At 61.2% G+C, this 56,497-nt stretch carries 53 protein-coding genes and 3 pseudogenes; 24 read left to right on the top strand and 32 right to left on the bottom strand.

The features are described from left to right. Window positions 1-463: 463 nt before the first annotated feature. The 5 genes from CQ13_RS22860 to CQ13_RS22840 are packed head-to-tail and all read right to left on the bottom strand — an operon-like array spanning window position 464 to window position 5,216. A complete protein-coding gene (locus CQ13_RS22860) occupies window positions 464-1,450 on the bottom strand; it encodes a Bug family tripartite tricarboxylate transporter substrate binding protein (RefSeq protein ID WP_057845088.1) in 987 nt (328 codons plus the stop codon). Further along, window positions 1,447-2,475 (bottom strand): 2Fe-2S iron-sulfur cluster-binding protein, encoded by a 1,029-nt coding sequence (locus CQ13_RS22855; protein WP_057845087.1) that lies wholly within the window; start codon window positions 2,473-2,475, stop codon window positions 1,447-1,449. Before CQ13_RS22855 ends, CQ13_RS22860 begins: the two co-directional genes overlap by 4 nt. Next, window positions 2,472-3,482 carry a PdxA family dehydrogenase gene (locus tag CQ13_RS22850; RefSeq protein WP_057845086.1) on the bottom strand — a complete coding sequence of 337 codons (1,011 nt, stop codon included), beginning with the start codon at window positions 3,480-3,482 and terminating at the stop codon, window positions 2,472-2,474. The genes CQ13_RS22855 and CQ13_RS22850 overlap by 4 nt, the downstream gene beginning before the upstream one ends. Further along, entirely contained in the window at window positions 3,479-3,949 is a 471-nt protein-coding gene (locus CQ13_RS22845) for an aromatic-ring-hydroxylating dioxygenase subunit beta (RefSeq protein ID WP_057845085.1), read from the bottom strand. Before CQ13_RS22845 ends, CQ13_RS22850 begins: the two co-directional genes overlap by 4 nt. Before the next feature lie 10 nt (window positions 3,950-3,959). After that, window positions 3,960-5,216, bottom strand: a complete 1,257-nt coding sequence (locus tag CQ13_RS22840; protein ID WP_057845084.1) for an aromatic ring-hydroxylating dioxygenase subunit alpha — start codon at window positions 5,214-5,216, stop codon at window positions 3,960-3,962. Window positions 5,217-5,314: 98 nt separating this feature from the next. Between CQ13_RS22840 and CQ13_RS22835 the strand changes: the two genes are divergently transcribed. Continuing rightward, window positions 5,315-6,103, top strand: coding sequence for an IclR family transcriptional regulator domain-containing protein (locus CQ13_RS22835; protein WP_245309269.1), 789 nt, complete (start codon window positions 5,315-5,317; stop codon window positions 6,101-6,103). Window positions 6,104-6,237: 134 nt separating this feature from the next. Here CQ13_RS22835 and CQ13_RS22830 read toward each other — a convergent pair whose 3' ends face one another. Further along, entirely contained in the window at window positions 6,238-7,413 is a 1,176-nt protein-coding gene (locus CQ13_RS22830; protein ID WP_063800124.1) for an ABC transporter substrate-binding protein, read from the bottom strand. A gap of 200 nt (window positions 7,414-7,613) precedes the next feature. On the opposite strand from CQ13_RS22830, the gene CQ13_RS41330 reads away from it, so the two are divergent. Next, entirely contained in the window at window positions 7,614-8,198 is a 585-nt protein-coding gene (locus CQ13_RS41330; RefSeq protein WP_197427395.1) for a MarR family winged helix-turn-helix transcriptional regulator, read from the top strand. 39 nt (window positions 8,199-8,237) lie between these two features. Here CQ13_RS41330 and CQ13_RS22820 read toward each other — a convergent pair whose 3' ends face one another. Together CQ13_RS22820 and CQ13_RS22815 are read right to left on the bottom strand one after the other, a co-directional pair. After that, window positions 8,238-8,573: a Rieske (2Fe-2S) protein gene (locus tag CQ13_RS22820; protein ID WP_057845082.1), complete on the bottom strand. Its 336-nt coding sequence runs from the start codon at window positions 8,571-8,573 to the stop codon at window positions 8,238-8,240. Between the two features lie 41 nt (window positions 8,574-8,614). Beyond that, window positions 8,615-9,841, bottom strand: a complete 1,227-nt coding sequence (locus tag CQ13_RS22815) for a Rieske 2Fe-2S domain-containing protein (RefSeq protein ID WP_057845081.1) — start codon at window positions 9,839-9,841, stop codon at window positions 8,615-8,617. Between the two features lie 90 nt (window positions 9,842-9,931). Between CQ13_RS22815 and CQ13_RS22810 the strand changes: the two genes are divergently transcribed. Together CQ13_RS22810 and CQ13_RS22805 are read left to right on the top strand one after the other, a co-directional pair. Next, window positions 9,932-10,807, top strand: a complete 876-nt coding sequence (locus CQ13_RS22810; protein WP_057845110.1) for an SDR family NAD(P)-dependent oxidoreductase — start codon at window positions 9,932-9,934, stop codon at window positions 10,805-10,807. Window positions 10,808-10,835: 28 nt separating this feature from the next. Then, window positions 10,836-11,342 carry a cupin domain-containing protein gene (locus CQ13_RS22805; protein WP_057845080.1) on the top strand — a complete coding sequence of 169 codons (507 nt, stop codon included), beginning with the start codon at window positions 10,836-10,838 and terminating at the stop codon, window positions 11,340-11,342. Window positions 11,343-11,500: 158 nt separating this feature from the next. Here the strand turns inward: CQ13_RS22805 and CQ13_RS22800 are convergent, their stop codons facing one another. After that, entirely contained in the window at window positions 11,501-12,493 is a 993-nt protein-coding gene (locus CQ13_RS22800; protein ID WP_057845079.1) for a LysR family transcriptional regulator, read from the bottom strand. A gap of 260 nt (window positions 12,494-12,753) precedes the next feature. Here CQ13_RS22800 and CQ13_RS22795 point away from each other — a divergent pair, with 260 nt between their 5' ends. The 4 genes from CQ13_RS22795 to CQ13_RS22780 all read left to right on the top strand — a co-directional run bounded on the left by CQ13_RS22795 (window position 12,754) and on the right by CQ13_RS22780 (window position 15,896). Beyond that, window positions 12,754-13,983, top strand: a complete 1,230-nt coding sequence (locus tag CQ13_RS22795) for an ABC transporter substrate-binding protein (protein WP_057845078.1) — start codon at window positions 12,754-12,756, stop codon at window positions 13,981-13,983. Continuing rightward, window positions 13,959-14,687 carry a nitroreductase gene (locus CQ13_RS22790; RefSeq protein WP_057845077.1) on the top strand — a complete coding sequence of 243 codons (729 nt, stop codon included), beginning with the start codon at window positions 13,959-13,961 and terminating at the stop codon, window positions 14,685-14,687. Before CQ13_RS22795 ends, CQ13_RS22790 begins: the two co-directional genes overlap by 25 nt. Before the next feature lie 31 nt (window positions 14,688-14,718). After that, entirely contained in the window at window positions 14,719-15,258 is a 540-nt protein-coding gene (locus CQ13_RS22785) for a 4-hydroxylaminobenzoate lyase (protein ID WP_057845109.1), read from the top strand. Between the two features lie 128 nt (window positions 15,259-15,386). Next, on the top strand, window positions 15,387-15,896 hold the full coding sequence (locus CQ13_RS22780) for a 3-hydroxyanthranilate 3,4-dioxygenase (RefSeq protein WP_057845076.1): 510 nt from the start codon (window positions 15,387-15,389) through the stop codon (window positions 15,894-15,896). Window positions 15,897-15,945: 49 nt separating this feature from the next. Here CQ13_RS22780 and CQ13_RS41325 read toward each other — a convergent pair. Next, window positions 15,946-16,247 (bottom strand): annotated as a pseudogene (locus tag CQ13_RS41325) (Rid family hydrolase). Between the two features lie 48 nt (window positions 16,248-16,295). Between CQ13_RS41325 and CQ13_RS44525 the strand changes: the two are divergent. Further along, window positions 16,296-16,613 (top strand): hypothetical protein, encoded by a 318-nt coding sequence (locus tag CQ13_RS44525; RefSeq protein WP_197427401.1) that lies wholly within the window; start codon window positions 16,296-16,298, stop codon window positions 16,611-16,613. Between the two features lie 835 nt (window positions 16,614-17,448). Here CQ13_RS44525 and CQ13_RS22770 read toward each other — a convergent pair. After that, the gene (locus CQ13_RS22770) at window positions 17,449-18,426 is read right to left on the bottom strand and encodes a GlxA family transcriptional regulator (RefSeq protein WP_057845074.1); all 978 of its coding nucleotides are present in this window, start codon (window positions 18,424-18,426) and stop codon (window positions 17,449-17,451) included. A 105-nt stretch (window positions 18,427-18,531) separates the two neighbouring features. On the opposite strand from CQ13_RS22770, the gene CQ13_RS22765 reads away from it, so the two are divergent. The 3 genes from CQ13_RS22765 (at window position 18,532) to CQ13_RS43245 (ending at window position 20,980) form a co-directional block, all read left to right on the top strand. Further along, on the top strand, window positions 18,532-19,173 hold the full coding sequence (locus CQ13_RS22765) for an HD domain-containing protein (RefSeq protein ID WP_057845108.1): 642 nt from the start codon (window positions 18,532-18,534) through the stop codon (window positions 19,171-19,173). A 48-nt stretch (window positions 19,174-19,221) separates the two neighbouring features. Then, complete coding sequence (locus CQ13_RS22760; RefSeq protein WP_057845073.1) at window positions 19,222-20,703, top strand: catalase; 1,482 nt, start codon at window positions 19,222-19,224, stop codon at window positions 20,701-20,703. Between the two features lie 70 nt (window positions 20,704-20,773). Then, the gene (locus CQ13_RS43245) at window positions 20,774-20,980 is read left to right on the top strand and encodes a hypothetical protein (protein ID WP_210183078.1); all 207 of its coding nucleotides are present in this window, start codon (window positions 20,774-20,776) and stop codon (window positions 20,978-20,980) included. Between the two features lie 391 nt (window positions 20,981-21,371). Here the strand turns inward: CQ13_RS43245 and aptA are convergent, their stop codons facing one another. From aptA to CQ13_RS22725, 7 genes are read right to left on the bottom strand one after another with little or no spacing between them, the layout of a single operon-like run. Continuing rightward, the gene (gene aptA / locus CQ13_RS22755; RefSeq protein WP_057845072.1) at window positions 21,372-22,703 is read right to left on the bottom strand and encodes an omega-aminotransferase AptA; all 1,332 of its coding nucleotides are present in this window, start codon (window positions 22,701-22,703) and stop codon (window positions 21,372-21,374) included. A 45-nt stretch (window positions 22,704-22,748) separates the two neighbouring features. After that, window positions 22,749-23,867, bottom strand: coding sequence for an ABC transporter substrate-binding protein (locus CQ13_RS22750; protein ID WP_156433812.1), 1,119 nt, complete (start codon window positions 23,865-23,867; stop codon window positions 22,749-22,751). Continuing rightward, a complete protein-coding gene (locus CQ13_RS22745) occupies window positions 23,858-24,865 on the bottom strand; it encodes a histone deacetylase family protein (RefSeq protein ID WP_245309266.1) in 1,008 nt (335 codons plus the stop codon). Before CQ13_RS22745 ends, CQ13_RS22750 begins: the two co-directional genes overlap by 10 nt. A gap of 58 nt (window positions 24,866-24,923) precedes the next feature. Beyond that, window positions 24,924-25,787 (bottom strand): ABC transporter permease, encoded by an 864-nt coding sequence (locus CQ13_RS22740; RefSeq protein ID WP_057845069.1) that lies wholly within the window; start codon window positions 25,785-25,787, stop codon window positions 24,924-24,926. After that, a complete protein-coding gene (locus CQ13_RS22735; RefSeq protein WP_082637586.1) occupies window positions 25,787-26,626 on the bottom strand; it encodes an ABC transporter ATP-binding protein in 840 nt (279 codons plus the stop codon). Before CQ13_RS22735 ends, CQ13_RS22740 begins: the two co-directional genes overlap by 1 nt. 17 nt (window positions 26,627-26,643) lie before the next feature. Next, a complete protein-coding gene (locus CQ13_RS22730) occupies window positions 26,644-28,227 on the bottom strand; it encodes a gamma-glutamyltransferase family protein (protein WP_057845068.1) in 1,584 nt (527 codons plus the stop codon). Beyond that, entirely contained in the window at window positions 28,220-29,044 is an 825-nt protein-coding gene (locus CQ13_RS22725) for an IclR family transcriptional regulator (RefSeq protein ID WP_057845067.1), read from the bottom strand. The genes CQ13_RS22730 and CQ13_RS22725 overlap by 8 nt, the downstream gene beginning before the upstream one ends. Window positions 29,045-29,407: 363 nt before the next feature. Here CQ13_RS22725 and CQ13_RS22720 point away from each other — a divergent pair, with 363 nt between their 5' ends. Continuing rightward, the gene (locus CQ13_RS22720; RefSeq protein WP_057845066.1) at window positions 29,408-29,830 is read left to right on the top strand and encodes a TetR-type transcription factor C-terminal domain-containing protein; all 423 of its coding nucleotides are present in this window, start codon (window positions 29,408-29,410) and stop codon (window positions 29,828-29,830) included. 530 nt (window positions 29,831-30,360) lie between these two features. Here CQ13_RS22720 and CQ13_RS22715 read toward each other — a convergent pair. The 3 genes and pseudogenes from CQ13_RS22715 to CQ13_RS22700 form a co-directional block, all read right to left on the bottom strand. Then, window positions 30,361-31,533 carry a hypothetical protein gene (locus CQ13_RS22715; RefSeq protein ID WP_057845106.1) on the bottom strand — a complete coding sequence of 391 codons (1,173 nt, stop codon included), beginning with the start codon at window positions 31,531-31,533 and terminating at the stop codon, window positions 30,361-30,363. Between the two features lie 736 nt (window positions 31,534-32,269). Then, window positions 32,270-32,743: pseudogene (locus CQ13_RS22705) on the bottom strand (SDR family NAD(P)-dependent oxidoreductase); the annotation flags it as partial. A 106-nt stretch (window positions 32,744-32,849) separates the two neighbouring features. Beyond that, window positions 32,850-33,773 carry a DMT family transporter gene (locus tag CQ13_RS22700; RefSeq protein ID WP_057845064.1) on the bottom strand — a complete coding sequence of 308 codons (924 nt, stop codon included), beginning with the start codon at window positions 33,771-33,773 and terminating at the stop codon, window positions 32,850-32,852. A 165-nt stretch (window positions 33,774-33,938) separates the two neighbouring features. On the opposite strand from CQ13_RS22700, the gene CQ13_RS22695 reads away from it, so the two are divergent. Both CQ13_RS22695 and CQ13_RS46475 read left to right on the top strand, forming a co-directional pair. Further along, window positions 33,939-34,313 (top strand): winged helix-turn-helix transcriptional regulator, encoded by a 375-nt coding sequence (locus CQ13_RS22695; protein WP_057845063.1) that lies wholly within the window; start codon window positions 33,939-33,941, stop codon window positions 34,311-34,313. A gap of 206 nt (window positions 34,314-34,519) precedes the next feature. Then, window positions 34,520-34,654 (top strand): hypothetical protein, encoded by a 135-nt coding sequence (locus CQ13_RS46475; protein ID WP_283807516.1) that lies wholly within the window; start codon window positions 34,520-34,522, stop codon window positions 34,652-34,654. A gap of 42 nt (window positions 34,655-34,696) precedes the next feature. Here the strand turns inward: CQ13_RS46475 and CQ13_RS22690 are convergent, their stop codons facing one another. The 4 genes from CQ13_RS22690 to CQ13_RS22675 all read right to left on the bottom strand — a co-directional run bounded on the left by CQ13_RS22690 (window position 34,697) and on the right by CQ13_RS22675 (window position 39,635). Further along, window positions 34,697-35,446: an IclR family transcriptional regulator gene (locus tag CQ13_RS22690; protein ID WP_057845062.1), complete on the bottom strand. Its 750-nt coding sequence runs from the start codon at window positions 35,444-35,446 to the stop codon at window positions 34,697-34,699. 120 nt (window positions 35,447-35,566) lie between these two features. After that, window positions 35,567-36,661, bottom strand: a complete 1,095-nt coding sequence (locus CQ13_RS22685) for an extracellular solute-binding protein (RefSeq protein ID WP_057845061.1) — start codon at window positions 36,659-36,661, stop codon at window positions 35,567-35,569. 32 nt (window positions 36,662-36,693) lie between these two features. Beyond that, window positions 36,694-38,484, bottom strand: coding sequence for an ABC transporter permease subunit (locus CQ13_RS22680; protein WP_057845060.1), 1,791 nt, complete (start codon window positions 38,482-38,484; stop codon window positions 36,694-36,696). Then, window positions 38,481-39,635 carry an ABC transporter ATP-binding protein gene (locus CQ13_RS22675; protein ID WP_057845059.1) on the bottom strand — a complete coding sequence of 385 codons (1,155 nt, stop codon included), beginning with the start codon at window positions 39,633-39,635 and terminating at the stop codon, window positions 38,481-38,483. The genes CQ13_RS22680 and CQ13_RS22675 overlap by 4 nt, the downstream gene beginning before the upstream one ends. 246 nt (window positions 39,636-39,881) lie before the next feature. On the opposite strand from CQ13_RS22675, the gene CQ13_RS22670 reads away from it, so the two are divergent. From CQ13_RS22670 to CQ13_RS22635, 8 genes are all read left to right on the top strand, one after another. Further along, window positions 39,882-40,691, top strand: coding sequence for a CoA transferase subunit A (locus CQ13_RS22670; protein ID WP_057845105.1), 810 nt, complete (start codon window positions 39,882-39,884; stop codon window positions 40,689-40,691). Then, window positions 40,691-41,449, top strand: coding sequence for a CoA transferase (locus CQ13_RS22665; RefSeq protein WP_057845058.1), 759 nt, complete (start codon window positions 40,691-40,693; stop codon window positions 41,447-41,449). The genes CQ13_RS22670 and CQ13_RS22665 overlap by 1 nt, the downstream gene beginning before the upstream one ends. After that, a complete protein-coding gene (locus tag CQ13_RS22660; protein WP_057845057.1) occupies window positions 41,446-43,758 on the top strand; it encodes a molybdopterin-dependent oxidoreductase in 2,313 nt (770 codons plus the stop codon). The genes CQ13_RS22665 and CQ13_RS22660 overlap by 4 nt, the downstream gene beginning before the upstream one ends. A gap of 15 nt (window positions 43,759-43,773) precedes the next feature. Further along, window positions 43,774-44,343, top strand: a complete 570-nt coding sequence (locus CQ13_RS22655; RefSeq protein ID WP_057845056.1) for a peroxidase-related enzyme — start codon at window positions 43,774-43,776, stop codon at window positions 44,341-44,343. Window positions 44,344-44,469: 126 nt separating this feature from the next. After that, on the top strand, window positions 44,470-45,129 hold the full coding sequence (locus tag CQ13_RS22650; protein ID WP_347337050.1) for a hypothetical protein: 660 nt from the start codon (window positions 44,470-44,472) through the stop codon (window positions 45,127-45,129). Window positions 45,130-45,149: 20 nt separating this feature from the next. Continuing rightward, complete coding sequence (locus CQ13_RS22645; RefSeq protein ID WP_057845104.1) at window positions 45,150-45,839, top strand: L-fuculose-phosphate aldolase; 690 nt, start codon at window positions 45,150-45,152, stop codon at window positions 45,837-45,839. A 21-nt stretch (window positions 45,840-45,860) separates the two neighbouring features. Beyond that, window positions 45,861-46,823 carry a carbohydrate kinase family protein gene (locus CQ13_RS22640; RefSeq protein ID WP_057845054.1) on the top strand — a complete coding sequence of 321 codons (963 nt, stop codon included), beginning with the start codon at window positions 45,861-45,863 and terminating at the stop codon, window positions 46,821-46,823. Window positions 46,824-46,867: 44 nt separating this feature from the next. Continuing rightward, window positions 46,868-47,614 carry an SDR family NAD(P)-dependent oxidoreductase gene (locus CQ13_RS22635; RefSeq protein WP_057845053.1) on the top strand — a complete coding sequence of 249 codons (747 nt, stop codon included), beginning with the start codon at window positions 46,868-46,870 and terminating at the stop codon, window positions 47,612-47,614. A gap of 936 nt (window positions 47,615-48,550) precedes the next feature. Here CQ13_RS22635 and CQ13_RS41320 read toward each other — a convergent pair. From CQ13_RS41320 to CQ13_RS22600, 7 genes and pseudogenes are all read right to left on the bottom strand, one after another. Next, window positions 48,551-49,175, bottom strand: a pseudogene (locus CQ13_RS41320) (tyrosine-type recombinase/integrase). 162 nt (window positions 49,176-49,337) lie between these two features. Next, window positions 49,338-50,543: a Tm-1-like ATP-binding domain-containing protein gene (locus tag CQ13_RS22625; protein WP_057845051.1), complete on the bottom strand. Its 1,206-nt coding sequence runs from the start codon at window positions 50,541-50,543 to the stop codon at window positions 49,338-49,340. A 9-nt stretch (window positions 50,544-50,552) separates the two neighbouring features. Next, window positions 50,553-51,002: an SRPBCC family protein gene (locus CQ13_RS22620; protein ID WP_057845050.1), complete on the bottom strand. Its 450-nt coding sequence runs from the start codon at window positions 51,000-51,002 to the stop codon at window positions 50,553-50,555. Beyond that, a complete protein-coding gene (locus CQ13_RS22615) occupies window positions 50,984-51,853 on the bottom strand; it encodes a phosphoenolpyruvate hydrolase family protein (RefSeq protein ID WP_057845049.1) in 870 nt (289 codons plus the stop codon). The genes CQ13_RS22620 and CQ13_RS22615 overlap by 19 nt, the downstream gene beginning before the upstream one ends. Next, complete coding sequence (locus tag CQ13_RS22610) at window positions 51,840-52,832, bottom strand: branched-chain amino acid ABC transporter permease (RefSeq protein WP_057845048.1); 993 nt, start codon at window positions 52,830-52,832, stop codon at window positions 51,840-51,842. Before CQ13_RS22610 ends, CQ13_RS22615 begins: the two co-directional genes overlap by 14 nt. Then, window positions 52,832-53,719 (bottom strand): branched-chain amino acid ABC transporter permease, encoded by an 888-nt coding sequence (locus CQ13_RS22605; protein WP_057845047.1) that lies wholly within the window; start codon window positions 53,717-53,719, stop codon window positions 52,832-52,834. Before CQ13_RS22605 ends, CQ13_RS22610 begins: the two co-directional genes overlap by 1 nt. A 134-nt stretch (window positions 53,720-53,853) precedes the next feature. Further along, window positions 53,854-55,065, bottom strand: coding sequence for an ABC transporter substrate-binding protein (locus CQ13_RS22600; RefSeq protein WP_057845046.1), 1,212 nt, complete (start codon window positions 55,063-55,065; stop codon window positions 53,854-53,856). A gap of 72 nt (window positions 55,066-55,137) precedes the next feature. On the opposite strand from CQ13_RS22600, the gene CQ13_RS22595 reads away from it, so the two are divergent. After that, window positions 55,138-56,001 carry a helix-turn-helix transcriptional regulator gene (locus CQ13_RS22595; RefSeq protein ID WP_063800122.1) on the top strand — a complete coding sequence of 288 codons (864 nt, stop codon included), beginning with the start codon at window positions 55,138-55,140 and terminating at the stop codon, window positions 55,999-56,001. The last annotated feature ends 496 nt before the right edge of the window (window positions 56,002-56,497 follow it).

Raw genomic sequence — 56,497 nt, 5'->3', positions numbered from 1 at the left:
CGGGAAGTATAGTTTCCATAGCAGCGGGGAATACAGCTGCGACGGACCTCTTTGCCATTCGTAAATCAAGGCAAGTGTGCAGGACGCGACGGCATTGATTGCCGATACAGCGACTGAATGCGGACTAGACTTTTGGCCTCCTACTCGGCAAACGGCCGCCGGCCAGTTTCGTCACCGTTTGTTTTCTCCAGAACAGGCCGAGGAACCGCCTCTCGTCGACGCCAGACCTCGATGGTCCGCTCGCTCCACGACCGTGATCTGGGCACCATGCGTGAAGTGTCAGCTGAGCCGGCATCGATGGAAATGAGGCCCATGCACGAAAAGATTCACCTTGGATCCGGAAACGTCACAAATTTCGTCCCGATCAAGTAGGCCGAGTTCGGGTCGTTGCACGACTATGCGGGTCAACCCCGCTGCTAGCAAGATGATGCTGACGGTCCCAGCCACGACCCGCATTGCTGCCTTACTCGAGCGTGATATCGGCGGATTTGATGATTCCGCCCCATCTCGCGCGTTCGGCATCGATGAACCGGGCTGTTGCTGGAATGTCCATGGGGGCGGGGGTGACCCCGAGCTTCGCAAATTGGTGCTGGATATCGGGCTCTTTCAAAATTTCGGTGATGGCAAAATTGAGTTTTGCAAGTATGGCTGGCGGAGTCTTGCCGGGGGCTACCAACGCAAACCATGTCACAGAAGAAAATTCGCTCACGCCGTCTTCGCGGACGGTCGGAATGTCGGGAAGCGAAGACGAGCGCTCGGCGCCGCAGACGCCGAGTATGCGAAGCTTTCCGCTCTGGTGCAGGCTCATTGATGAGCCGAGATTGTCAAAGAACAGATCGACGGTTTCGCCCATGACGTCCTGCAGGGCAGGCGCCGTCCCGCGATAAGGGATGTGCACCATCTGGGTGCCCGTAAGTTTCTGAAACAGAATGCTTGTCAGATGAGACGTTGATCCATTGCCTTGAGAGGCAAATGTAACCTTGCCCGGATTTGCCTTGGCATAGGCGATCAGTTCTTGCACGGTCCTTGCTGGGAAGTTTGGCCGCACGTCGAGCACGTTCGGCGCCGTTCCGAGCACAATGATCGGCATCAGATCTGCGGGCCGGTATGATAGCTTCTTGTAGAGGTTCTCGTTGATCACGATCGGACCGGGAGGACTTGCCAGCAGCGTATAGCCATCCGCGACACTGCTTGCGACCGCCTCGGCGCCGATATTGCCACCGGCGCCCGATCGATTCTCGATGATGACAGGTTGATTCCATTTCTGACGCAGCCTCTCGGCCACAAATCTCGGCAGGATATCGGCGGTGCCTCCGGCCGGAAATGGCACGATGATCTTGATGGTTTGCGAGGGATAATTCGCGGCGTCGTCAGCGCGGCCATCGATGGCGCATAGCAGTGGGATTGCAGTGATGGCGACCGAGAAAAAGAGCGATGTTGCTGTTCTCATGATTGGATCGATACCGGTTGAGGATCGTATGAAGCGGATGGTCCCGAATCGACGAAGGCATCGGCAAAAAACTCGGCTTCGGGCAAGCCGTGATCTGCCGTAAAGCCGCGCTGCGCAGCGTCAACCATTTTTGGATTGCCGCAGGCATAGACCTGCACCCCCGACAGATCCGTGTGGTCTTCGCGGACTGCATTGTGGACGAGCCCGGCGCGGCCCGGCCATGACGCTGCGTCTGAAAGCACTGGCGTGAACGAGAACCAGTGCAGCCGCCGCTGCCAGTTTGCGGCAAGATCAAACAGATAGATATCTTCGCGCGTGCGCGCGCCCCAATAGAGATGCATCGCGCGGTCATTGCCTGCGTGAATCGCCGTCTCGACGATCGACTTGATCGGCGCGAATCCGGTGCCGCTGGCGAGCAGGATGACGGGCCGCGGCGACACGCGCAGATGGAAGTCGCCATGAGGGATTTCGACCTGCAATCGGTCGCCGGCCGCCAATCCCGAAAGGATTTTCTCCGAGAACTTTCCGTTCGGAACATGCCGGATGTGCAATTCCGCGCCGTCATTGTGGCGCGACGCATTCGCCATCGAGAAATTCCGGCGATCGCCGTCTTCCATGACGACCTGCAGATACTGACCAGCCTTGAACGGCGCTCGCAGGCCGATCGGAAAGCGCAACGTCAGGATGGTCACATCAGGCGCAGGCCGGGCGAGCCTGTACACGGTCGCCGTGATGGTCTTGCGGCGAAAGATATCGATCCGTTCAAAGCGCTTGGGGCGGATGGTCAGGTCGGCACGTGGCTGGGCTCGGCACACCAATGCCGAGCCGTCTCGCGCCGTTCGCCGGCCCCTGCCGCGCTGCTCGACTTCGCCGGAGAGCAGCACGGCCTCGCAGGTGTTGCAGACACCCTTGCGGCAGGACGAGGGCATCGAATAGCCGGCGCGCTCGGCGGCGTCGAGCACGAACTCGCGCGGTTCGCATGGAAAGGACAGCTCGCTTTCGGCGACGTGGACGGTGAACGTCATGCCGCACTCTCCGAAGCGAGCTTTGGCGCCGCCGGAAGGTTGCCGATCAGCCGAAGGGCGCGCAGCACGGCCGATGGATCGGCCTTGTCCTGCCCGGCAATATCGAACGCACTGCCATGGCCGACGCTCGAGAACAGCACGCCTGCGCCGACCGATAGCGCCGATGCGTTCCGGCCGGCGAGCAGCTTGACCGGAATATGGCCCTGGTCGTGATAGATCGCGACAAACCCGTCGATATCCTTGCGGCCGAGTATGATATCGGCGCCGACGGGTCCCTCGGCCAGGATGCCGGCCTTGCGCAGCCGATCGACGGCCGGCGCCGTGATGCGATCGTCGTCGTCGCCGAACAACCCGTTCTCGCCGGCATGCGGGTTGATGCCGAAAATGCCGATCCGGGGATTTGCGACGCCCAGACGTTGCAAGGTGGCGGCACATGCCATGCCCGCCTCTTCGATAAGATCGGGGGTCAGGCGGGCCAGCGCGTGATGGATGCGCTCATGCAGCGTGGCATGAAGAATGCGCAGGCCGCCACCAACCAGCATCATGAAGACCTTGTCCTCCGGCGTATGCGTGAGCCGCGCGATCAGGTCGGGATATCCCGAAAACGGGATGCCGGCGGCGTTGACCGCTGTCTCGTTATGCGGGCATCCGACGATGGCGTCGGCTGCGCCGCCGCGAACCAGGCCGACGGCGGCTTCCACATAAGCGACGGTTGCACGGCCGGCCGCGGCATCGATATTTCCCGGCCGGAAACTGGCGGACGGCAACGCATCGACCGCATGGAACAAGATACCGCCGGTCCCCGCAGGCGATGAGGTCCCGGCTTGCCGAAGGTGTGCATCGCCGGCGTAGCGTTCGCCATAGTGCCGGATCACATGCTCGTCCCCGAGCAGAATCACCCGGATATCGTCCCTGCCGGCCATTTCGACCGCCGCTTTCAGCGCGATCTCGGGGCCGATTCCGTTCGGATCGCCGATCGTCAGCGCTATCGTCTTGCCGCCGCTCACAGTGGTAACGCCAGCAACGTGTCAAAACGCGAGCTGTCACAGACGACGATCCGCTCGCGAATTTTCGGCGCACCTCCGTTCAGGCGATAGACATCCAGGTAGCGGCCGGTGGCATAGACGTCGGTCGCGCCGCCGCGCATGATGCGCACGACGAAGAAGGAGGTTTCGCTGCTGACTTCCGCGGCGTCTTCCGCCAGTATCCATGGCTGGCCAAGGAAATGCCGGTAGACGTGGCGCTCATAGATGTTGGCTTCACGTAGCGAGGCCACCCGATCGCATAGCATGCCCCGCGAATTGGCGAAGATCACGCCGGCTTCCAAACCCAGTGCGTAATTGTCCGCTGTCGTGATCTTGTAGGTGCAATTCTCCTCAAAGAAGTCGGGCCAGGCTTCGAGCTGGCCGTTGTCGATGCAGCGCACATAGGCGCCTTGCACATGATTGATCAGGTTGACGACGTCTTGAATCACGCTTCGGCTCCTACATGCCCATCCGGGCGCGATAGGCTTTCCAGAACCCTCGTACCGACGCCTCGGTGACGCGGCTTTCGCTGCTGTCGGTGCCCGCACCGCCCATCTCGATGACCGCTTGCTCGCAGCTGGCGCCGGCGATGCCGCGCTGCACGAAGCCGCCGACGCAGCCATCTTCCATAGAAATGTACCCGGCCGGGCCAACGAGGTTGGCTTGCTTGAGGCGCACGAGCCGTTGCTCCGGCGTATCTTCGGCGAAGCCGAGTAGCGTCCAGTGCAGGTCGGTTTGCCCGGTTCCGCGCGGCACGACCTGGCGCACCGCAATCGCGTTCTGGATCTGCTGCAAGACGAATGTCGGAAACACCGACAGGATCTGCAGCGTCACGTTGTCAGGAAATTCCTTGAAGCTCTGCAGCAGGGAAGGATCGGCCAGCTTGAACTCACTGTCCGAGCGGATGTCCTGCTCGGCGTATTCATTGTCCTTCGCGCCGTCGGGCTCGATTGCCGAGAAGCTGATGTGGTGGCCGCCTGAGGGATCCACGATTATGCCGCCCGTCTGCGACAGGCGATTGAGCTCGAACGTGGTGAAGAACAGATGCAGGATGCTGGCATGATAGGAGTCCTTGACGTTCTCCACGTATAGTTTCCAGTTGTTCGGAAGCGCCTGCGTAAAGCGGCCGAGCACCACCGGTGTACGGCCGTTCATGATCCGGCCTATCCGCGAATAAATCTCTTCGCCCAAATGCTCTTCGAGCGGCGGAACGTCGTTGGAAAAGCTTCCGAACACGATTCCGAATGCTTCCGCGAGACGGAGCTTGCGCGGATTATGTTCCTCCATGCAGAACGAGGCGGGCATCCCACCCTTGCCTTTGATGCCGTCCTTGAACGCGACGCCCTTGAGGTTGCCTTGCCGGTCGTAGGTCCAGGCGTGATAGACGCAACTGAAATCCTTGGTGTTCCCGCGCGGCTCGAGCGCGATCAGAGCGCCGCGATGAGCGCAGCGATTCTCGAATGCGTACAACTCGCCGTCTGAATCCCGGGCGACGATCACCGAGGTGTCGCCGACAAACGTCGTGATGAAGTCGCCGGTGTTCTTCAGTTCGACCGAGAGACACAGGTAATTCCACGACGGACCCTGGAAGATCAGCTTCTGCTCCGCCGCGTAGGTGTCCCGGTCCTGGAATATCCAGTAGGGCACACGGGTCAGGCTTTCGCTCGGCCAGCTCTGTCCGGGTTCGCTTTTGCTGTGGATGATCTGATCCAGCATGGATGCCTTCCTGACGCGAATTTGACGGCTCGTCGGTTTTGTTCGATTATCGAACAAGTGTCCAAGTCAAGATCACCCTGAAAAAGGCGATTGTCAATATGACCGGTAAGACATCCAAATCCGTTCAGGGAATCCAACGACTGCCGGAGGGCATGGGTGGCCTCGCCAAAGGTCTCGCGATCATTGAGGCGTTCTCGCCCGATCGGACCCGCATGACGGTTTCCGACGCGGCGATATCGGCCGGCACGTCACGCGCCTCGGCGCGGCGGTGCCTGCTCACTCTGGTCGAACTTGGTTATCTCGAGTTCGACGGCAAGTATTTCCGGCCGCAGCCGCGCCTGCTTGGACTTGGTAACGCCTATTCGGAGACGCGGTCGCTTCCCGTCGTCGCGCAACCATTCCTCGCCGCCGCGCGCAACGAGCTCCAGGAGTCGATTTCGCTTGCGATCCTGGACCGGGATGCCGCCCTTTTCGTGGCCCGCGCCGAAGCCGAGCGATTGGTGACGACCGGCATTGGGCTGGGCACTCGCATCGACCTGTATTGCTCGGCAACGGGGCGGGTCTTGCTCTCCGCCTGGCGCGACGAGCAGATCGCGGCTTATCTTGGCCGCACCAGATTCGCGGCAAGGACCAAGCACAGCCTCATCAAGGCATCGGCCATTTGCGATGCCGTGCAAAAAGCGAAACGTCTTGGCTACGCGGTCACCGATGAGGAGCTGGAAATCGGGTTGCGATCGATCGCGGTGCCGGTGGTGGACTCGCGGGGATCGGTGGTGGCGGCGATGAGCGCGAGCGCGTCATCGGCGCGGATTACCGTCCAGCAGATGATCAAGGGCTTTGTGCCAGTATTGCGGCGGCACGCCGACGGCCTGGGGCGCGTATTGTAGGGGCGTTGTCCGTCGTGGAAACCGAACGGCGTGCCAAGCTTGCGGCCTTCGGGACTGAATCTCAAACGACGCAACCGATGTCGTGACAATGATGCGGCCTGCACCTCTACATCTCCCTGCTGCGGTGTAGTTGACTATTTGATTGCGAGTATTCCGGATATGGGAACCCACTTCGTTCCGTCGAAACGCTGGGGTCGAAGCGATTTTATCAGCCGGTAATCGTCGCGGCTCGTATTCACGGTGATGCCCGGAATCAGGCCCGGGAGTTTCACCTCTTTCAGGGAGGTGGCCTGCTTCATGATGTTTTCGGGCGAAAGGTCTGATCCGCAGGCTTCGAGAACCTTCGTCATCAGCATGGCCACGTTCCAACCAGTGAAGTTCAGCTGCTCCTCGATATCGCCTTCCGGATAATACTTCTTCATGAAATCCAGCCATTCAAGATAGCCGGGGTCTTTCACCCACTCGGGATCGCCAACCGTCTTGGTCGGCGTCGCTGATATCGCACCCTTTGCATACTCCAGTCCGGCCGGCCGCAGGATCGTCGCAACGAAATTGCTGCCGATCGGCAGGAACTGCTGGGCGCGCCAGCCGATTTCGCCGGCCTTGCGGATCGCCTGCGTGGTGAACTTTCCAGTCGATGCATTCAGGAACACGTTTGCATTGGTGCTGGCCAGCGAAACGACCTGCGAATCCACCGTGGGCGATGTGACCTCGTACGGAGTTGCGGCGATAATCTCGGCCTTGGGGTCGAGCCGGGCCAATTCTGCCTTGAAGCTGCGAAGATACTCCCGGCCGTAATCGTCGTTCTGGTAGAGCACCGCGACGCGAGCCGCCGGAATCGTGCTGGATACGAGCCTTGCATAAACGGTCGCTTCAGTGCTGAACAAGGTCATCCCCGAAAGCGTGTATGGGCTGGCATGGGGATCGGCAAAGCGATCGCTTGCCGCAAAGACGAAAAGCTGCGGGACCTTTCGGCTGTTCAGATATTTCTGCACCGCTGCATTCTGCGCCGTGCCCATGCTGCCGAATATCGCAACTGCGCCATCGCTCTCGACCAGCCGGCGTGTCTGTTCGACGGCCTTAGGCGGGCTATAGGCATCATCCAGCGAGATCAGCTTGACCCTGCGGCCGTTGATCCCGCCCTTGTCGTTGATCATCTCGAAGTAGCGGGTCTGAACCTTGCCGACCGCGCTGAGCGCGGACGCAGGCCCGCTGTACGGCATGGTTTGCCCGAGAATCAGTTCCTCCGCCCTGGACGGCGAGACTGCAACGGCCAATGCGGCGACCAAAATCCAGCATGTGCTCCGCATGCCTTCCTCCCATCTTGTTGTTAGATCAGTTTGTCTTCCGTGGAAGGTATATTGTCAAGCTTGCATCGCGGCGGCAAATGGTCGCCCTTCGGCTAACATCACCGGCGACCCGGCGGGGGAAAGCCGCCGGGCGACACCGAAAATTCGCGATGATAGACTTCGGATTCGTCGGTTGTTTTGGCTTGAGGAAGAACTGGGCGATGGCGAAGAAAAGCGTGTCCCGCAAGGCTGGAGTCGCAAGGGAAGCGGAGAAGTCGATGGCGACCCTCTACGACGACATCGAGGCGGCATGGCTTCAGCAGCGCCCCGACCTCGACATGGCGATGGCCTGCACGCTGCTCCGCATGGAGCGCGTCAATCAGTTGCACGAGATGAGGGTGCAGGCGATTTCGAAGACCGTCGGCCTGCAGACCGGCGAGCTTCACGTGCTTCTGGCCCTCAGGAGGTCGGGCAAGCCCTATGAGCTGCGCCCGACCGACCTGTTCCGGGCCCTGCTTGTCACCTCCGGCGCCATGACCAAGCGCGTGGCAAGGCTGCAGGAGGGCGGCTTCATCCTTCGTGTCTCGGCCAACGATGATGGCCGCTCTGAACTTGTGCGGCTGACGGCAAAGGGCCTTGCGACCGCCGATCGCGGCATTACCGAAATCGCGCGCGTCGTCGAGCGCGTGAGCGAAGAGAGCGGTTTGACGCAGACGGAGATTGCCGCGCTCGATCGTGCGTTGCGCAAGCTGCTGACGGTAACCACGGTGCAGAAAGGCACGCGCAAGAAACGGGCGGCGGACTAGCGCGCCCGGCAACCGGCCTGCAATCGCGCCGCGTTCGCGTCATGCGGCAGCCGCGCCATCGATATTTACGTAGACTTCGCCGTCGCGAACCTCCACGGGGAATACCCTGATGTCGTCATAGTCGCCCGCATGGCACTCCCCGTTCCGCACATCGAACATGGCGCCATGCAGGGGGCATTCGACGACGTGGCCTTCGATGAAGCCGGTCGAAAGCAGCGCAAAGGCGTGCGGGCAGACGTCGTCCGTTGCAAATATCTCATCATCGATCTTGTAGAGTCCGATCCGCAATTCATCGACCGTAAAGCCCAGCGGCTCGCCTTCCCTGAGTTTTGCGGCCGCGCATAGATGCTTCCAGCTCGTGGTTGTTGTGGTCATCGAATGCTCCGGGGTGAACCAGGACAATTGCTCTGGTGGGCTCAGGCCGGAAGGGTGCGCCAGTCATCGGCGGGCGAGGCCAGTTTGCCACCAACGGCCCGGATGCTTTTGTAAGACATCGCCTCGCCCTGACCGCTCTTCGGCGGCTGTCCTTTCATGAAGCGTCGGACCTCGTCGAGCAGTTCACGGCGGACCCGAATGATCGCCTGGTCGGCCGAACAGAGATATTCCTGCGAGCGATCGACGATCGGCCCCATGCTCACCATCACCACGAAATCTTCAGTGGGGATGTCGTGGAAACCGGTGGCGTTGCCGGCCGTCATGATCTCGCGGTTTTGTCCCCAATTGTTGCTGCGGTCGCCCGGCAGGCCGCCTGCCATAGGCCATTGATTGGCGCGCTGCACCCGGCGGAACGAGTCGCACGGCCGCTCCGGATTGTAGAAGATGTACCACTGGATCAGGTTTTCGTCGTCGATCGGCACGGCGATGATGGCGGTGCGGTCCTGCATCGGCCCGGTGCCGAAGACCGGCGGGATAAGCCCGTAATAGGGCATCACGAATTCGGTGACGCGGGCGAGGCGGGATCCATCGGGAATCGCGCGCAGTGCTGCTGCGCGGAATCCGTACGGCTTCTTTTCAAACTCGTAACCTACGGCCGTATTCTGCCGCGTGGCCCCGAAATCCGACGCCGACGCCGTCGTCCAGCTCTGATGCAAAAGTGCGATATGGGACGAGTCGATAGTGGCCTCGACGCCCTGCAGCCAGTTCGCATTGAGCTCGATGCCGGCGGTGTAACACTGCTCGGGAGGCAGATCCATCCACTCGAAATCCGGCGCGGGAGGCGCAGTCCCCTCGCCGAGCCAGACCCAGATCAGGCCGGCCCCTTCGCGCGTCGGGTAGGATTTGACCTTTACGGTCTTCATGAATTCCTTGGGATTGTTCGGCTCGTTCGGCACGTCCAGCACTTCGCCGCGAGCGCTAATCCGCCATCCGTGAAACAGGCAGGTCACCGCGCAATCGTCGACTCGGCCCAGAGCTAGCGAGGCTCCCCTGTGGGGACAGGCTTCGTCCAAAAAGCCGACCTGCCCATCACCTCCCCTGAAGGCCACGAAGTTGCGGCCGAACAGTTTTACCCGAACGGGCGCCTCACCCTTGCGAACGCGCACCGAGAGGATGGCGGGCAACCAGTAATGCTGCCGAAGCATGCGTCCCATCGGCGCGTCGCCGATGACGCGGCACAACAAATCGTTTTCTTCCCTGGAGACCATGACGCGTTCCCTTCGATTGACATGGGCGAGTTTTGCATATTATCTTCCGAGGAAGATATATTGTCAATGCGTCTGCGCTGGGTGGTGACGATGGCAAACGCTAGCTTGAAGAATTGTGTCGCGCTGGTGACGGGCGGAAGCCGCGGCGTCGGAAAGGGAGTTGCCATCGGCCTCGCCGAGGCCGGAGCGACCGTCATTGTCACGGCAAGGACACGTGCCGGCGGCGATTCTGAGTGGCCCGGATCGCTCGACGAAACCGTCAAGGCCATCGACGCGGCCGGCGGAACCGGCGCAGGCCTCTTGTGCGACCACTCGGACGACAATTCGGTGCAGACCGTCTTCGAACGGATACAGCGTGAATATGGCCGCCTCGATGTCCTCGTGAACAATGTCTTTGCGGCGCCGAGTGTCATGCCGGTCAATGTGCCGTTCTGGCAGACACCGATGTCGCTCTGGGACACGATGCAGCGCGTCGGCCTCCGCTCGCATCTGGTGGCAAGCCGGCTGGCGGTGCCGCTCATGCTGCCGCAGGGACGGGGTTTGATCGTCAACACGTCTTCAGGCGGCGGGATCCGTTACACATTCAATGTCGCCTTCGGCGTGCAAAAGGCGGGTGTCGACAGGATGGCCCGCGACATGGCGCACGAACTGCGGCGATACGGCATCGCCGCCGTTTCGATCTGGCCTGGATACATCAAGAGCGAAAAACTCGCGGCGCAGCCCGATCGCGTGCCGCCGGCGCTTGCAAAGCTGATCGCCGAGCGCGGCGAAACGCCCCAGTTCGCCGGACGAGCCGTTGCTGCCCTGGCCGCCGATCCGGCCGTCATGGAGAAGACGGGCGAGATCCTGCTGGCCTCTGAACTGGCGCTTGAATACGGGTTCACCGATATCGATGGGAAAATCCCACCTCCGCCCAGCCGCGATCCTGCGCCGCTTTCGGTCTTCACCCCAATCACATCCAACTAGCGGAAACCGCGAGCAACAGGAGGTATCGATGATCGTTGCATTGGGAGGAAATCCGGTTTCGAACCGAGACTGGCATCAGCTGACGCTGGCCGTCGCCTCGGGACTCTTGTGCGCGCTGGCGATTGCAAAGACATTGCCGCTGACAGTCAACGCGGCCCTGGCTGTTGCCGATACGCTTTGCTCCGTCAGCAATGCCGCAGGATCGCCGCTCGACAAGGTCGAATTGATTTCATCCCATGCCCTGCCGAACGTACCGGGCAAGCGCGTGACCATCGTGCGCGTCACCTACGGGCCCGGCGGCTTTACCCGGCCTCATCGCCACGCCGGCTCGGTGACTGCCTATATCACCAAGGGCGAGGTCCGTTCGCAGCTTGCCGGCGATCCTCTCGAAACCTTCACCGTCGGGCAATCCTTCTTCGAGCCGCCGGGCGCAACCCACGTTGTCTCGGCCAACGCGAGCAACACGGAGCCTGCGGAGCTGATCGCCGTGTTTGTCGCTGATGAGGGGGCACAGCTAACGACGTATATCGACTGATCGGACGGCTGCAAAAGCGTGCCAGTAATGGCGATCGATATCGAGCAGGCTCAACGATTGCCGAAATGCCTGCGGTCACGTAGGCGCGAAGCGTCATCACCTCATGCGCGCAAGTCGGCTAACGGAGTGGAGTGCGCTGCAGGGTCGATCGTAATCCATTATGTCCTGTGTGGTCTGCTTCTGAGTTCCTCGGTAGCGCGCCGGAGGATCTCGTGGATCCATTCATGTGAAGGTTCGTGCTCCACGCGCTCGTGCCAGATCGATCGCACCTCCACCGATGTGGTGGCATAAGGTAGCTCGTAGGTAGCGATCTCGTATGTTTGCTCGAGTGCTCTAGCCAAGGGACGGGGAACGATTGCCGCCAGGTAGGAATCCCTTAGCAACGCTGGTAAGGCAAGAAAGTGTGGCAACGAAACGGCAATTCGCGGTGGACAATCGCTCTCAATGAAAGCGCGCTCCAGCGCCGCTCGGTCATACATCTCCGACCGCCGTGCAAGGCCGCGCTCGGAAATGAACCCGTCGATTGCTCCCTCCTGCTCGCCTCCAAAGGAGACGACGACCAATGGCAACTGCGCGAACTTTGCCTTATCGAGCCTGCCAAGCTTGCGCTTGCCTCCCACGATCAATACGTCGTCGTATTCGAACAACAGGGCACTTCGAAAGCGGCTGGGAGGAGTTGAGAAGACGCCTATTGCGACATCGATGCGTCCGAGGTCGATCTGTTCGGCCAAATCAATTCTTGTGACCGGCTTGATGGCGAGGTCGATCAAGGGCGCCTCCCGGCCGAGTATCGTCAGCAAGTGAGAGGCAAGCACCATTGTAGTGAAATCGTTCGCCGCCAACGTAAACTGTTTCGTCGACGCCGCCGGGTCAAAGATCGGCTGTTCAACTGCGGCCTCGAGCGAGCGTAGTGCTTCCCGAACCTGCGGCGCCATCGATAGCGCGCGTGCCGTCGGTTGCATGCCGGACGCCGTGCGCACGAACAGATCATCCTCCAGCATGTCGCGCAACCGCGCGAGCGAGTGACTGACAGCTGACTGGCTTAGCGCAACCTTGTGGCTTGCCCGAAGGACGCTCCTTTCCTCCATAACGGCATCGAAAACCTTGAGAAGATTCAGGTCCAGGGTTTTGAATGAGACCGCCACGATCATGATCCCGTCAGAGGCGGGCTCGGAGACGCCGCCCGGCTCCAGTTAAGTCCAACAGCATTGCCGAGGCAATCTCGTCTTCGACGCGGGATGATGCCGGTAACATGCGCACACCGCAATGATGCGCGTTTCGATGCCGCGCACAGCGATGGAACGGTGTGGTTGCAATGTGAATGCGGCTCAGGGGAAATCTGCAAGACTTTCACTTCCGCCGAGACACCGCCCTGTCATTATCACGCCGTGGTATTCGGAGGAAGCGGGCTATGAAACTCTACGCTGGACGGACCGGACGTATCGGAAGGAAAAAAGCAGGGCTGGTCCTGGCATCTGCGCTGTTCGTGACCTGCGCGGCGGCGCAGGAGAGCCCCATCAAGCTTGGAATTCTGACCGATATGTCCTCGCTTTACGCGGATAATGGCGGGCAAGGCTCTGTGATCGCCGCGCAAATGGCTGTCGACGACTTCAAGGGCAAGGTGCTGGGGCGTCAGATCCAGGTCGTTTACGGGGACCATCAGAACAAGGCCGATATCGGTGCGACTCTCACGAGGCGGTGGCTCGAAAACGAAAACGTCGAGGTGATTCTCGATGTGCCCAATTCCGCCGTGGCGTTGGCCGTGCAGGGCATTACCCGCGAGAAAAAGAAGATATTTCTCGCGACAGGTGCGGCGACGTCTCGGCTGACCGGTGACGAATGCTCGCCGACCGGCGTTCACTGGACCTACGATACGTATGCGTTGTCGCAAGGCACGACCAGGGCGATCTCACGGCTTGGCGAAAAGACCTGGTACTTCCTTTCGGCTGATTACTCGCTGGGAGCGCAACTCGAGGCGGACAGCCGCAAGGTTATCGATGCAACCGACGGCCGAGTCGTCGGCGCTGTAAAGCACCCGATAAATACGCCTGACTTTTCTTCCTTCCTGTTGCAGGCTCAATCGTCGAAAGCGAACGTAATCGCGCTCGCGAACGCGGGCGGCGACTTTGTTAATGCGGTAAAGCAGGCTGGCGAATTCGGGATCACGCGGTACCAGAAGCTCGCCGGGTTAATTGTTTTTATTGCCGACATTCACAGCCTCGGACTTCAAAGCGCGCAAGGCCTGCTTCTCAGTTCGGCATTCTACTGGGACCTAAACGAAGAAACGCGGACCTGGACGAAGCGCTTCGTCGAGAAGACCCAGAAGGTTCCGACCATGATTCACGCAGGCACCTATGGCGCTGTCATGCACTACCTCAAGGCGGTCGAAGCCGCCGGAGTTCTGGACGGTCCGACCGTCGCGGCAAAGATGCGCGCCACGCCCGTGAACGACTTCATGACCAAGAACGCGAAGATAAGGGACGACGGTCGCCTGGTGAGGGACATGTATCTGTTCAGCGTCAAAGCTCCAGGGGAATCCAAATACAAGTTCGACTATTACAAGCTGCTCGCGACAATTCCAGGCGAGGAGGCATTCAGGCCAATGGAGGAAGGGGGATGTCCGCTCCTGAGGAAACAGTAGTAGTTGCCGGTCCCGTCGATGGCTCTTCAAGGAAATCGATCGATAGCCTCATCGCGGGCAGATATGCCTGCCGCGAGTTCTCCGATCGGCCGGTGCAGCGCCGCACCATCGAGGAGATCCTTCGCACTGCGCGGTTTGCGCCGAGCGGTGCCAACATCCAGCCATGGTGCGTGTATGCGCTCGCGGGCGCTTCGAAGCAGAGAGTGTCAGCGGCCCTGCTGGAGGCTCACAGGAACGCTCGGGACGAGCATGTTTCTGAATACAAATACTATGCCACCGAACTGCCGCCGCCCTATCTGAATCGCCGCCAGGAATTTGGCCGTCTGTTCTACGGTTCGCTCGGCGTAGCCCAAACCGATGGTGAAGCCCGCGCCAACCAGACGGCCAAGAATTACATATTCTTTGGCGCGCCGGTCGGATTGATCATCACGATCGATCGGCGCCTGGAGACGGGAAGCTGGCTTGACCTCGGAATGTTCGTTCAGAACGTGATGCTGGCCGCCGCGGGACGCGGCCTGCAGTCCTGCCCACAGGAAACATTCGCAAAGTATCACAGGATACTGCGCCCGCTGCTGTCGATTCCAGACGAGCAGATGGTGGTGTGTGGAATCTCGATCGGCTGTGCAAGGCAGACGACAAGCGCAAGGTTGATGCCGAGGGCGGACATCGGCGAGTTCGCTTCGTTTGCAGGGTTTGATGAATAAAGCAGCAGACGTGGCAAGGAAGGAGACGATTATGGGAAGCCGAGAAGAACTCATTCAATGCAGCATTCCGTTCCTTCGGGAAGTAAAGGATATGACGCCTGGCGCGAAGATGGAGCGATGGCTCAACGAGAAATACGGCGCCGAGAGCCAACTGTATCAGGATCTCGCTCGCCTGATAAAAATCGGGGTTGAGGAAGGCTGGGCGGCGAATCAGGAGGTGGAGGGGCCCAACTATCGGCGCAGTCGGATCCACGAACCGTCGCCCGAAACGTTCCACTTCAGTATCACGGCCGTCTACATGAACAGCAGCGATCCGCGTCGCTTCAAGGACGAGGACGAAAACGACGTATTGCGGGGACAGTATCACGGCCATCCCTATGGTGAGCTGAACCTAGTCGTTCCGCTGGACAAGGGCGCCCAGCTGAAGGGGTTGCAGGGATGGCATGGGCCGGGCTGGACAGCACCCGATCCCGGTAGCCGGCACTATCCCGAAGTCAAGGGCGGTTCTGTTATCGCGCTGTTCTACCTCCCGGCCGGCCGTATCTCGTACGACTTCCAAGCTCCGTCCTGATGACCAACCAGCGGTCGCTCGCGATCTGGCAAAGACGTCCCGTCGATTGTCTCCATTTTTGCCAGTCGACCATCATAAGAAATCGAACGGATTGGTTCCCTCGATTCTGTATGAGGAAGTCAGCAATCATGTTTCCGCCGCGTCTGGTAAAACTGGAAGAAGTCACCAACAGACTCCGCGACACGCAAAAGCGCGTCGAAGTTCTTTGGCAGGAGCCGGAGTCGCTCGCTTTCGTAGCGCGAGGGCGCGAGTACAGGAGCGAGTTTCACGTCAACGATAGCGACGAGTTCACGTACATGATCAAGAATACGATGAACCTTCACTACAGAACACCGGAGGGCAGGGAAGAGATCATCGTGATCCCCGAGGGCTCGGTCAATTTCATGCCGGCAGGGACGCCGCACTCGCCGCGTTTTCCGCTGGACGCCTTTGCCCTGATCGTGGAGCGTGGCCGCCGTCAGAACGAGATCGACAAGTTTCAGTGGTTCTGCCCGAAATGCGATGGTCTCCTTCACGAAGAACAGTTCGTCGTTGCCGACTATCGCGCCGATCCGGTCTCGCAAGCGTACCGAAATTTCTTCGAAAGCGAGAAGGCGCGCACATGCAATGCATGCGGCAATGTGATGCCGAAGCCCTGATCGCCGGGCAGCCGATCAAGCCGAGGCTTCGTCGGCTGCACGCCATCGACTAATCGAACATTGCCACGCAGTCGATTTCCACGTTCACGCCATCGCGGTGCGGAGTCCCGCCCACGCATGTCCGCGTGACCTTTTCTTCGCCGATCTCCTGACGGAATACCTCGTTGAACTGCTTGAAATCCCTGACGTCGCGAAGAACGACTCGCATGTTGACGACGTTGGAGAAGTCAGCGCCTGCCGCAGCAACGCTGCGTGGTTTGCCAGCGTGCGCCGCGTCTGAGCTTCGAGGCCGCCTTCGACAATCTGCTTGGTGTCGGGATCGAGAGGGCCCTGTCCGGAGACGAACAGCATGTTGCCAAACCGAATGCCTGAACGATCGGCGACGGAGTGGAGCGGTCGGTGAAGCCGGTCACCGGCGCGCTGCTGGATGTTATGACGGTCTTCGGCATCGCAAGTCTCACAGGGTTTGAACTTCGCATGCGTTATAGGCTCATTGCCTACAATCATTGCAAATTGCGCAAATGCAAGAAGCAGGCAAGCGGTGAGGTTCGCGCGAGCGCTCGTTTTTGCGACGGCGTTCGACGTATCCGTTCAAGTCGTCACTGCGAAAACTTCGAAGGCTTTCGTTTGTTTGTTTCATCACGCCACGCGAGCAAACCACGCACACGGCAATCTCTCATTTTGATCCTTGAGAGCCGCGGCCAACGCCGCCTTTGACATTCGAATTTTGAATGCATACAGATCGCCCGCTTTCTGAAGGCACTCAAGCGCGGCAACGAGTGGTTCAATGCGCATATCGGAAAGGATTAACTGTTCAGCCTGGTGGCCGAGTTCACCAAACTCCCCGAACCATGAACGAGAAGGGCTGGATAAGCCGATCCAGCACAATGGATGATGCGATGCAAGAAATTCAGTGAGCTAGACGACGGGCTATGCGTTCATGCATCGGGAGTACGTTCGACGCTGGCGGAGCTGAAACGTCGCAGCTAGGTTGAACGATTGCTTGCCAAGGCGCTGGACCATCCATTTTTCGGCATCCGGCAAACCGCATTGACTCCTCGCCACCCAGTGGAGAGCGAGGGCGAGGCCCCAGCAAAATCGGCGGGGCTCTCTCCGGCTCCTGTTCGCAGTGTTGTCTGTTCCGCCTTTGTCGGGGTGATCGTCGAAACCGCTCGGGGAGCTATTCCAAAGCCGCGCAATTCGCCGACGACGGACAGCGCGAGTCGTGTTTGCGCATCTTCTGGACAACATCCTCACCTCTGCAGCCGTAAGCGCTTTTGCCGACGGGACAAGGACTTGGATTCGACAGGCTAGAGCCGGCGAACTTTCGTGAAATCGGCCACTTTCGTCCGATACTTAGCATCCTGAACTTCAGCCGATCTTCTTAAGAGTGTGGGGAAGGGTGGCACCGCGTCCCCGCTGCCAGTGGGGCTGCGATCTTCAATGACAAGCTACGATTTGGCGTCGGTTACGCGGTCAACTGCTGTCATTCGCCTCCGGCATCCTCGTTACGTCCGATTGTCATCTGCGGCAAGCACAACATCGCTTCCGGCTATCTCGCAGCCCGCGCAAAACGCTTGCGATATTCGGCAGGGGTCACCCCAATGTGGCGTGCAAAAGCACGTCTCAGCGTGTCGGCGTCAGCAAAGCCGCATTGCGTCGCTACCTGTTTTGGCGCGTCATGACCAAGCTCAAGCAAGTGTCTCGCGGCGTTGACGCGCACTTCTTCGACCCAAGTCGCGGGCGTAATTCCAACTTCGCTGCGAAACAGCCGAGCAAAATGTCGGGCGCTCAGCCCCATACGCCTCGCTAAGCTGACGACGCTGTGATCCAGTGCCGGATTAGCGGCGATCCAGCGCTGTAGTTCCTGCAGTGCCGAGCGACCAGCCGGAACAGCTTCGCCCTTACGGCTGAATTGCATCTGGCCGCCAGGCCGCTTGAAGAACATCACGAGTTGGCTGGCCACTCGCATGGCGAGCTCGCGTCCGAGATCCTCCTCCACAAGGCTGAGCGCTAGATCGAGGCCCGCGGTGACGCCAGCCGCAGTTCTAAGGCGGCCGTCGGCGACGTGAATCGCGTCATGATCTACGGTGACGGAGGGGAATTTCTCGGCCAGCACGTCCGCCACCGCCCAATGCGTAGTGACCCGCCGGCCGTCGAGCAGGCCGGCGGCCGCGAGGTAAAACGCGCCGCTGCACACTGAGCCGAAGCGTCGTGCCGCGGGTGCCCGGCGACGAAGCCACTCGATGACAATGCCGTCAGCCGGAACCTCGGCCGCGTTCGGGCATCCCGCGACGAGGAGCGTGTCGATAGTCTCGTTGAAGTCGCGATCAATGATCCTGTCGGGCATCAGCTGTACACCCGACGAGCTGCGGATAGGGCCCGGTAGTCCTGCCGCCACGATCAGCCGGTAAGCCGGACGACCGGCCTGAGAGTTTGCCTCCGCGAAAACGTCCAGCGGCCCGGCGACGTCCAGGAGTTGCACGCCGGGGAGGGCTACGATCACAACGGTCTTTGCTTTCACCTTCATGTCCGCCTCAGCCCGGTTTTGTCCGTTTTTGACGTGTTACGTCGATTGTTGACATCATAGCTGCGGTTTTATCGTGCGGACAAGTGAGAGGTGCAGGAGAAGGCAATGACACTTGTCGACCATGATGCCGCCATTCCGGATAGCAAGTTGGCGCGCGCTATCACCGAGTATGTCCGTGATACCGAGACCGAATTGCTCTTTAACCATTCCAGCCGCGTCTATCATTTCGGCGCGTTGGCGGGAGTTCATCGCGGACTCAAGTTCGATCGCGAGCTGCTTTACGCCGGTGCGATGTTTCACGACATCGGCCTGATGCCCGGCCACAGCAGCAAAGACGAGCGGTTCGAAGTTGATGGTGCCCATGCCGCGCGCAATTTCCTGCGCAGTCACGGCGTCCCCGAGGAGGATGCCTACACGGTCTGGACTGCAATCGCGCTTCACACCACGCCGGGCGTGCCGCAGCATATGCACCCGGTCGTCGCCCTAGTCACCGCAGGCGTCGAAATGGACGTACTCGGGCTTACGTACCAAGAATATTCCGAGCAGGAACGCGAAGCCGTCGTGAAAGCCTTCCCGCGCACGCCGCACTTCAAGGAAGACATCATCCAGACGTTCTATGACGGCATCAAGCATAAGCCTGAGACGACCTTCGGCAACGTCAAAGCCGATGTGATCGCCGACAAGGAGCCACACTTTCAACGCGGCAACTTCTGCAGCGTGATCCGCTGCTCGCACTGGCACGGCTAAGCACGCCTTACCCCCTTTGCTCCGAGCCCCTCAACAAGGAATTCTTTCATGACAAACAAGCCGCCACATCTGACCCATGCCACTGGCGCTCCGGTCAGCGACAATCTCAACATCCTGACGGCGGGCCCGCGCGGACCAGCCCTCCTGCAGGACATCTGGTTGATCGAAAAGCTTGCCCATTTTGACCGCGAAGTGATCCCGGAGCGGCGCATGCACGCCAAGGGCTCCGGCGCGTTCGGCGCCTTCACGGTAACCCACGATATCAGCCGCTGCACCAAGGCGAAGATCTTCTCACAAATTGGCAAGCAAACGCCGATGTTTGCGCGGTTCTCGACCGTGGCCGGCGAGCGTGGTGCGGCCGACGCCGAGCGCGACATTCGCGGTTTCGCTCTCAAATTCTACACCGAGGAAGGCAACTGGGATTTGGTCGGCAATAACACTCCCGTGTTCTTCTTCCGGGACCCGCTGCGATTTCCCGACCTCAATCACGCAATCAAGCGCGATCCGCGCACCGGTATGCGCAGCGCCGACAACAACTGGGATTTCTGGACTTTGCTGCCGGAAGCCCTGCATCAGGTCACCATCGTGATGAGCGAGCGCGGGATTCCGCGCAGCTACCGCCACATGCATGGCTTCGGAAGTCACACCTATAGCTTCATCAACGCTGCGAGTGAGCGGACGTGGGTAAAGTTCCACTTTCGCACCGAGCAGGGCATCCAGATTTTGACAGACGCCGAAGCGGAAGCGCTGGTTGGCAAGGATCGCGAGAGCAATCAGCGCGATCTGTTTGAGAGTATCGAGCGTGGAGATTTTCCGCGCTGGACGCTGTTCGTCCAAGTCATGACGGACGAAGACGCCAAGGCCTTCCGCTTCAATCCCTTTGACTTGACGAAAATCTGGCCGAAGGCGGAGTTCCCGCTGATCGAGGTTGGTTATTTCGAGCTGAACCGCAATCCGGAGAACGTATTCGCCGAAGTCGAGCAGGCCGCGTTCTCGCCCGCTAACGTCGTGCCGGGCATCAGCTTCTCGCCCGACAAGATGCTCCAAGCGCGCCTGTTTTCCTACGGAGACGCCCAGCGCTACCGGCTTGGGGTCAACTTCAACCACATCCCGGTCAACGCGCCGAAATGCCCGTTTCACAGCTATCATCGCGATGGGGCGATGCGGACGGACGGCAATCTCGGCCGGACCCCGACGTATTACCCAAACAGCCACGGCGAGTGGACCGATCAGCCCGACATCAACGAGCCGCCGCTCGAACTCGACGGGGCGGCCGCGCACTGGGATCATCGCGTTGATGACGACCATTATCAGCAGCCGGGCGATTTGTTCCGCAAGATGAATTCGGCCCAGCGCCAGGCGTTATTCGACAACACGGCGCGTGCCCTCGGCGGCACCGGGATCCATATCCAGGAACGGCACATCGTCAACTGCACCAAAGCCGACCCTGCTTACGGCGCTGGCGTTCGCGGAGCGCTCTCGCGTCTCGCTGCCGCGCGGCCCGCGAAGAACAGCATTGCGGCAGAATGACAGGACCTGACCTGTGCGTTGCAATCACAACACCCTGCGCCGGGATGGCCGGCGCAGGAAATAGCTTGCATTGATGCGCGAGCTGCAGCTCGACGACACCGCCATCCCATGCCTTGTCGTTCTCGACGTCGGTCCTGATCTGCTTTTGGTTGGCGCACGCGCCATCGTTCTTGCGGCAATCCGCTCAATTCTTTCGTTCGGAATAGCGGAAGTTCGTCGAAAGCGTTTGTTCTCCAGATACCAACAAAAATGCCAACAAAGCGGACGGCTGCGGTGAATTTTTACGTGTGTTTTCAATGCACCGGGAAAATTTTCCTGAAAATCCGGAATCAGGCCGATCTCGTAAGCTATTGTTATTATTGATGTTTTTCCGCGTGGGCCCCGGGCCGATAACCGCCTAAGATGTCAATTACCGATGCAGGTCTCCAAACAGGGCTGTTTGATCCGGCATTTTCGTTGGTGCTCATCATTTGGCGCCTGAAACAGACAATTTGTCGCGTAGCATCGCTGGGTGGCGTTTTACGATCGTTGCTCGATCCGCTGCCGCTAGCGTCGAGAGCTTGGCCTCGCCGGCGAGGGTTCGACGACGTACGGCCGCGGGGCCGGAATCCGCAATCCTTGCGGCGCTACCGACGGCCGTCGTCCGCCGCTGCCCGGCCGATCCATTCTCACAACGCCCGAATGCCTTTCTTGATGCTGTCCGCGATCTGACCAATCTGATCTTCATTGATGATAAGAGGAGGCGACAGGATCAACGTATCCCCAAGCGCGCGGACAAATACGCCGTTCTCGAGACAATGGTTCGCCACGGCGCGCGCCCGTTGTCCGGGAGCATTCGGCGCGGGTTCGATCTCGACAGCCCCCAGCAGGCCGAGGTTGCGGATATCGCGGATCACGCCGCCGGCGCCCCTGATGTCGTGAATGGCGGCTTCCCATTTGCCGGCGATGCGTGCGGCTTTCTCGAAGATGCCTTCCTCCTGATAGACGTCGAGGGTGGCTAGCGCGGCGGCGCACGCAAGCGGGTGGCCGGAGTAGGTGTAGCCGTGAGCGAGCTCGACAGTCGTCTCAGGTCCTTGCGACATGGCGTCATGCACCTGGTGATGGACCAGCACGCCACCCATGGGAACGGCGCCGTTGCTCATCCCCTTGGCGCAGGTGATGAGGTCCGGCGTGACGCCCAAAGCCTGGGCAGCAAAAGGCGCTCCCAGTCTTCCGAAGCCGGTGACAACCTCGTCGAAGATCAAGAGGATGCCGTGCTTGCTGGTGATCTCGCGCAGTCGCTTGAGATAGCCTTTGGGTGGCGGCAGCACCCCGCCGGCTCCGGCGACGGGCTCGACGATCACGGCTGCGACCGTCGAGGGGTCCATCGCAGTCAAAATGCCTTCCAGAGCGTCCGCAAAGTCGACGCCGTGTTCGGGCTCTCCCTTGCTGAACGCATTGCGGGTGAGATCATGCGTATGAGGAAGGTGCGAGACGCCCGGGAGCATGACGCCGAACTGCGCCCGTTGCCACCCGATGCCCGAGACCGAGAGCCCCCCGAACCCCATTCCATGGTAACTGCGCTGGCGTCCGATCAGGCGCTGGCGATGACCTTCACCGCGCGAGCGGTGATAGGCCAGCGCGATCTTCAGGGCAGTATCGACCGCTTCGGAGCCTGATCCGGCAAGGAAGATATGGTCAAATCCCTTCGGCGCGATCTCCATCACGCGATTGGTGTAGTGAAAAGCCAAGGGGTGGCCGAGCGAGAAGCTCGATGCATAATCGAGCTTGCCCGCCTGGTGACGAATGGCCTCGATGATCTTGGGATGGCAATGCCCGGCATTGACACACCAAAGGCCGGCAATGGCATCCAGCACAGACCGGCCGTCAGGAGTCCTGTAGTGCATCCCCTTGGCCTCGACAAAGAACTCGGGCGCTGACTTGAAGCGCCGGTTCGGAGTCATTGGCATCCAGTAGGCTTCAAGGCTGTTCGGAGGAATGTCGAGGTTCGCTCGGGACATTTACGTTACTCCAGTATTGTTGCTGTCGAGGGGCGATGCGGCGCGTTAGCGGGCCAAGGCCTGTTCGACCGACTTGAGGTCGAGGTCCTTGTTGATATCGCCGATCATGTCGTTCGTTGCGATTTCCTTTGCATCCATAGGCTGCTTGAGGATCTTCGCCCGCACCAGCCAGTCGACGTAGCTCTGGTAGATCTTGAGGTTGCTCTCACCCCACTTTTCGCCGGGCGCATCGAGCGTCCACTTCTCGGAGACTGTCTGAAGCAGCGTCGTTGTCCGGTCGAGCGCAGCTTCCGGAGCAAGGCCGGTCGGGACAACCTGCGGATAGACCTCCTGGAAGATAGCGGCGGCCTGACGCGTGTTCTTCAGGGTATAGACGACGCCCATGGTGTAGGCGCGCGCCAGGCGCACCAGCAGATCCCGCTTGCTCTTGATCGAGTCGGAACTCGCGACCAAGCTGTTCGCGGGAAAGGATTCGATCAAAGGATCCTTCAGCATGCGCATGGGGACGCCGGCGAGGCCCATCAGTGTGTATTGCGTGTCCCACTGGCTGACCGCATCGATCTCCTTGCGTTGCAGCAGGACGACGCTTTGCGCCGGCTGGCCTGACACGACGATGCGGATGTCGCGATCAGCATCGAGACCGGCATCGGAGGCTCCCGATCGGGCCAGCACCACGCCTGCCGAAGCCATGGAGGTTACCCCGATCTTCTTGTCTTTCAGATCCGCATATTTCTGGATGAGGCTGTCCACCGGCACTGCGACACCGAAAATGTTGCGCCGGTAAGCGGTGTAGAACACCTGCGTTTTCACGCCAGTCTGCTGCAGGATGGCAACGGGCTCTACGGTGGCGACCGCGGCCAGCACCTCGCCGGTTGCGACGTTGCGGACGCAGTCCGAAGATCCCGGAAAATTCACCAGTTCGACTTCGATGCCCTCCTGTTTGAACCAGCCAAACTTGGTGGCGACCGCGATCGGAGCGACCCCATGCGTGATCACGCTCGTGCACCAGCCCAGGCGCACTTTATCCAGAGCGTGCGCGGGCGAGATAGTGCCTGCAACGGCGATCACCGAGCAAAGGGCGAGACCGGCACTTAGACGGGTATAACGCATCTTACTCTCCAGTTCTGTTGCACGTCGGTTGAGGCGACATCCAGTCAAATCCACTTGTGTCTTGAGCAGAATGCGCCGATGAACGCTGCGGCGGCATTCTCGGAGGCTTCAAGCGAGTAACCGCCTTCCTGCACGATGAGCGTTGGAAGCTGCAGGTCGGCCAGCAATTCGCCGGTTCGTGCAAAGGCGTCCGTTGAGACGTCGAGCAGCGATAGGGGGTCGTCGCGGTGGGCGTCCCAGCCGGCCGACACCACGAGCACCTCGGTCTCGTGCGAACGCACGGCTTTGACGAGGGTTCGGCAGGCTTCGAGAAAGGCTTCGTCGCCGCTGCCGGGAGCAAGCGGCACGTTGATGTTCGCGCCGAACCCTTCTCCTTCGCCGCGCTCGTCGGCGTAGCCCGAGAAGTAGGGATAGTAGGTCGTCGGGTCGGTGTGCACGGATGCGAACAGCACGTCCTTGCGATCGTAGAAGATCGCCTGCGTGCCGTCGCCGTGATGGGTGTCGAAATCGAGGATAGCCACTTTGCCTGCCCGTTTGGCGATGAGATCGGCGGCAATGGCGGCGTTGTTGAGGAAGCAGAAACCGGAGGCGCGGTCCGCGAACGCATGATGTCCCGGCGGGCGGCAAAGCGCGAATGCAGAGGGGCGACCGTCGATAACGGCGTGAGCCGCAGACAGTGCCGCCTGCGCCGATTCGTAGACCGCGCTCCAGGTACCGGCGCCGATCGCGCAATTGAGATCGCCGATGTACCAGCCCGCCTGGGCGTTGACCACGCTGCAAGGTGGTTTGGTTGAGGAGCCCAGGGCCGATCCTCGTCCACGGTACGGATGCGTGTTCGGAAGGACTTCCGGTCCGGCCTTCGGGTTGGCGGCCCAGCGCTCGTAGCTTGAGGCAAGAAAGTCGACATAGTCGGCGCTGTGCACGGCATCAATCGCATCGCGGCCATGGTCGGCAGGCGCCGTTTCCGTCAGGCCGGCCTCTTTCAGCCGGCGGGCCAGCACCTCCATCCGATCTGGATTCTCTACGGGCGGAGTGAGCTTGCCGAGCAGCATGATCTGCTGAGGACGGTGCTCGAGTTGACGTTTTGAGTAATAGACGTCCATGGCAGGTTCACTTCTGCTGCGCGGGGAGAGCGCTGTCGGCCTGGGGCGCCGTCGGCTCAGCGATGCTCGTGTCGGCGGCAGCTCCGGAGTCGACCCGGCCGAGACGTTCCCAGAACAGCACCCGGTGGCGGATCATGACCAAGGCATGATTGAGTACAAGCCCGACGACCGCCAGCACGATCAGGATGGAAAACGATCCCGCGACGTCCATCATGAAGTTCATGCTTTGCATCAGCATGCCGAGCCCGGCGTCCGCACCGAGAAACTCGGTGACGACGGTGCCGATCAGCGACAGCGCCATCGAGATTTCGAGACCCGCCATGATGAAAGGCAGCGCGCTCGGAAAGCGCAGCATCGTGAATACCTGTCGCTCGCTGCCGCCGAGCGAGAGGATGAGGTCGATGCGGTCCTTGTCGGCGGAGGTCAGTCCGGAAATCGTGTTGATCATCATCGGAAAGAAAGCCACCAGCGCCGCCGTCACGATCTTGGAGGTCACGCCGAGGCCGAACCAGAGCACAAAGAGCGGCGCGAGCGCGACCTTCGGCATCGACTGAAACATGATGATGTACGGGTAGATGAAGTAGGCGAAGCGCCGGTTGAGCGCGACGGCCACGCCAAGCGCGAGACCAAGAGATCCGCCAAGCGCAAATCCGGCGAGGACTTCGAATAGCGTCACCGCTCCATGATAGAGGTAGAGCCCGCTCGTCAGACCGCGCCATAGCCCTATGGCCACGGCGGATGCAGACGGCAGGATGAATGCGGGAATCTTGAAAAGAACGGGGCTCGCCTGCCAGATGGCGAGGACGAGGCACAGCAGCAGGATGCTCAAAATCCGGTTCTTCGGGGTGTCGAGCGAGGAGAGATCGGGCATCAGTCCATAACTCCAGCTGTACCGAAATGGGCGCGGATGCGGCGGACGTACTCGCCAAACGGAGGCGTCGTCATCATGTCGAGCGTCCGCTCGCGCGGCAGGTCGATGTCGAGCACCTCTGCGATGCGGCCCGGCCGGGGCGTCATCACAACGACCCTGTCGGCAAGAAATACGGCCTCGGAGATCGAATGGGTGATGAACAGGATGGTCTTGCTCTGGGCCATCCAGAGGCGCTGCAATTCGACGTTCATGTGCTCGCGCGTCATGGCGTCGAGCGCCCCGAAGGGCTCGTCCATGAGCAGCATCGCCGGATCGTGCACCAGGGCGCGGACGATGCCGACCCGCTGCTGCATGCCGCCGGAGAGCTCGGCGGGATAGCGCTGTTCGAACTCACTCAATCCAACGAGGTTGATGAGGTCGCGCGCCCGCGACAGATACTTCTTGCGATCAAGCTTCTGGACGTCGATCGGGATCAGCACGTTGTCGAGAACGGTGCGCCAGGGAAACAGCACAGGCGACTGGAACACGACGCCGATGTCGTGCCGCGGCCCCTCCAGCTTCCGGTCGCCGAACCAGACCGTTCCCGAATTGGTCGGGATCAGCCCCGCGAGGATGCGGAGCAATGTGGATTTCCCGCAGCCTGACGGGCCCACGACCGCGACGAACTCCCCCAAGGCGATATCGAGGTTGATGTCCTGAAGGGCGGTCACCACCGGTCCGCGACCACCGAACAGCTTGCCGACTTCCCTGATGCGGATGAACTCGCGCGAGCTCGACGCGTCGAGCGGGCGGGGCTTCGGACTTGCCTCAGCGGCGGATGCGCCTTTCAACAGCGTCATTACTCACTTCCCTTTAACTAAAGAGCCAGAGCCATGCCGTCCTTGCGATGGTCAGACGCGCCAAGCATGATTCCGCGCTGATGATCGATCCAGATCGCTTGCGCGCCTCCAATGGGAAAGTCGGACCAGCCGACCGCGTGTCCGCGGCGGGCGAGTTCGTCGAACGCTGCTTGCGAGATTGTCTTTTCAAGCGAAAGCTTTCCGTCGAAAGCGAACGAGCGAGGCGCGTCGCTCGCTGCCTGGATGTCGAGCCCGTCGTCGAGAACGTGAGAGAGAAAGTGCGCATGGCCGGTGGCCTGGTAGTGGCCTCCCATCACCCCGAACGGCATGATCGGCTTGCCGTCGCGGAACAGCAGCCCGGGAATGATCGTGTGCAGCGGCCGCTTGTGGGGTGCGATGACGCAGGGATGCCTGGGGTCGGTCCGGAACCCGCTTCCCCGGTTGTGCAGGACAACACCTGTCGTCGGCTCGAAAATGCCGCTGCCGAACGGCGCGAACAGCGAGTTGATCAGCGACACCGCGTTGAGGTCGCGATCGACCGCGCAAACATACACGGTGTCCTTGTGCTCGGTCAGGTCCCAGTCTTCAGGCAGCGAGGCCTTGCCGGGATCGATGCGATCTCTGATCCGGGAGGTAAATGCATCAGAAAGAAACCGCGCAACAGGCATGTCGCCCTGCGTCGGGTCGCAGAAGTAGGAATCACGGGCGCGATAAGCGGCCTTGGTGGCCTCGGCAAGAAGATGGATACGATCCGCCTCGCTGTGCCGGCTGTCCCCAAGCGCCAGAGTTTCGATAACGCGCAGGATCATGAGGGCGGCCAGCCCCTGTCCGGGCGGCGGACACTCGTAGACCTGATATCCGCGATAGCTGGTCTCGACCGGCTGCACATAATCGCTGCGATGGCGGGTGAAGTCTTCCTCCTGATGCAGTCCACCAGCCTCGCGCAGTTTGGCGGTCAGGGCCTGGGCTACTTTGCCCGTGTAGAATCCGGCCGCGCCCTCGCGACTGATGCAACGGAGGGTTTCGGCGAGAGCACGGTTGCGGAAGCGGTCGCCAACCTCCGGCGCGCGACCGCCAGGGAGATACGCGGCGCGGGTCGCCGGATCGACCGAGAGCTTCTCGGTTTGCCGGCCCCAATCCCAGGCGACGCGAGGCGTCACCCGCATGCCTTCCTCGGCAAGGCGGATCGCCGGCGCAAGAATCTCTGCAAGGGGCTTCGATCCGTGGTTTCGGTTCAGCGTGCACCACGCCGAGATCGCACCGGGTATCGTCACCGCATGGGCGGAGGTTGGTGGAATTTCACGGATGTCACGATCGACGTACCATTCGGCTTTTGCCGCGCCAGGCGCACGCCCCGAACCGTCGAGCGCGATCGGTGCCGCGCCGCCCATCGAGAACAGTGCGAAGCAATCGCCGCCTATGCCGGTCATGTGCGGCTCGACAACAGCCAGTACGGCGATGGCGGCGAGGGACGCGTCGACCGCATTGCCGCCGGACCGCAGCATATCGAGGCCGGCTATGGAGGCAGCCGGATGCGACGTGCAGATCATGCCGTTCTCGCCAACCGCCATCGATCGGCCTTGTTTCGTGAAGTCACGCACCGCCTGGAGCCTCCATGGAAATTTGCCGGGCGGCGCGCGCAAGGCGCGGTCCGATCTCGTTCTCGAGTTGCGTGGCGGTGACCTCAGATGGCATTCCACCGCAATTGAAAGCCAGAACCACGCCGTCCGCCGTCACGACGGGGGCGCCGACGGCGTAGACATCTGGCTGGCGATCGCCGAGGGACACACAGAAACCGCGCTTTGCGATCGACTCGAAGGCCGCGTCGATCCGCGCGCGCACGCCGCGCCACTCGCTGCGCGGCCACTGCAGCCGGATGCGGCGCAGCAACGCCTCGCGCTCGTCTTCCGCCAAGGCGAAGAGATAGGCGCGGCCCATGGCCGAAGTCTCGATCGGCAGCCGCGAGCCCAGGTCGAATCGTGCCGGCCGCATTTGCGGATGATGCGCCGTCTCGATGGTGAGCATGACCAGTTGGTCGCGCATGCCGACGGATGCAGGCAAGCGCGAGAAGTCGGCGATTTCCTGCAGGACGGGGCGGGCGGCGATTCGGTGGGGCATGCCGGCAAGCAGCGAATGACACAATGCGACTATCCCGGCGCCGAGCTGGTAGTGCCCCGTGCGGGGAACGATCGCCAGATAGCCGAGCGCGGCGAGTGTCTGGCTCAAACGCGAGATCGTGGGCTTCGACAGCCCTGTGCGCTCGGCCAGCTCGCTATTGCTCAGCGAGTTTTCACCGGGCTTGAACGCCCGCAGCACCGACAGGCCGCGCGCCACGGCCTGTACGAGCCGCACGTCGTCGGAAGAGGCCCCCAACGTATCGGTACTGCTCTTTCGCTCGACGGCAGTGAGTCTGGCCATGAAACCCTTTCGCACATTTCAGAATTTAATTTCATCTCTCGAAATTAATTGTGTCAAGGCCGGCCTAGCAAAAACAACAGGCAAAGGTCGATGGAATATCGGGCACGATGTCGAACGCGCCGGGCCTGTTGCTCGCAGCTGCGAGATAAAATTCGAAGCAAGCCTCGCGCACGGTGCTCGCAACCTTGACTGCCAGGCGAAGCCAAAGCTGCCCGGTTTCGGTGGAACTGCTCCACCGGTCCTACTCAGTCAGGGCTTGTGAATATCTGAAGCGTTTCCACGGCATCAGCCGGCGCGGCTGTCTCATGCGGAAAGTTCTGCCCCGCGTTCAGGCTGGGCCAGAAATCCGCGACCTTGCCCCAGATGATCACCGATGTCGAAGCGGCGATGGCTCGGCAGTCCAGCACAGTCGAGCGCTTCCGTGCCGCGATCCGCGCTATTGTCGAGCTCAACGCGCGCTCGTCCAATGAGCAGCGCCTCATCCTCAACGATCTTGCGTTCCTCGCCGAACCCGAGCAGCAGGCGATCAAGACGTTGGAGCGCCAACTCGTCGACGCCGTCTCGGACCTACTGATCCGGCTCGACACCGAGGGCAAGATCGTCAACCGCTCCAAGAAGGTCTACACCATGATGCTGTTCGGCATGCTCAACTTCAGTCACACTTGGTACGACCCTAGCGGCGACATCGAGCCGCAAGAATTCGCGGACATGGTAGTCGACCTTTTTTTGTACGGCTTCGCGATGCCTGCCGAAAAAGGGGCTACTGTTCGAAAGGAACACGCTTAGTTCCGGTGTTATGAGCCGTCGAGCGGCGAGAAATGTCTGCAGGGAAGGCTACATGCTTGAGTGGCTCTACCCTATTTGAACCCACCATTCGACAGTCATGGAAAAGTCGGCTGGAATCTTACGCCGCTCATTTCCAGTTTGGGTGGCCATTCTGAAATGCGTTGAAAAACAATGAGGCGTTTCTTACCCAAACAATTCTCTAAAGCATTGAATTCATTTACAGTGACAGTGCACGAAACTCTCACTGGAGTTGAGTGCACTGTCACCGTAATCCGGCATTCGCGCCAAGCTGCTCAGCGACGGCGGCCCGACCATGTGGGCCGAGCTGATGGACGAGCTGCGCGATCTCGGTTTGAAACCGAAGCGTCGAGCCCGCCCAAGCGTCGGCTGCAGACGGCCTATGAGAAGGTGATGGCGAAGAGAGCCAAAGGCTGACGTCAGCGAGGCGCAGCCGCGATTGCCTGACGAACGCCGCGGGACAAGCAGCCTCACGGATGCGCAAAAACGGCAACTGTCCCTTCACAGGAAAGCTATTGAGCCGACGTCACCTGCAACGGTTTCCTCAGAGCCCGTTCGGGGCTCGATTCCGGATCCGCGATCGGGCGGCGGTAGGTCGCGATGCGGCGCAGCCAGCCGACCTCGAAGACACGGTTGGAGGGCAGGTTGCGAATCCGCTGCTGCAGGACGAACTGCGCCGCATCGGCGAATTCGGCGCGCACGGCCTTCGGATCGCTGGTATCACCGTTCATTTTGAGCAGCACCTGCTTGAGACCCCAACCCTGCCGCCGCCCGGTCTTCCTGTTCACGGCGGCTTCGTTCGGGTTAGTGCCCTCGCCCTTGAAATTGATGTAGTCGATCAGCGGATAAAAATTCTCCGAGGCGCGAACGACGCGCGTGAACTGGATGACGATATGTTCGCGCTCCGGGCTCTCGGGCGTCGTCTTGAGGATCTTCTCCATCGCACCTTGCGCCCGCGCCATCATGAATTGCGTCTGCTCCGCCACGGTGTCGAGCAGAAACTGCCTCAACTCATTCATCCGCGGTGAGTTGGCGTTCTTCCTGAACTCGGCCCGGCTTGTCCACGGGTTGGCCGGAATTTGCGTCTGGTCCAGCCAGGCGGGCAAACGCACGTTCTTCTTGCGCATGGATTCGAGCAGGGCCGGAAAGCTCTCCTCGAAAGGCAGCCATTTGCCGACAGGAAACCAGATGAAATGACCGATTCCTAAGGAAGCGAATTCCTCGTTCGCATTCCATGACGTGATCGCATCGCGTTTTCCGCCTGTTTCATTCAGCCAGATCTTCTGGCCGATCTTCTTCGCCAGATCGTCCGGCAAGACGAACTGTGGCACAGGTAAATCCTTGGCGTCGTGGCTCGATTTCCGGGCTTCCGGCATTTGAACGGCAGCTTCCGGCGCTGGCTTCTGCACCTCATTCTGTCGCAGGTCGGGTTTCGGCTTCTGCGTGCGGGATGCTTGCGCGGCGCCAGGCCCATCCTGCTCTTTTTCGTTATCAGCGACGCGTGTCGCGGCCGGCGCGGCTGTTTCCGCCAATGCCGTTTGCGTCGCCATGCCGGCGACGATGACACACGAGAGCAGCCATGAGCCGCAAGCAAGTGCCTTCGCGCTGTACGCCCCGGGTCTCGCCTGCCGTGCCGTTCTCCTGCCGCTACGCGCAGGCCAGCGGCCAATGAAATCACCGCCCATGTCCATGTTTCCGAAGGCTAGCTGACGGGAAGGGTCGTACGGGCGAACAACACGATGCGTATGGCGAAATCGTGGGGTCATAGTGGCGCCGCAGTGCCGGCGCCACATGGGCGACGATCCTGCGCATCGCGTTGACGCCACACCGCAGGCTCGCCTGCATCGGGCCGGTGTTTCTGATGTGATCGCTCATGCCTGGGTTTGGCGGTTGGCATCAGCGCGATCGCGCCTCCGCCTGGAGCCCGCGGCCTTCGGCGTCTTCCGCGCCGCGGAGGCCGGGCTCTTGTCCGATACGATCACGCGCGCATGCCGCGTGACATTGCCGACGCCTTGCCGCCGTCGGCGACCGACATGTTCTGCACGGTGATGGCGGGCTCGCCACGGGTGCGGTAGCGGTTCAGCGCCTCGATCTGGGCGGGAAAGGTGCGGGCGAGCCGACCGAGCGCGCGCGGCGCTATCGTGCTGGGCGAGGTCGTCGGCGTTCACGAGGTGATGGGCGCGTCGCGTCCCATCACATGAACTGACACCAGCATGGCCCCGACGGAATCCCGCGGGTGAATGCTCTTCACCATCGAAGCATAAAAGAGAGGATGACCTCGTCGGTGCTTTCACCGCTCACGCCGGCCCTTATCATTACCTGAGAATGCCATGCATCGCTTCGCGGTCGGCGACCCGGGCGCCTCAGCCATGAGCTGCTCGCCGAGTTCCTGAAATGACTGTCCGCCACCCGGCCCCCTGATCATCCCGCCAGAAAGCCGCCATCCACCGCGACAACGGTTCCGGTTGCGTATTGCGAGGCCGGCATGCAGAGGAAGGCGACTGCGCCTGCGATCTCTTCCGGCTGGCCCCAGCGCTTGACGGCGGTGCGGTCGGCGATGCGCTGGTAATGCGCGCGGTCGGTGCGGCCGGCGGCGTTGATCGCGGTTTCGATGTAGCCGGGGGCGACGGCATTGACGCGGATGCCTTCCTCGGCCCAGGCCAAGGCCAGTGCCTTGGTCAGCATCACGACGCCGCCCTTGCTGGGGCAATAAGCGGGGATGCGCGGCAGCGCCAGCGTCGCATTCATCAAGGCGATGTTGACGACCGCGCCCTTGCTTTTCGCCAGCAGCGGGCGGAAAGCCATGCAGGTGCGGAACGTGCCGATGAGGTTGACGTCGAGCACCTTCATGAAGGTCTCGATTTCATACTCCTTGTCGCGCGCAAGGATGCCGGCAATTACGGTGACAGTGCACGAAACCCTCAACCGCAGCTAGGTGCAATGAGAAGTGCGACCGCGCTCGATCATGGATCGAGGCGGACAGGCGCCCGGCATTTCGCGCCTAGCCGGATCCGGCAAATCCGCCCAGGGCAACCCGCCTTAAGGTCGCGTAGGCGCCGCTGCCGACGAGGATCCCCATCAGAACGAGCGCCATGCCGGCGACCAGCTCCGCGGTCAGCTGCTCTCCCAGCACGACGATCCCCAGCACCATCGCCGCGATCGGATTGAGCGTCAGATACAGGACGGTGGTCGTCGGCGGCAGCCAGCGCAGTGCCCACATGAAGAGCGAAAACTGCCCGGCGCCGGCGATCGTTCCGAGGAACACCACTGCCATCCATCCTTTGGCGCTGAGTGCGGGGAGGGCGAGGCCGCCCTGGCGGAACGCGATGGTCGGCGACAACGCGACGACTGCGAACACCATTGCCAATGCCGTCACGAAAAGCGGTCCGTGGCGCATCAAGGTCGGGCGGCTGAAGACGGAATATATCGCGGCACAAAACACACCGAGCAACATCAATCCGTCGCCGGTCAGGTAATTGGAATTGCCGCGTCCGAATGCAGCCATGCCGAACGCCACGACGATCCCGGCGAAGGCGAGCAGGACGCCGGCCACCTTGGCTGCCGTCAACGGCTCCCGCCCAAAGGCAACCGCCACGACCAGGGTCTGAATCGGAATCGTGGCGAGCCCGACCGCGCCGCGTGCCGCAGGGTTGTATTGCAGCGATGCATTGAAGGCCCAGGGAAAGAACACGAAGAAGAGAATCCCGAACAGAGCGATCTTCACATACTCCGATGCGGCAAGCGCCTCTCGCGGCCAGATCACCGGCAGGACCGGCGCGAAGCAGGCGACCGAGATGACGTAGCGGTAGAACACCAGCGAGACCGGATCGGTCTCGCCGATGACAAAGCGCGTGGCGACAACGGCGGCGCCGGCACTGAGCGCCGCCGCGGCGGCCGCAGCATGGGCGAGCACAATCCTGTTCATGATATCGCACCCTCGATCACGCCGGCCCGCCGCCATTCACTTTCAAATTGAAAGTGACAATAGGGAAGTCACTTTAAAAATGCAATCCATATCGGTATGGTGCCGGGGATGCTTCTTCCGGCGAGGGGCCGGAGAGGGTCATGCCGGAGACGGAGGTGCTTGCACATGGCCAAACATGACTTCCGGTCGACCTGCTCCATCGCGCGCACATTGGAGCTGGTGGGCGACAAGTGGACCCTTCTCATCGTTCGCGACCTGATGTGGCACGGCAAGCGGACCTTTCAGGCGCTGCAGGACAGCGCGGAAGGCGTCCCGTCCAACATCCTGGCCGAACGTCTCAAGCGCCTGGCAAAATGGGGTCTGGTGCGACGCGAGGCCTACCAGCAAAGGCCGGCGCGATACGCCTATCATCTGACCGACCAGGGAAAATCCCTGGAGTCCGTCCTGCTGGAAATCATGTCATGGGGCCACGCGCACCTCGGCGGCGGCCGCTACGACCCGAAATCAGGCAAGAGCTGGAAAGCGGGGATCGGGGCGTAGCGTGTCGCGCGCGAGCGCTAACTCCACTGCGGGTGTGGTCGCCGCCGCTACCCCATTTCCGATCAGAGCCTGGAAATCGATGATCGTCTGCTGAAGCCCGCTCAAATCGCTGTTGGGAGAAGTTTGAACGCGGATCGATCGCATTCCGACTTGCTGGGCCATTAGGGTTCGCGCCGCCCGCCAAGCGCGAGCGCGCCTGGCGGATATTGGCGGACGATCTCGACAAGCAGCATTTTGGCAGGATTGCCCGCACCGAACCGCTGTCGGCACTGCCACAGCTTGCTGCGGACATCGTGGTTGGCAAGATCAAGGGACGCATCGTGATCGACGTGAGGGGGTAGTTGACCCGGCGAACGCCGTTGATGGCGGTGGCGGCCACAGGCCTATCGGGAATAGCCAAGGGCTGCGCCGATGGATCGGGCTGCCTCCATCACGTGAACCGAATATTCCTTGATCTGCTTGCGCTTGATGCGCGTGTCGGGCCCGGACATGCCGATCGCTCCGACGAGTTCGCCGGACCGGCCAAGGATCGCGCAAGCGCAGGCCGCGATGCCCTCGCGCCACTCGCCATGCAGCACGGAGGAGTAACCCTGCGCGCGTGCCAGCTCGATGTCTTCGCGCAGTTCCTTGATCGTCGTGCGCGTCGTCTCAGTGTAGCGCCTGAGATGCGGCCGGAATCGTTCCAGATAGTCGTCCGGCAAATGTGCAAGCATTGCCTTTCCCGTCGCCATGGTGAAGGCGGGAGCGCGCATGCCCACGCTGGTATGGGCACGGATATGGTGAGCGCTTTCGATCTTGTCGACGTAGACGACGTCGGTGTCTTCGAGCACGGAAAGATGGATGGTTTCGCCGGTTATCTCGGCAAGTTTCGTCATCGCCGGTCGCGCGACGTTGATCAGGTCCACCCTGTGGATGACATGACTGCCGAGCGTCCAGAGCTTGGTCGTGAGCTCATAGGTGCTGTGCGGGGGTATCTGGCGCACATATCCCTGGGACTGTAGCGTCGTGAGCAGCCGATGCACATTGCTCTTGGTGAACTTCAGCTCGCCGGCAAGGTCCGTGACCCCACGAGGCTGCTCGCTCACAGCAAGCGTTTCCAATAGACGCAGTCCCTTGATAAAAGCCTTATCCATCCACCAGCCAAAATAGAATGATCTCTCACCCGATCTAGCATGGCCGGACAACCGGCCAAAGCCCGTGGACGCGGTAGCCCCGATCCTTGCCGATCGGGGCTACGCCGCCGAGCAGCCCGCCTACTGGGCCAGCAAGGCGTTGAGCTTCTCCTGCCCGTATTCCTCGTTGGTGGAATTTCCGGCCGGCGAAGCTGTGCCCCAATAGTCCGGGCTCCATTCGATCGCTTTCGAGACGTTGTCGGGGTTGTTTGCCCAGTAACGGGCGAGCTTCTTGTCGGTCGCCGCCTCGAAGACGACCGGGGAGGGAAGGGCGACCGGGAAGGTCGAGGTGAGCTGCGCGGCGCGCTTGGCTTCGAGCCGCCAGGAAAGCAGCTTCATCGCGCTGTCGTAGTTCGGCGCGCCCTTTGGGATCGAGAAGAAGTCATAGTAGACGAAGCCCTGATTGAAGGTCAGGTCGATTGGGGCGCCCTCCAGGGCGAGCTTGCTCATCGAGCCGGTGTAAGCCATGCACATGTCGGCCTCGCCGTCGAGCAGGAGTTGCGGTGGCTGTGCGGCCGTCGTCCACCATTTGGCGATGTGGGGTTTGATCTCCTTGACCTTCTTCAGCGCCCGCTCCATGTCGATCGGGTAGAGCTTGCTTTTCTCCACGCCGTCAGCCATCAGCGCCGCTTCGAACACGAAACGCGGCCAGGCGGGCATGCAGCGTCGGCCGGGGAATTTCTTCACGTCCCAGAAGTCGGCCCAGCTCGTCGGTACATTTTCCCCCTTGTACTTGTCCTTGTTGTAGACGAGACCGACGCCGATCACCTGCAATGCGACGCCCTTCTTGCGCTTCAAATTGTCCGGCATCGCCGCCAGCGTCTGTTTTGCCGCCTCGGAAAGCTTGGAATAGTCGATATCCGCCAGGCAGCAGTCGCCGAGGAGCTTCGTCTCCTGGTCGAAGATGAACGTCAGGTCCCATTGCGCCTTGCCGGCTTCGGCCTGAGCCTTGATGCGCGGACCGCTACGGGCCTCCTGGACGGTCACGACCTTGATGCCTGTCTCCTTCTCGAACGGGTCGTACATGACTTTGCGCAATGCATCGCCGTATCCGCCGCCCGGATCCTGCATGATCACGACGTTGTTCTGCGCTTCAGCGAGACCCGTACCCATCGCGACGAATAGGGCCGAGGCCAATACGGAAGCCGATAGTCGCAAGCGTTTCATTCCCAGCATTTTCTCTCTCCTCCACCTGAAATTGATCTGTGTCATGCCGCTTTTCGCGACGTGGCGAGAACGGGTCGCGCAAGGATGAGCCCCGCGACTACCAGCAGCACCTCCAGCGTCGAGACCACGGCCAGCACCGGATTGAGCCGATAGTTGATGTCGCCCCACAGCATGAGCGGCAACGTCTTCAGCTGCGCGCTCGACAAGAACAGCGTCAGCACCAGCTCATCGAATGAGTGCAGGAAGGCGAAAAATGTCGCCGCAGCCAGGCCCGGCATGATGGCCGGGAGTGTCACCAGCCGGAATACCGTCAAGGACGACGCGCCGTGCACGGCGGCCGCTTGTTCGAGCCTTGTATCGACGCCTTGAAGCGCGGCGGACAGGATGACCACGACGATGGGAAGGCCTCCGATTGCATGCGCAGCGGCGAGGCCAAAGACCGAGCCGACGAGATCGAAACGCAGGAACAGGCTGTAGAGCGACAGGCCGAGCACGACCGGCGGGACGATGATCGGGCTCACGAGAAGCAGCATGATGGCGGATTTGCCGCGAATCCTGCTCCTGACAATACCGAGGGCCGCCGACGTGCCCAGCACGATCGCAATACCGGCCGACATCGCCGCGACGATCAACGATGTCCAGAACGCTCGCATCCAGTTGGAATCGGAGAAGAACTGCTCATACCAGCGGAGTGAAAAGCCCGGCGGCGGGAACGTCAGATAGCTTGCGCTGCTGAAGGAAATGATCATCACCACGATGATCGGCAGGATGAGAACGGCGATGACCAGACCGCCCATGAGGCGAATGGTCCAGGTTCCGCAACTCGCGGGCAGGCGCCCGAACAGCCTCAGCAGCGGCCAACCAATCAGGTCGGCAAGCCAGGCGCCGAAACTGCGGCGGCCGACATCCGCCGCACGACGCTCTGTGGCTTTTGGCGTGGCTTCGGTCAGCTTGCGACCGCCCCAGATGAACTCGAAGCCGAGGAAGCGTCCGGCCACCGCAACCACCGCCAACGTAATCGTCAGCAGCACCACGCCCAATGCTTGCAGAAATCCCTCCGACGTGACCGAGTCCGCCTGCTGGGTGATATGCATGGCGAACATCTGGTCACCGGGCCCTCCAAGCAGGGTCGGCGTAATGAAAAAGCCGATCGCCGCGACAAAGACCAGCAGGAAGCCGGCGCCCATGCCGGGCAGGGTCAGCGGGAGCAACACGCGCCAGAATGCCGCAAGCGGTCCGGCGCCGCTCGCCAGCGCCGCACGGGTCAGGCTCTGATCCAAGCGTGCCACGCTGGAATAAATTGTCAGCACCATGAGCGGCAGCAGCACCGCGGTCATGCCGAGAAGCACGGTGCCGCGGTTGAAGAGAAGCTGCACCGGCTCGCTCAATATGCCGAGGGAAACCAGCAGCTTGTTGACCGGCCCGTTGCGACCAAGCAGGACCATCCAGGCATAGGTCCGGATCAGGATGGCAATAAAGTAGGGTAGCACGATCGTGGTCGCGATCAAGACCTGGACGATGCCGCGACTGCGGTGAATGAGCAGCGCAGTCGGATATCCGAACAACAAACACAGACCTGCCACCGTGACCGAGATCTGCATCGTGCGCACGAGCGAATCCCAATAAAGCGGTATCGCGAAGGCCCGCTGAAAATACGACGACCAGGTCGGCCCACTCAGGCTGATACGGATGAGGTCGATCAGCGGGAGAAGGTAGATGAAAGCCAGGAAGGCCAACGCGGGCACGAGCAGCAGCGCCGGATCCTTCAGCCGCCTGACGAGATCCAGCTCCGCAGGACGGTCGGAGCGGACGCCGATGGATGCGGAGGTCATGCAAGCACCCAGCAGTCCGCGGCGCCCCAGCTCACGTGGAGGCGATCCCCGACGGCGGGCAGGGGGCGGTTGGCCATATCGGTGCACCGAATCAGGAGCGGCTCTCCGCCCTCCATCCGTGCCTCGATCCGCAGGATTTCGCCGAGGAAGATCGCGGATGTGACGCTGATCGGCGCGGAATTCGCAGCCGCCTCGTTCGACACGGCAATGCGTTCCGGACGCACGAGCACTGTCGCGCGTCCAACGTCGATCGTGTCCCGGCTTTCGGCGCTGAACACATATCCCGCGCGGTTCTTCATTGTCAGCGTCGATCCGCGCTTTTGGAGAATCTCCGCCTCGATCAGATTGCTCTCGCCGACGAACGAAGCGACGAAGCGATCGGTGGGATGTCGATAGATGTCCAGTGGGCGGCCGATCTGGACGATCCTGCCGGCGTTGAGCACCGCAATACGGTCGCTCATGGTCAGCGCTTCTCCCTGGTCATGCGTGACGAACAGGATCGTGCTGCCGATGGTCTGATGAAGGTCGCGGATCTCGATCTGGATCGACTCGCGCAACCGCCTGTCCAGGGCGCTGAGGGGTTCGTCCATCAGCACCACCTTGGGCCTCTTGACGATGGCGCGGGCGATCGCGACCCGCTGCTGCTGCCCACCTGACATCTGGGAGGGGGATTTCGTCGCATGCTCCGTCAGCCGCATGATTTCCAGCGTTTCGGCGACGCGTCGATCTGCGGTCGCGCGATCGACGCCCGCCATGCGAAGGGGAAACGCGACGTTCTGGCTGACCGTCATGTTCGGAAAGAGCGCGTAGCTCTGGAAGACCATGCCGAAGCCGCGCTTGTGGGTCGGCACATTGTGGACCGGCCTTCCGTCGACGAGGATTTCGCCGCTGTCGAGGCTCTGGAAGCCGGCCACGAGGTTGAGCAGCGTCGTCTTTCCGCTGCCGGAGGGGCCGAGAAGAGTGATGAATTCGCCTGGCTCGATGTCGATACTGATCCGGTCGACGGCATGAAAGCTGCCGTATGTTTTCACCGCCTCGCGGACGGCGATGCTCGATCCGATGGCGTCGCGTTCCCGGAGGCGGCCGGTCAGCGACATCCGAGCGCTCGCATCGCCGGAGCGCATTGCGCGTAGAGCCGCAGGCTCACCCATTCCCACCTCCCTGACGTGTTCTATATTATAGAACGATATTCCAATTATTGTTGGCGCGGCGCGCCTTCTTGTCAAGTCGAGCCGCGAGATCGCTCCGCAAATGCGCGCAGGTGTGGTCAGGCGCGCAAGCGCGGACCTCTGCAAACAAAGGCCTTGCGGCGAAGCCAGATTGACAGTGCCGTCCAAATCCGCCTAACATAATTTTGGAATAGTGTTCTACAATATAGAACAAGCGTCGGGAGGATGATGGTGTTGAGTGAGCCTCGCGCAATGGCGAAGCACATCGAGCCGGGCATGCGGGTCGCGCTGCCGGTCGACTACGCCGGCGTGTCCATGGCCATGACGCGGCCAATCATCGAGCACGGCGCGGGCAATCTCGATCTCGTCTGCGTGCCGACCGGCGGATTGCAGGTCGACCAGCTTGTCGGTGCGGGTCTGGTGCGGTCGGTGGAGACCAGCGCCGTCTCGCTGGGCGAAGCGGGTGGTGCCCCCCGGTTCAACGCTGCCGTCAAGGCAGGCGCGGTTCGATTGAAGGATGCGACGTGTCCGGCCATTCATGCCGGCCTCATGGCGGCGCAGAAGGGCAGCCCCTTCATGCCGCTTCGTGGGCTGATCGGAACGGATCTGCTGCGGTATCGCGACGACTGGCGCGTCGTCGACAATCCGCTGGCGGACGGAGGCGATCCGATCGTGCTGATTCCAGCCATCACGCCTGATGTCACGATCTTCCACGTGCCGCTGGCCGATCGCTTCGGCAATGTCTGGATCGGGCGGCGCCGCGAGCTTGCCGCAATGGCTTACGCCTCGCGCACCGTTCTCGTCACGGTGGAGCGAGTCGTCGAGGAGAATCTGCTTGCGGATGAGATGAGCGCTGCCGGGGTGCTGCCCGCACTCTACGTCACGGCGGTCGCGCGCGCTCCAAAGGGTGCGTGGCCGTATGGTCTGTGGGGCGAGTACCCGGCCGACAGTGCGGAGATCGCGCGCTATGCGAATGCCGCGCGAACGGCCGACGGCTTCTCGGCCTATATGGCCCGGGCGCAGATGGAGCCCGCGTGATGGCCGAGGTTCTCCCTCGCGAAGTGCTGATTGGCACGATCGCGCGGCTGCTCGACGGGGTCAGGCATGTCGCCGTCGGGGCCTCCTCTCCGATTCCCGCCGCCGGCGCGATGCTTCTGCGTGCCGTGAAGGAAGCGAGTGGCGCTGTCGGCCCACGCATCTCCATTCTCGGTTCTGTCGAGCACAATTTCTTCACCAACGGTTCAGCGGAACTGTTCGATTGCGCCGGTCAGGGCCGGATCGACGCGTTCTTCCTTGGCGGCGGCCAGATCGACGGCTTCGGCAACGTGAATCTTGTCGGAACGGGCGATTATCCGCATTCGAGCGTGCGCTGGCCCGGCTCGTTCGGATCGGCCTATCTCTACTACGTCGTGCCGCGGGTTATCCTGTTTCGGGAGGAGCATACGCCCCGCGTGTTCGTCGAGAAGGTGGACTTCATCAGTGCCCCCGGTATCAGCGCGGAGGGAGTTTTTCGGAGCGGCGGCCCTATTGCTCTGCTGACAGGCAAGGGACTCTTTCGGTTCGACAAAGCGCGACCGGGGTTCGAGCTGGAGAGTGTGCATCCCGGGCACGATCTTGCGGAGATCAAGCAAGCGACCGGCTTTCGGTTCGGGCATGACGCTGAGCCGCAGCAAACCGCGTTGCCCGATGGATCGACGCTGGAGTTGCTCCGCGGCCGCGTATTCGACGAGCTCGCCGAGACCTATCCCGAATTCGCCGCGCAGATGCGGCGCGATCTTGGCGCGGTTGACGCATGAGCAGGATTGCGCGGATACCGCATTGCAGCCATTGGGGTGCGTATACGATTCTCGTCGAGGACGGTCGTATCGTAGGCGTGGAGCCATTCGAGCACGATCCAGCGCCTTCCCCGATCATCCATTCGATCGCCGAATGGGCCAACCCGGAGCGCCGCATGCTGCGGCCGATGGTTCGTTCCGGTTGGCTAGACAAGCGCGAGAAAAGCGATCGCCGGGGACGCGGCCGAGAAAAATTCGTGCCGGTAAGCTGGGACGAGGCGACGACGCTGGTGGCCGACGAAGTGCGCCGCGTGGCCGGCACCTTCGGTAATGCGTCGATCTTCGCGGGCTCCTATGGTTGGACGAACTCGGGCCACCTGCACCATGCCTCGTCGCTTCTGAAGCGCATGCTTAATCTGGTCGGCGGCTTCACCAGGCATGTCGACACCTATTCCATCGCGGCGGGCCCCGTGATCCTGCGGCACACGCTCGGCAGCGATGACGCGTGCGGTGGCCGCGCCAACACGCTCGACACCATCGCGCAGCACACCGAGACGCTGGTGGTGTTCGGCGCCCTGTCGCCGCGAACCGCGCAAAACGAGGCCGGCGGAATCGGCAGCCACCGGCTTGAAACTTATCTTAGAAAAATCGTCGAGCGAGGTGTCAAGGTCATTCACGTCTCGCCGCTGAAGGACGATCTGCCGGACTGGGTCAACGCCGAATGGTGGCCGATCCGCCCGAACACGGATGCGGCGCTGATGCTCGGTCTTGCGGGCGAGATTGTGAAGACCGGCCGGCACGACAGGAACTTCCTCGCCCGCTGTACCAGCGGCGCGGATCGCCTTCTTCGCTATCTCGAAGGCGAGGCGGACGGCGGACGCAAGGAGGCTGTGTGGGCCGCGCGCATTTGCGGCCTCGATGCCGGCAAGATCGCCGCGCTTGCGAGGCGCCTGGTCGACACGCGCAGCATGCTGACCGTGAGCTGGAGTCTGCAGCGCGCCCATCACGGCGAACAACCGTTCTGGGCTGCGCTCGGGCTTGCCTCGATCGTCGGCCAGATCGGATTGCCGGGCGGCGGAGTGGGCTACGGCTACGCATCTCTGGGCGGCGTGGGGTCCCCGTTCAACGTCGGCAAGTCGCCGGCAATCTCGCAGCTCGCGCGGCCGATCGACAGCTTCATTCCGGTGGCCCGGATCAGCGACATGCTGCTCAATCCCGGCCAGCCGTTCAGCTACGAAGGAGCGATCCGCTCCTATCCGGATACGCGGCTGGTCTATTGGGCAGGCGGCAATCCCTACCATCATCATCAGGACCTCAATCGCCTGTCCGAGGCCTGGACGAGGCCCGAAACCATCGTCGTACAGGACCCGATGTTCACGGCGACAGCGCAGCGGGCCGACATCGTGCTGCCGGCCACCACGTCGATCGAGCGAAACGATCTTGCCGGCAACCGGCGCTCCGATTTCATCCTGGCGATGAAGAAGGCCGTCGCGCCGCTGGGCGAAGCCCGGTCTGATTTCGACATCTTCAACGATGTCGCCGGCAAGCTCGGGGTGGCCGATCACTTCAACGAAGGCCGTGACGAGATGGGCTGGCTCCGCCATCTCTACGAAGCCTGCCGCAGCGACGCGTCGGAGCGCTTCGGCTTTGCGATGCCGGACTTCGATGCGTTCTGGGAAGCCGGCTACGCCCGCTGCCCGGTCAAGGCCGAGCACACGTTCCTGGCCGACTTCCGTGACAATCCGGAGAAGTGCGCGCTCAAGACCGAAAGCGGAAAGATCGTGCTCGGCAGCGAAACCCTGGCTAGGCTCGATTACGCCGACTGCCGCTCGCATCCGGCCTGGATCGAACCGGCTGAATGGCTCGGCAACGTTGCCGGCACCGGCCAGATGCACCTCATTTCGCACCAGCCGGCCGGCCGTCTTCACAGCCAGCTCGAAACCGGTGCATCGAGCCGGGCCATGAAGCGCAATGGCCGCGAACAGGCGCGCATTCATCCGGACGACGCAGCCGCGCTCGGTGTCGAGGACGGCCAGACGATACGCATCTGGAACGGCCGCGGGGAATGCCTTGCGACCGCCCGGGTCACCGACACGGTCCGTCAGGGTGTGCTGGTGCTGCCGACCGGTGCTTGGTTCACGCCGGCCGGCAATAGCGGGCTGGAGATCGCCGGCAATCCGAACGTGCTCACGCTCGACATTGGCACGTCGCAATTCGGCCAGGGCTGTTCGGCCCACACCTGCCTTGTGAGGGTTGAGCCGTACGCGCCCGATCGGCGCGATGCGTTTGAAGCCTATCGAGAAACGCTCGTCGCGCTCGCGGCAATATAACAGGAGCTTCAGAACATGCCTGCGCCCGCCATCAGCCGCTTTCCTGTCCCCGATATCGCAACACTGCCCGAGGATATTCGCGCGCGGATCACGGCGGTTCAGGAAAAGTCAGGTTTCGTGCCCAACGTTTTCCTGACGCTCGCGCACCGTCCGGACGAGTTTCGGGCGTTCTTTGCCTATCACGACGCGCTCATGGACAAGCCCGGTCCGATCACCAAGGCCGAGCGCGAGATGATCGTCGTGGTGACGAGCAGCGCCAATCAATGCCAGTACTGCGTGGTCGCGCACGGCGCCATCCTGCGCGTGCGGGCGAAGAACCCGCTGATCGCGGACCAGGTCGCCGTCAATTATCGCAAGGCTGACATCACCGAGCGACAAAAGGCGATGCTCGATTTCGCGATGAAGGTCTCGGCCCGCGCCTATGAAGTGGGCGACGACGACATCCAGGATCTCAAGGCCCACGGCTTCACCGAGGATGATGTCTGGGACATCGCGGCGATTGCCGCCTTCTTCGGCATGTCGAACCGCCTTGCCAACGTCACCAGCATGCGTCCGAACGACGAATTCTTTGCGATGGGTCGCTGAGCGCTTCGGAAGAAGAGTCCAATGGTGTCGCTTGTCATCGACAGTCGCTTCCGAGGCCCGCCCAATTCCGGCAACGGAGGGTATGTCTGCGGATGTCTCGCAAAACACGTTGCGGGAGATGCCGAAGTGACGTTGCGCGCGCCGCCGCCGCTGGAGCGATCGCTCGACATTCTGACGGGGGCTGACGGCGACGTCGAGCTGCGTGAGAACGACAGGCTGCTGGCGACGGCGTGTGTTGCGAGCATCGATGCTCGGGACGTTCCCAAGGTGAGCTACGAGGTGGCCGAAGAGGCGGTCGGCAGAACGCCCTACGATGCGCAGAGCCACAAGCTGCCGACATGCTTTGTCTGCGGCACCGCGCGTGCCGATGGCGACGGCCTTCGAATTTTCGCGGGTCCGCTGCAGACGGCGCCGATTTCGGGGAAGCCGGCAGTTTTCGCGGCTTCCTGGGTCCCTCATCGCAGTCTTGCCGACGAGGACGGTTCTGTCGCTTCCGAATTCGTCTGGGCCGCTCTCGACTGCCCGACGGGCTATTGCAGCGTGGGCGCCCGTCACCTCGGGTTGAACGGCGACGAGACAATCCTGCTCGGACGCATGGCCGCGCGGATCGATCGCCGGCCGCGTCCCGGGGACCGTTGTGCGGTGACGGCCTGGCCGACCGGGCGGGAAGGCCGCAAGCTGTTTGCCGAGAGCGCCTTGCTCAGTTCGGAACAGGAGGTGCTGGCCATCGCCCGAACCACGTGGCTGCTGGTCGATCGACAGGTTCAACTCGGAGCGATGGCATGAATGCGACGTCGGAGCAGCGCATGGCCAGCCGGGATGCAGAACTCGAACTTCGTCAGTCCATCATCGACGCGTGTCGTGAGATGGCGGCGCAAGGCATAAATCAGGGAACCTCTGGAAACATTAGCGTTCGAACCGACGAGGGCATCCTGCTCACCCCGTCGGGCCTTCCATACGACCGCATGAAGCCCGAGGACATCGTGGCCATGAAGTGGGACGGCTCATGGACGGCCTCGACCGGCAATGTTCCGTCAACGGAATGGCGTTTCCACCTCGACATCCTGAAATCGAAGCCGGAGGTTGGCGCGGTCGTTCACGCGCATCCGATCTTCTGCACAATCATTGCGATCATGAATCGCTCGATCCCCGCGATTCATTACATGATCGCGGCTGCCGGCGGCAACGACATCCCCTGCGCGCCCTACGCTCAATATGGCACCGCGGAGCTTTCGCATGCTGCCTTGAACGCGCTTCGTCATCGCCGCGCCTGCCTGCTGGCGCATCACGGGCTGATCGCCGTTGGTCCCAACCTGCGCAAAGCCTTGTGGCTCGCGGTGGAGGTCGAGGTGCTCGCCAAGCAGTATCACGGTTGCCTCCAACTTGGTCCTCCTCCGCTCCTGCCGGACGATGAGATCGACAGCATTCTGAAGCGATGGGGGCAGTACGGCCTGCGCGACAGCGGCACGCCCAAGAACGCCCACCAATCGAGCTAAACCACTGTCTTGCGAGAACTCATGGCCTACACTCACGACGTCAGCGTCTGCGGTACGTATATTCTGGACATACTGGGGGTCCCGGTTACCGAAATTCCACCCGGCGGTGGCCGGCTGCTGATCGAAGAAATCCGACTCGCCGTTGCCGGTACTGCCGGCGGCACGGTCGTCCCCTGCGCGCGTCTTGGTCTGAAGTCGCTCGCGGTCGGCGCCGTCGGCTCCGACGAGAAGGCTGACTGGATGCTCGACGCGTTGGAACGCGAAGGCATCGATATCTCCGTCATGGAGCGAATGGCCGACAGTCCGACGTCAGCCACGATCCTGCCGATCCGGCCCGACGGTTCGCGTCCGGTCATGCACGCGAGGGGAGCTTCGGCCCGCTGGCGTATCGCACCCGAAACGCAAAAGATCGCTTGCCGGAGCAAAATCCTGCATCTCGGCGGAGTTGGCTCCCTGCTGGCGATGGACGGAGCGCCGTCGGAGGCTCTGCTACGGGACGCAAAAGCGGCCGGCTGCACGACGACGCTCGATCTCATCCAGGCGCGAGGTGAGACGCTGGCGCTGGTCGAGCCACTGATGCCCTATGTGGACTTTTTCATGCCGAGCATCGATGAGACCAGCGCCATGGTCGGAACCGACGACCCCGCGGCTTGTGCGCGGTTCTTCATCGACAAGGGAGCCGGTGCCTGCGCCATCTCGTGCGGCGCCGACGGATCGTTCGTGATGACGCGCGACGGACGTCAATTCGCGCTGCCGGCTTTCGAGGTCGCGGTGCGCGACACCTCGGGTTGCGGCGACTCCTACACCGGAGGCTTCATCGCCGGCCTGGCCCGCGATTGGGATCTTCTCGACTGCGCAAGGCTTGCGACCGCGACGGCGGCAATCGTCGCGACGGGACTGGGCTCCGGCGCCAACCTCGTATCGTTCGAAGATACGCTGAAGGCGATGAACACGCTTCCGGTCCGAAAGCCCGGTCGCTCTTAATTGTTCACAAATAACGTCATCCGAACGGACAGGAGGAACGCAGCATGGCTCGACATGCCATCGTGACGGGAGCAAGCCGCGGAATTGGCCGCGCGATCGCCATTGGATTGGCCGGCCGCGGCTACGATCTCGCGCTGACGGACATAGCAGCCCAGGAGAATGTGCTGTCGGAGACCGTGGCTGAGGTCAAGGCGCTCGGCGGCCGTTGCATTCCGCTATTGGGTGACGTCAGCGATGTCGGCGATTGCAGGCGCGTCGTGGCCGAAGCCCTGCGCGGCCTCGGACAAATCGACGTTCTGGTCAACAATGCCGGAATCCTCAAATTGTCGACGATCGACGAACTGACGACCGAGACGTGGGATCAGACGTTTGCGGTCAATACGCGCGGCGTTTTCCAGATGACACAAGCCGTCGTGGCGCACATGAAGGAACGTCGCTACGGGCGTATTGTGAACATCGCTTCCCTTGCCGCCCGGACCGGCGGCCCGGGGCAGTCGCACTATGCGGCGTCGAAATCGGCCGTCGTCGGCTTTACGCGGGTGTCATCCATGGAGTTCGGAGGCCATGGCATTACCGTCAATGCGGTATGTCCCGGCATTATCGTGACGGAGATGGGCCTCAATAATCTCCGGGATCCGGAGAGGGTCGCCTATTTCGAGAAAGTCACGGACTTGCACCGGCTCGGGCAGCCGGAGGACGTCGTCGGTCCCGTCGCATTCTTTGCGTCGGATGATTCCGCGTTCGTAACTGGTCAGGCCCTCAATGTGGACGGAGGGATATTCTACAGTTAGGCCAGTGCCGGCTCGTCTCCCCCCAGCTCGGCGAGAACGACAGGCTCGCCGAAACTGTCGCTGGGCTCCGCAAAGACATGTCGCCCATCGAATCGTGTTCTAACGAGGGAGGTTTGGCGTCCCGATCTGGCTGACCGCTGCGGCGGCGATGTCGGTGGCAACTTGTTGGTCTTCCCGAACTCGCCTCAGGGCGTCGTCTTTCAAATGATCCTGCACTCAGCTACCTCAGCGTCAACTGGGCCAGCTTGATGGAAGAGCGGTCGGTTCGGTGCGCTTGGCGTCTCCCAGTGCTAAGCCTCAAAAGTCCCTGAAAACACAGGCGACCACGAACAGTAAGTTAATCATCCGCCTCACGTGCGGCCTAAGGCTAGTGCCCGTCGGGTTTGCAGGCCGAGCTCGTGTCACCGTCAACTACAATAGGGAAATTCGCCGTGAACGTTTGCTCTTCCGATACCAACAAAAATGCCAACAAAACGGACGGCTGGGGTGAATTTTTGCGCGTATTCTCAATGCGTCGCAGAGATTTTTGAAAATCGGAAATCTAGTAAGTCATTGATATTGTTTATGTTTTTGGCTTGGTGCCCTGGCCGACAATCGCCTACTACCATAACTAATTGAATTTGAAGTAATTTTCGACGTCGATTGCTGCCGATACCAACAGAAGTACCAACAAGCAGACGGGCGGTATTGGCAGGCAAAAAATAAAAGCAGTAGGCTCCCGGACAGCAGGCACGCGACCGGAAGCGAACCCAGCCAAAGCTACGATATTTTGCGATTTTCTACGACATTCCGCGATGCGGCTCCGGTTCGGGAGCGCAATTTCGCTCGACAACTGATTGATCGTCGCGCGCTGCATTGGTGGAGCTTGGTCGAAGACTCATTCGCGTAAGAGCGGTTATGGAATGGCTTGCTTGTGGCGCGAAAGCGACCAAACGATCAGAGATCAATCTGTTCGGCTATATTCAAGGCGTCGTCTACCTCAATTCCGAGATATCGGACGGTGCTTTCCAACTTGGTGTGACCGAGGAGAAGTTGGACGGCACGCAGGTTACCTGTCTTCCGATAAATCTGGGCAGCCTTCGTGCGGCGCATCGAGTGCGTGCCGTAAGATGCTGACTCCAAGTCGATGCTTTTAGCCCAGCGATGCACCAGCCGGGCATATTGGCGGGTTGAAATATGAGGACTTGCATGAAGTCGGCTGGGGAAGAGAATATCGCGAACCTGTGGTCCGGAGCATTGGTAGCCAGGCCTCAACGGAATTCCTCGACTGCTCCGAGATCTCAAACTGAACCGGTCGTCCTGTCTTCTTTTGGACAATAGTCGCTCGACGCCGCACATTTGTTCCCGAGCAGATGTCCTCCAGTCGCAGTTTGACCAAGTCACAGCCGCGAAGTTTACTGTCGATTGCTAAGTTAAAGATCGCAAGGTCACGTTTTGACCGCGCGATTTCTAGGCGGACTCGAATGGACCATACATGCTTGGGCTCAAGAGGTTTCTTCTGGCCCACGAGCAATCCTTTATTCCAAGGTCGTTGGCGTTGACCGACGGGGCGTGCGGACATACGGGATCCTCCGCCATCCCTCCCTCCGCGTCGCTCTATCGCGAGCGAATGACTTTAGAGCCGACTGAGCATTCAGGCGTCGCGCAGGAATGTGCTCGCAATCGGCCGCTTCTGGCGCAAAGCGGCCAATCGCCAGCGACGCATCCGCGATGGTGCTGAAGATCAGGAATTAGGAACGATCTCGCGCACGTGCTTCTCGACGACTTCGACGAAAGGCGCGTCGTTGATGTGATGCGGAACGCGGATGAGCTGGCGTGTTGGGCTATTTGCGAAATGCCTTTCAAAAGCTTTGAACAGCGCATCATTGGCGGACGGATCGTGGAATTTCTGACCTACCGCGTCGAGCGCCGATACCCCCTTTTCCGGCAGCAGCAAGCGGACCGGCCCTTTCGAAGCATTCAATTTTGCTGAGATCCATACCGCGATCTGCTCAAGCTCTTCCGCCGTCGTCCTCATCAGCGTCACATTGGCATTGTGCACGTGAAACAGCCGGTCCTTGTATTTTGCCGGGATCGTGTCGGACGCCCAGAAGTTCACCATGTCGAGAGCGCCGCAGGAGCCGACCCACGGAATGTCGATCTTTGCCACCGCGTCGAATCGTTCCGATCCCGCCGTGCAGACCCCGCCGAGAAGATGATCGGCGGCTTCGGTCGTCGTGAGGTCGACCATGCCCTGCAGCATGCCGGCCAGCGCAAGCGCTTCCAACGCGCGACCGCCGGGTCCGTTGGCGTGAAACACCTGGCATTCGTAGTCCTTGCCCAGTTTTGCCGTGAGCTGCTGCACGCAGGGCGTCGTGACGCCGAACATGCTGATGCCGAGTGCGGGCTTTGTATCTTTCACCGCGGGTGGGTGGCGGAGCATCATACCGGCGAGCGCATGCGCGGCATTGGCCAGGATCGTACGCGAGAGCCGGTTCAATCCGGCGATGTCTGTCACCGGGAACATCATCGCGATGTCATGAATGCCAACGTAAGGGCCGACATCTCCGGCCGCGAGCGTGGAAACCATCAGCTTCGGCACGCCTATCGGCAGCGCGCGCATGGCGGGCGCGATAATCGCCGTACCGCCGGAGCCACCGAGCCCAATAGTACCGCCGAGATCATTTCGCGAGGCGATGAATTTCGTGAGCGCCGCCGACATGGCGGTAACCGCGACGCCGCGGTCGCCCGCCTTCAGCACGGCATCCGCACCCTGCGGGTGAAACGCGGCGACGGTCTCCGCGGAAAAATCCGCATCGTGCGCTGGCGTTTTCGTACCGACGTCGACGGTAACAGCCCTCACGTCCGCGTCGCGCAGGAGCCCCGCGACATAACGCAGCTCTTCCGCCTTGGTATCAAACGTGCCGATGACGTAAGCGGTGCTTGGCATGGCGCGGCTCTATTTCTTCCACCTTTGTTTCGCGACTTCCTCCGCACCCTCGAAGGCGAAGCGGAACGTGTCGCTCACGACCTGATGCACGGAAGCGGCGTCCTTGTCGGCAACGTCATATTCGGCCCACCACTCGCCGAAGGTCTTGTTGCCCTCGGTAATCGGCTTCAGACGCATCTCAGCGACGTAATCTTGCACCGCCAGCGAGGTCACAGACAGGATGCGGTAGCAGCAGGTGTGTTCGCGATCCGAAAGCGTCAGCAGTTCCTCTCGGATATGGCCACCTTCGTGATTATAGAAACTGCGCACGCAACCGATCTGGTCCGAAGGCTTGCCACCCTCAATGTCGCTTTTGGCAAAGAAACGGTGGTAAACCGGCAGCGCGTTAAAGTCGCGCAAGACGCCCCACGCCTGCTCGATCGGAACATCCATTACTGCACTCACATAGACGCGCGCCATTTGTTCTCTCCTCCTTTATTCTGCAATTTCAGATTCTTGAACGTCTGGATGTGCTTGACCATACCCTCTTCCACGGGAAGTCGCTCGACGCTGCTGGCCCCATAGAAGCCGTTGCAGTGTACGCTGTGCGTCAGAACGTAATCGACGTCAACGGGTGAGGAGATCGGCCCGCCATGGGCGATCACGATGACGTCCTTACGCACGCGCCGCGCCGCCTCGGCCCATTCGTCAACCAGCTTCACGCTCTGCTCAAGGCTTTTGGAAGTGGAGGCGCCGATCGTCCCGCCCGTGGTCACGCCCATATGCGGTACGATCAGGTCCGCCCCCGCCTTAGTCATTTCTATCGCTTCATCGGCGCTGAAGACATATGGTGTGGTCAGCATGTCGATCTCGTGCGCCTGCCGGATCATGTCGATTTCGCTAGAGAAATTGATTCCTGTCTCCTCCAGGCTGACCCGGAAAGTGCCGTCGATGATGCCGACGGTCGGAAAGTTCTGCACACCGGAAAATCCGAGATCCTTCAACTCGCGCAGGAACACCGGCATGATGATAAAGGGGTCGGTCCCGTTCACGCCTGCAATCACTGGCGTCTTCTTGCAGACCGGCAGGATCTCGCCAGCCATCTCCTTCACGATCGCATTCGCGTTTCCATAGGCAAGGAGGCCCGCCGAGGAAGCGCGACCGGCCATGCGGTACCGGCCAGAGTTGTAGACGATGATAAGGTCGATGCCGCCCGCTTCCTCGCATTTCGCGGAGATGCCGGTGCCGGCACCGCCGCCGATGATCGGCTCCCCGCGCCGGATCATTTCGCGGAAGCGTTCGACGATGGCCTTACGTTCAAACCTGGGCATGTTGGCCCTCCTTTAAATTCCGTCGTTCGGCGGAAGGTGCAGTTGGACGCCGCTCCTGAAGCATGTGGTGAAGTTGACCTGCGACGCCGCGGCGGAATACGAGCACGCATAGAATAAAGATGAGACCGATAACAATGGTGACCCAGGCGCCCAGCGCATCGAAATAGTGATGCAACGCAGAGACGAGGATCGCGCCGATGGCGGGTCCAAACACGGTCGGCATGCCTCCGAGCAGGGTCATCAGAATCACTTCGCCGGACATGTGCCAATGCACGTCGGTAAGCGAGGCAAGCTGAAATACGATGCATTTCAGCGAGCCGGCAAGGCCGGAAAGGCCGGCCGAGAGAGCGAAGGCGAGAATCTTGTATTTTTCAATCGCATACCCAAGCGAGCGGGCGCGCGGCTCATGCTCGCGGATCGCGCGCAGTACTTCTCCGAACGGCGAATTCACGATGCGGTAGACCAGCCACAGGCCCGCGCCGGTGAGGGCCATAACCACGTAGAACAAATTGAAGTCACTGCGCAGGTCGATCAGGCCGAACAGCACGCCGCGCGGAATCTCCTGCATGCCGTCTTCCGCGCCGGTGAATTCCGCCTGCAGGAAGACGAAATAGACCAATTGGGCCAGCGCGAGCGTGATCATGGCCAGATATATGCCTTGGCGGCGGATGGCGAGGGCGCCAATGGCGGCGCCGAGACCGGCCGAGCCGATTACGCCCGCGGCAATGCTGATTTCCGGCGGCAGTCCCAGTTCGCGCATCGCGTAGCCCGTGACATAGGCGGCGGTGCCGAAGAAAGCGGCGTGACCGAAGGAAACAATGCCGGTGTGCCCTAGCAAAAGATTGTACGCGCAGGCAAACAATGCAAAGCACATCACCTTCATCGCAAAGACTGGGTAGATGAAATGCGGCATCAACGGCACAGCCAGGAGTGCGGCGACCACCGCTAGTATCAAGCTGCGTTTCAGGAGAACGAGCATCACGTCTCCTCCCGCCCGAATAGGCCTGCAGGCCGGAGCAGCAGCACCAGCGCCATCACCAGGAACACGACGGTGGTAGATGCTTGTGAGTAGTATACCTTGGTAAGGCCCTCGATCACACCAAGTCCCAGGCTGGTAATGGCGGAGCCCATGATCGAGCCGAGCCCGCCGATCACTACAATCGCAAATACGACGATGACAAGGTCGGACCCCATCGACGGGTATACATGCTGGATGGGTGCCGCCAGTACGCCAGCGAAGGCCGCGAGCCCGACGCCCGAGCCATAGGTGAGCGTAAGAAGCAGCGGCACATTAATTCCGAACGCCCGCGTGAGGTCAGGTCGTTCGGTCGCGGCTCGGAGATAAGCACCGACTTGCGTTTTCTCGATGATGAACCAGGTTGCGAGGCAGACGACGATCGCAACGCCGATCACGAACGCCCGGTAGACCGGAAGAACCATGAAGCCGAGGTTCCAGACGCCGCGCAGCTCCGGAGGCGAGGGAAACGGATGGCCGGACGAACCGAAGGCGACGCGAAAGCCACCTTCGATTACCAGCACCAGGCCGAAGGTCAGCAGGAGGCCGTAAATAGGATCAAGGCCATAGATGCGGCGCAGAAACAGGCGCTCGAACAGTACGCCGAACAAGCCCACCACAACCGGGACAGTCAGAAGCGAGGACCAGTAACCTAGGTTCAAATGGCGTCCAAGGATGAAGGCCACGAACGCGCCGGCCATGAAGAAGGCCCCATGCGCGAAATTTACGATTCGCAGCAGCCCGAAGATGATCGCAAGGCCGAGGCTTAGAACTGCATAGAACGCCCCGTTCACCAGACCGAGTATGATCTGTCCGAGGAACGCCTGCAGCGGGACGCCGAAAATTTCCATGGCCGGTGTGGTCTCAAACTGAAACGGGGAGTGCTCGGCTGCTTCGGCTTCGCCGGCGGCAACGCTCGAACGTGTCGCGCCGGGCAAAAGGCAACCCCGGGCGAGCCAGGAAGGCTCGCCCGGGACAGCAAGGCTTACTTCTTCACGAGGGGGCAGGTGCTCTCCGACAGCGGCTGGAACGCCTGCTCGGCCGGGATGGTGGCCACCGGCTTCAGGTAGTCCCAAGGAGCCTTCGATTCCGCCGGGGTCTTCACCTGCCAGAGATACATGTCATGCACGAAGCGGCCGTCAGCGCGGACATAGCCGTCCTTTGTGAACATGTCGTTGACCTTCATCTCGCGCATCTTCGCAGAGATCTTGTCCGGATCGTCCGTACCCGCTGCCTTCACCGCGTTCAGGTAGAACATGGTCGACGAGTAGTCCGCCGCCTGCGCCATGTTCGGCATCTTGCCGACACGATCGAAGAAGCGCTTCGCGAACTTTCGCGTGTCCTCATTCATGTCCCAGTACCAGGCGTTGGTCAGGAGCAGGCCCTGCGCGGCCGGCAGGCCGAGCGAATGCACGTCCTCGATCCAGAGGAGAAGTGCGGCGAGCTTCTGATTCTTGGTGGCGCCGAATTCCACCGCCGCCTTGATCGCATTAACCGCGTCGGCGCCCGTCGAGGCTATGCCGATGATCTCCGCCTTCGACGCCTGCGCCTGCAGGATGTAGGACGAGAAGTCCGTGGTGGCGAGCGGATGGCGCGCGGCGCCGACGACGCGACCTTTGTTGGCGCGGACGACGTTGGAGACCTGCTGCTCAAGACCAATCCCGAACGCGAAATCGACGGTCAGGAAAAACCAGGTCTTGCCGCCCTGCTCGACGACGGCCTTGCCGGTGCCGTGAGCAAGCGAATAGGCGTCGTAGGCATAGTGGATCGCATAGGGCGAGCACAGTTCGTTCGTGATGCCCATGTTCGACGCGCCGTTGACGATGATGTGGCGCTTCTTTTCCCTCGCGACGCCGGCAACCGCGCGCGCAACGCCAGAGTTGGCGAGATCGTTGATTAGGTCGACGCCGCCGGTGTCGAACCACTCGCGCGCCTTGGCGGCGCCGACGTCCGGTTTGTTCTGATGATCGGCAGAGACAACGTCGATCTTCTTGCCGAGCACCGTGCCGCCGAAATCCTCGGCGGCCATCTTGACCGCCTCGATCGCGCCTTTGCCGGAAAGATCGTTGTAAATGCCTGACAAGTCCCCGAGGACGCCGATGCGAACGACGTCATCGGAAACCTGGGCGGCGGAAGGCAATGCGCTGAAAGCCAGAGCCGCGGATGCGGCAAGTGAAATACGCAGACTCTTCACCATGGGTTTCCTCCCTGCAGGACTGTGTTGATTATTATTGTTTTCCACATTATTTGACTGTGGGAGGCTTGATCCATGGCTGGTTTACACGAGAGCCTATCTGAAACCCACATTGTGGGCGACCACACGCACCAGTCCATCGTGCGCGCGGCAGAGTGCCCGGCGCTGGCGCAACGGCAAATTTCCCATGTGGGCGTTGGCGATGCCGCAGTGCCCTATAAGATTGTGCGAACGCATCTGAGCGGAACCTACGTGCATGCCAGTCTCGGCGGCGAGGGGCGTATCCTGCTCGATGGCCGCTGGCGACCGCATCGCGCGGGAATGGTTTCTTTGGCGCCGGCCCATGTGCTCCACGCCTTCCACGCGATTCCTTCCAAGCGCTGGCAATATTGCTGGGTGCGCTACCTGCCGACCTCGCCCCGCTCCTCCATCCGCTTCATGGCGCCTGTGATGGCCCAGTTCGATCCCCAGCCGCTCAATCATGCGATCCTTGGTTTCATGCGCGAGTTCCACGCGGGCAGCAATACGAGTTCAGCAATGCTCTGGATCGATCTGATCGAACATTACATCTCGCGCTTTGCCGAGCCCTTGCAGCGTGAAGATCGTCTGCGTGCAGTCTGGGAGGCGGTCCAGGCCGACCTTGCTCATCCATGGACCATCGAGAAGCTCGCAGCGAAAGCAAAGATCAGCGGAGAACATTTGCGGCGCCTGTGTCAGCAGAGCCTCGGGCGCAGCCCGATGCAGCAACTGACGTACTTGCGTATGCAATTTGCGGCGCACCGATTGCCGATGACCGGTGAGAAGATCGAGGATATCGCGCAGCAGGTAGGTTACCAGAACCCATTTGCGTTCTCGAACACATTCAAGCGCATGACCGGATTCCGCCCGTCCCAGTTCCGGACACGCATGGGCGTCCGTAAAACTTCCGACATGCTCTAGCAAGCTCGATTCAGGCAGACCGTTCTTGCCAATCAACTCGAGCGGGCGACCAGGAGTTGGGTAGAACGAGCATTTCATCACGTATCATTTAAATGGTGTGAAACCGCACCGTCCGCATCGCTCCACAGCGAGCGTATCATTCATACCGAGCATTCTGGCTCTCCTAAGAAGTTATTCGCGACCGGCCACTTTTTGGCGCACAGCGGACATTCGGTTGGACGCGAAGGCTGAAAAGACCAACACGCGAAAGTCGAGAGAGGGGCCAGCTCTACGCGCAAAGGGGCTTACATAGACGGTACCACAGGCTTTCCAATTAGACCGTGAGCTTCTGCTACTTTGGCTATGCACGTGCGGCACTGAGTCGATTGACTCCGATACTTCCCGAAACAGCCATTCTTCCGAACCGCACAAATTTTCTTGTGAATTCAAGATCGACAAATCTAGCATTACAGTTGCCTTTTTGTTTTGACGTGCGCGCGCTGAGCGGCCGCCTGAT

It is taken from the genome of Bradyrhizobium retamae (assembly GCF_001440415.1).
Taxonomy (GTDB): domain Bacteria; phylum Pseudomonadota; class Alphaproteobacteria; order Rhizobiales; family Xanthobacteraceae; genus Bradyrhizobium; species Bradyrhizobium retamae.
The sequence above is the reverse complement of the archived record's forward strand: the minus strand, read 5'-3'. Positions and strand labels throughout refer to the sequence as shown.

Bases quoted from the DNA above. Each gene is read 5' to 3' on its own strand.
- CQ13_RS22740 (WP_057845069.1), bottom strand. From the start codon at position 25,787: ATGCCCGATCTCTCCTCGCTCGACACCCCGAAGAACCGGATTTTGAGC.
- CQ13_RS22670 (WP_057845105.1), top strand. From the start codon at position 39,882: ATGGTGTTGAGTGAGCCTCGCGCAATGGCGAAGCACATCGAGCCGGGC.
- CQ13_RS22795 (WP_057845078.1), top strand. From the start codon at position 12,754: ATGAAACTCTACGCTGGACGGACCGGACGTATCGGAAGGAAAAAAGCA.
- CQ13_RS22675 (WP_057845059.1), bottom strand. From the start codon at position 39,635: ATGGGTGAGCCTGCGGCTCTACGCGCAATGCGCTCCGGCGATGCGAGC.
- CQ13_RS22645 (WP_057845104.1), top strand. From the start codon at position 45,150: ATGGCCAGCCGGGATGCAGAACTCGAACTTCGTCAGTCCATCATCGAC.
- CQ13_RS22790 (WP_057845077.1), top strand. From the start codon at position 13,959: ATGTCCGCTCCTGAGGAAACAGTAGTAGTTGCCGGTCCCGTCGATGGC.
- CQ13_RS22835 (WP_245309269.1), top strand. From the start codon at position 5,315: ATGACCGGTAAGACATCCAAATCCGTTCAGGGAATCCAACGACTGCCG.
- CQ13_RS22820 (WP_057845082.1), bottom strand. From the start codon at position 8,573: ATGACCACAACAACCACGAGCTGGAAGCATCTATGCGCGGCCGCAAAA.
- CQ13_RS22805 (WP_057845080.1), top strand. From the start codon at position 10,836: ATGATCGTTGCATTGGGAGGAAATCCGGTTTCGAACCGAGACTGGCAT.
- CQ13_RS22665 (WP_057845058.1), top strand. From the start codon at position 40,691: ATGGCCGAGGTTCTCCCTCGCGAAGTGCTGATTGGCACGATCGCGCGG.
- CQ13_RS22685 (WP_057845061.1), bottom strand. From the start codon at position 36,661: ATGCTGGGAATGAAACGCTTGCGACTATCGGCTTCCGTATTGGCCTCG.
- CQ13_RS22720 (WP_057845066.1), top strand. From the start codon at position 29,408: ATGATCACCGATGTCGAAGCGGCGATGGCTCGGCAGTCCAGCACAGTC.
- CQ13_RS22655 (WP_057845056.1), top strand. From the start codon at position 43,774: ATGCCTGCGCCCGCCATCAGCCGCTTTCCTGTCCCCGATATCGCAACA.
- CQ13_RS22690 (WP_057845062.1), bottom strand. From the start codon at position 35,446: ATGGATAAGGCTTTTATCAAGGGACTGCGTCTATTGGAAACGCTTGCT.
- CQ13_RS22625 (WP_057845051.1), bottom strand. From the start codon at position 50,543: ATGCCAAGCACCGCTTACGTCATCGGCACGTTTGATACCAAGGCGGAA.
- CQ13_RS22735 (WP_082637586.1), bottom strand. From the start codon at position 26,626: ATGACGCTGTTGAAAGGCGCATCCGCCGCTGAGGCAAGTCCGAAGCCC.
- CQ13_RS22680 (WP_057845060.1), bottom strand. From the start codon at position 38,484: ATGACCTCCGCATCCATCGGCGTCCGCTCCGACCGTCCTGCGGAGCTG.
- CQ13_RS22640 (WP_057845054.1), top strand. From the start codon at position 45,861: ATGGCCTACACTCACGACGTCAGCGTCTGCGGTACGTATATTCTGGAC.
- CQ13_RS22695 (WP_057845063.1), top strand. From the start codon at position 33,939: ATGGCCAAACATGACTTCCGGTCGACCTGCTCCATCGCGCGCACATTG.
- CQ13_RS22700 (WP_057845064.1), bottom strand. From the start codon at position 33,773: ATGAACAGGATTGTGCTCGCCCATGCTGCGGCCGCCGCGGCGGCGCTC.
- CQ13_RS22760 (WP_057845073.1), top strand. From the start codon at position 19,222: ATGACAAACAAGCCGCCACATCTGACCCATGCCACTGGCGCTCCGGTC.
- CQ13_RS22800 (WP_057845079.1), bottom strand. From the start codon at position 12,493: ATGATCGTGGCGGTCTCATTCAAAACCCTGGACCTGAATCTTCTCAAG.
- CQ13_RS22860 (WP_057845088.1), bottom strand. From the start codon at position 1,450: ATGAGAACAGCAACATCGCTCTTTTTCTCGGTCGCCATCACTGCAATC.
- CQ13_RS22725 (WP_057845067.1), bottom strand. From the start codon at position 29,044: ATGGCCAGACTCACTGCCGTCGAGCGAAAGAGCAGTACCGATACGTTG.
- CQ13_RS22765 (WP_057845108.1), top strand. From the start codon at position 18,532: ATGACACTTGTCGACCATGATGCCGCCATTCCGGATAGCAAGTTGGCG.
- CQ13_RS22635 (WP_057845053.1), top strand. From the start codon at position 46,868: ATGGCTCGACATGCCATCGTGACGGGAGCAAGCCGCGGAATTGGCCGC.
- CQ13_RS22615 (WP_057845049.1), bottom strand. From the start codon at position 51,853: ATGCCCAGGTTTGAACGTAAGGCCATCGTCGAACGCTTCCGCGAAATG.
- CQ13_RS22595 (WP_063800122.1), top strand. From the start codon at position 55,138: ATGGCTGGTTTACACGAGAGCCTATCTGAAACCCACATTGTGGGCGAC.
- CQ13_RS22815 (WP_057845081.1), bottom strand. From the start codon at position 9,841: ATGGTCTCCAGGGAAGAAAACGATTTGTTGTGCCGCGTCATCGGCGAC.
- CQ13_RS22780 (WP_057845076.1), top strand. From the start codon at position 15,387: ATGTTTCCGCCGCGTCTGGTAAAACTGGAAGAAGTCACCAACAGACTC.
- CQ13_RS22770 (WP_057845074.1), bottom strand. From the start codon at position 18,426: ATGAAGGTGAAAGCAAAGACCGTTGTGATCGTAGCCCTCCCCGGCGTG.
- CQ13_RS22600 (WP_057845046.1), bottom strand. From the start codon at position 55,065: ATGGTGAAGAGTCTGCGTATTTCACTTGCCGCATCCGCGGCTCTGGCT.
- CQ13_RS22660 (WP_057845057.1), top strand. From the start codon at position 41,446: ATGAGCAGGATTGCGCGGATACCGCATTGCAGCCATTGGGGTGCGTAT.
- CQ13_RS22840 (WP_057845084.1), bottom strand. From the start codon at position 5,216: ATGCTGGATCAGATCATCCACAGCAAAAGCGAACCCGGACAGAGCTGG.
- CQ13_RS22855 (WP_057845087.1), bottom strand. From the start codon at position 2,475: ATGACGTTCACCGTCCACGTCGCCGAAAGCGAGCTGTCCTTTCCATGC.
- CQ13_RS22605 (WP_057845047.1), bottom strand. From the start codon at position 53,719: ATGGAAATTTTCGGCGTCCCGCTGCAGGCGTTCCTCGGACAGATCATA.
- CQ13_RS22830 (WP_063800124.1), bottom strand. From the start codon at position 7,413: ATGCGGAGCACATGCTGGATTTTGGTCGCCGCATTGGCCGTTGCAGTC.
- CQ13_RS22785 (WP_057845109.1), top strand. From the start codon at position 14,719: ATGGGAAGCCGAGAAGAACTCATTCAATGCAGCATTCCGTTCCTTCGG.
- CQ13_RS22745 (WP_245309266.1), bottom strand. From the start codon at position 24,865: ATGCTGCTCGGCAAGCTCACTCCGCCCGTAGAGAATCCAGATCGGATG.
- CQ13_RS22810 (WP_057845110.1), top strand. From the start codon at position 9,932: ATGGCAAACGCTAGCTTGAAGAATTGTGTCGCGCTGGTGACGGGCGGA.
- aptA (WP_057845072.1), bottom strand. From the start codon at position 22,703: ATGTCCCGAGCGAACCTCGACATTCCTCCGAACAGCCTTGAAGCCTAC.
- CQ13_RS41330 (WP_197427395.1), top strand. From the start codon at position 7,614: ATGGCGAAGAAAAGCGTGTCCCGCAAGGCTGGAGTCGCAAGGGAAGCG.
- CQ13_RS22610 (WP_057845048.1), bottom strand. From the start codon at position 52,832: ATGCTCGTTCTCCTGAAACGCAGCTTGATACTAGCGGTGGTCGCCGCA.
- CQ13_RS22620 (WP_057845050.1), bottom strand. From the start codon at position 51,002: ATGGCGCGCGTCTATGTGAGTGCAGTAATGGATGTTCCGATCGAGCAG.
- CQ13_RS22715 (WP_057845106.1), bottom strand. From the start codon at position 31,533: ATGGGCGGTGATTTCATTGGCCGCTGGCCTGCGCGTAGCGGCAGGAGA.